Source organism: Pseudocalidococcus azoricus BACA0444 (assembly GCF_031729055.1).
GTDB lineage: Bacteria > Cyanobacteriota > Cyanobacteriia > Thermosynechococcales > Thermosynechococcaceae > Pseudocalidococcus > Pseudocalidococcus azoricus.
In genome coordinates this window covers 399,400-441,923 of the sequence record NZ_JAVMIP010000002.1, presented here as the reverse complement: position 1 = coordinate 441,923, position 42,524 = coordinate 399,400, and the positions used below count along the sequence as shown (strand labels likewise).

42 protein-coding genes and 1 pseudogene (1 of these 43 running past the window's edge) are annotated in these 42,524 nt (G+C 48.6%); 21 read left to right on the top strand and 22 right to left on the bottom strand.

The annotated features are described in order from the left end of the window. Both RIF25_RS04610 and RIF25_RS04605 read left to right on the top strand, forming a co-directional pair. Positions 1-227: pseudogene (locus tag RIF25_RS04610) on the top strand (hypothetical protein); the annotation flags it as partial. Between the two features lie 138 nt (positions 228-365). Beyond that, complete coding sequence (locus RIF25_RS04605) at positions 366-632, top strand: hypothetical protein (protein WP_322877372.1); 267 nt, start codon at positions 366-368, stop codon at positions 630-632. Positions 633-645: 13 nt separating this feature from the next. Here RIF25_RS04605 and RIF25_RS04600 read toward each other — a convergent pair whose 3' ends face one another. Further along, complete coding sequence (locus tag RIF25_RS04600; protein ID WP_322877371.1) at positions 646-1,251, bottom strand: GerMN domain-containing protein; 606 nt, start codon at positions 1,249-1,251, stop codon at positions 646-648. A 91-nt stretch (positions 1,252-1,342) separates the two neighbouring features. Between RIF25_RS04600 and lgt the strand changes: the two genes are divergently transcribed. From lgt to RIF25_RS04585, 3 genes are all read left to right on the top strand, one after another. Beyond that, positions 1,343-2,173 (top strand): prolipoprotein diacylglyceryl transferase, encoded by an 831-nt coding sequence (gene lgt / locus RIF25_RS04595; protein WP_322877370.1) that lies wholly within the window; start codon positions 1,343-1,345, stop codon positions 2,171-2,173. A gap of 90 nt (positions 2,174-2,263) precedes the next feature. Continuing rightward, positions 2,264-2,353, top strand: a complete 90-nt coding sequence (gene petN, locus RIF25_RS04590) for a cytochrome b6-f complex subunit PetN (protein WP_015126161.1) — start codon at positions 2,264-2,266, stop codon at positions 2,351-2,353. Between the two features lie 24 nt (positions 2,354-2,377). Continuing rightward, positions 2,378-2,536: a hypothetical protein gene (locus RIF25_RS04585; protein ID WP_322877369.1), complete on the top strand. Its 159-nt coding sequence runs from the start codon at positions 2,378-2,380 to the stop codon at positions 2,534-2,536. Between the two features lie 43 nt (positions 2,537-2,579). Here the strand turns inward: RIF25_RS04585 and RIF25_RS04580 are convergent, their stop codons facing one another. From RIF25_RS04580 to ctpA, 3 genes are read right to left on the bottom strand one after another with little or no spacing between them, the layout of a single operon-like run. Then, positions 2,580-3,824, bottom strand: coding sequence for an HD domain-containing protein (locus RIF25_RS04580; RefSeq protein ID WP_322877368.1), 1,245 nt, complete (start codon positions 3,822-3,824; stop codon positions 2,580-2,582). A gap of 38 nt (positions 3,825-3,862) precedes the next feature. Beyond that, entirely contained in the window at positions 3,863-4,804 is a 942-nt protein-coding gene (locus RIF25_RS04575) for an acyltransferase family protein (protein WP_322877367.1), read from the bottom strand. A 59-nt stretch (positions 4,805-4,863) separates the two neighbouring features. Beyond that, the gene (ctpA, locus tag RIF25_RS04570; protein WP_322877366.1) at positions 4,864-6,102 is read right to left on the bottom strand and encodes a carboxyl-terminal processing protease CtpA; all 1,239 of its coding nucleotides are present in this window, start codon (positions 6,100-6,102) and stop codon (positions 4,864-4,866) included. Positions 6,103-6,197: 95 nt separating this feature from the next. On the opposite strand from ctpA, the gene petB reads away from it, so the two are divergent. The 3 genes from petB (at position 6,198) to RIF25_RS04555 (ending at position 9,777) form a co-directional block, all read left to right on the top strand. Beyond that, on the top strand, positions 6,198-6,845 hold the full coding sequence (gene petB, locus RIF25_RS04565; RefSeq protein ID WP_322877365.1) for a cytochrome b6: 648 nt from the start codon (positions 6,198-6,200) through the stop codon (positions 6,843-6,845). Between the two features lie 170 nt (positions 6,846-7,015). Then, a complete protein-coding gene (gene petD, locus RIF25_RS04560; RefSeq protein ID WP_015126155.1) occupies positions 7,016-7,501 on the top strand; it encodes a cytochrome b6-f complex subunit IV in 486 nt (161 codons plus the stop codon). A 1,175-nt stretch (positions 7,502-8,676) separates the two neighbouring features. Next, positions 8,677-9,777, top strand: a complete 1,101-nt coding sequence (locus tag RIF25_RS04555) for an AI-2E family transporter (protein ID WP_322877364.1) — start codon at positions 8,677-8,679, stop codon at positions 9,775-9,777. A 21-nt stretch (positions 9,778-9,798) separates the two neighbouring features. Here the strand turns inward: RIF25_RS04555 and fni are convergent, their stop codons facing one another. Then, positions 9,799-10,854, bottom strand: a complete 1,056-nt coding sequence (gene fni / locus RIF25_RS04550) for a type 2 isopentenyl-diphosphate Delta-isomerase (RefSeq protein ID WP_322877363.1) — start codon at positions 10,852-10,854, stop codon at positions 9,799-9,801. A gap of 129 nt (positions 10,855-10,983) precedes the next feature. Here fni and rpiA point away from each other — a divergent pair, with 129 nt between their 5' ends. From rpiA to polA, 7 genes are all read left to right on the top strand, one after another. Beyond that, complete coding sequence (rpiA, locus tag RIF25_RS04545) at positions 10,984-11,691, top strand: ribose-5-phosphate isomerase RpiA (protein WP_322877362.1); 708 nt, start codon at positions 10,984-10,986, stop codon at positions 11,689-11,691. Positions 11,692-11,699: 8 nt separating this feature from the next. Then, positions 11,700-12,098, top strand: coding sequence for a hypothetical protein (locus RIF25_RS04540; protein ID WP_322877361.1), 399 nt, complete (start codon positions 11,700-11,702; stop codon positions 12,096-12,098). 146 nt (positions 12,099-12,244) lie between these two features. Beyond that, complete coding sequence (locus RIF25_RS04535) at positions 12,245-13,720, top strand: mechanosensitive ion channel domain-containing protein (RefSeq protein ID WP_322877360.1); 1,476 nt, start codon at positions 12,245-12,247, stop codon at positions 13,718-13,720. A gap of 54 nt (positions 13,721-13,774) precedes the next feature. Next, on the top strand, positions 13,775-15,067 hold the full coding sequence (locus RIF25_RS04530; protein WP_322877359.1) for a homoserine dehydrogenase: 1,293 nt from the start codon (positions 13,775-13,777) through the stop codon (positions 15,065-15,067). A 149-nt stretch (positions 15,068-15,216) separates the two neighbouring features. Continuing rightward, positions 15,217-16,053: a hypothetical protein gene (locus RIF25_RS04525; RefSeq protein ID WP_322877358.1), complete on the top strand. Its 837-nt coding sequence runs from the start codon at positions 15,217-15,219 to the stop codon at positions 16,051-16,053. Between the two features lie 8 nt (positions 16,054-16,061). Further along, entirely contained in the window at positions 16,062-17,063 is a 1,002-nt protein-coding gene (locus RIF25_RS04520; protein WP_322877357.1) for a pentapeptide repeat-containing protein, read from the top strand. Next, entirely contained in the window at positions 17,060-19,933 is a 2,874-nt protein-coding gene (gene polA, locus RIF25_RS04515) for a DNA polymerase I (protein ID WP_322877356.1), read from the top strand. The genes RIF25_RS04520 and polA overlap by 4 nt, the downstream gene beginning before the upstream one ends. Before the next feature lie 32 nt (positions 19,934-19,965). On the opposite strand, the gene pstB is transcribed toward polA, so the two are convergent. The 4 genes from pstB to pstS all read right to left on the bottom strand — a co-directional run bounded on the left by pstB (position 19,966) and on the right by pstS (position 23,773). After that, complete coding sequence (gene pstB, locus RIF25_RS04510; RefSeq protein ID WP_015126145.1) at positions 19,966-20,763, bottom strand: phosphate ABC transporter ATP-binding protein PstB; 798 nt, start codon at positions 20,761-20,763, stop codon at positions 19,966-19,968. Positions 20,764-20,788: 25 nt separating this feature from the next. Then, on the bottom strand, positions 20,789-21,640 hold the full coding sequence (gene pstA / locus RIF25_RS04505) for a phosphate ABC transporter permease PstA (protein ID WP_322877355.1): 852 nt from the start codon (positions 21,638-21,640) through the stop codon (positions 20,789-20,791). A gap of 93 nt (positions 21,641-21,733) precedes the next feature. Then, entirely contained in the window at positions 21,734-22,684 is a 951-nt protein-coding gene (gene pstC / locus RIF25_RS04500) for a phosphate ABC transporter permease subunit PstC (RefSeq protein WP_322877354.1), read from the bottom strand. Positions 22,685-22,693: 9 nt separating this feature from the next. Next, positions 22,694-23,773, bottom strand: a complete 1,080-nt coding sequence (pstS, locus tag RIF25_RS04495; RefSeq protein WP_322877353.1) for a phosphate ABC transporter substrate-binding protein PstS — start codon at positions 23,771-23,773, stop codon at positions 22,694-22,696. 612 nt (positions 23,774-24,385) lie between these two features. Between pstS and RIF25_RS04490 the strand changes: the two genes are divergently transcribed. Next, complete coding sequence (locus tag RIF25_RS04490) at positions 24,386-25,435, top strand: PstS family phosphate ABC transporter substrate-binding protein (protein WP_322877352.1); 1,050 nt, start codon at positions 24,386-24,388, stop codon at positions 25,433-25,435. Positions 25,436-25,460: 25 nt separating this feature from the next. Here RIF25_RS04490 and RIF25_RS04485 read toward each other — a convergent pair whose 3' ends face one another. Then, the gene (locus tag RIF25_RS04485; protein WP_322877351.1) at positions 25,461-27,212 is read right to left on the bottom strand and encodes an N-acetylmuramoyl-L-alanine amidase; all 1,752 of its coding nucleotides are present in this window, start codon (positions 27,210-27,212) and stop codon (positions 25,461-25,463) included. Between RIF25_RS04485 and RIF25_RS04480 the strand changes: the two genes are divergently transcribed. Continuing rightward, on the top strand, positions 27,211-28,266 hold the full coding sequence (locus tag RIF25_RS04480) for a YheT family hydrolase (protein ID WP_322877350.1): 1,056 nt from the start codon (positions 27,211-27,213) through the stop codon (positions 28,264-28,266). The genes RIF25_RS04485 and RIF25_RS04480 overlap by 2 nt on opposite strands. 127 nt (positions 28,267-28,393) lie before the next feature. Here the strand turns inward: RIF25_RS04480 and RIF25_RS04475 are convergent, their stop codons facing one another. The 4 genes from RIF25_RS04475 to RIF25_RS04460 all read right to left on the bottom strand — a co-directional run bounded on the left by RIF25_RS04475 (position 28,394) and on the right by RIF25_RS04460 (position 31,778). After that, on the bottom strand, positions 28,394-28,816 hold the full coding sequence (locus RIF25_RS04475; protein WP_322877349.1) for an adenylyltransferase/cytidyltransferase family protein: 423 nt from the start codon (positions 28,814-28,816) through the stop codon (positions 28,394-28,396). Continuing rightward, positions 28,813-29,634 carry a LicD family protein gene (locus RIF25_RS04470; RefSeq protein ID WP_322877348.1) on the bottom strand — a complete coding sequence of 274 codons (822 nt, stop codon included), beginning with the start codon at positions 29,632-29,634 and terminating at the stop codon, positions 28,813-28,815. Before RIF25_RS04470 ends, RIF25_RS04475 begins: the two co-directional genes overlap by 4 nt. A 60-nt stretch (positions 29,635-29,694) precedes the next feature. After that, positions 29,695-30,402, bottom strand: a complete 708-nt coding sequence (gene rpe / locus RIF25_RS04465; RefSeq protein WP_322877347.1) for a ribulose-phosphate 3-epimerase — start codon at positions 30,400-30,402, stop codon at positions 29,695-29,697. Between the two features lie 95 nt (positions 30,403-30,497). Then, positions 30,498-31,778 carry a coiled-coil domain-containing protein gene (locus tag RIF25_RS04460; protein WP_322877346.1) on the bottom strand — a complete coding sequence of 427 codons (1,281 nt, stop codon included), beginning with the start codon at positions 31,776-31,778 and terminating at the stop codon, positions 30,498-30,500. Between the two features lie 264 nt (positions 31,779-32,042). On the opposite strand from RIF25_RS04460, the gene RIF25_RS04455 reads away from it, so the two are divergent. Both RIF25_RS04455 and RIF25_RS04450 read left to right on the top strand, forming a co-directional pair. Beyond that, the gene (locus tag RIF25_RS04455) at positions 32,043-32,576 is read left to right on the top strand and encodes a hypothetical protein (RefSeq protein ID WP_407682326.1); all 534 of its coding nucleotides are present in this window, start codon (positions 32,043-32,045) and stop codon (positions 32,574-32,576) included. Positions 32,577-32,619: 43 nt separating this feature from the next. Continuing rightward, the gene (locus RIF25_RS04450; protein WP_322877344.1) at positions 32,620-33,273 is read left to right on the top strand and encodes a response regulator transcription factor; all 654 of its coding nucleotides are present in this window, start codon (positions 32,620-32,622) and stop codon (positions 33,271-33,273) included. Between the two features lie 154 nt (positions 33,274-33,427). On the opposite strand, the gene larC is transcribed toward RIF25_RS04450, so the two are convergent. Next, positions 33,428-34,654, bottom strand: a complete 1,227-nt coding sequence (gene larC, locus RIF25_RS04445) for a nickel pincer cofactor biosynthesis protein LarC (RefSeq protein ID WP_322877343.1) — start codon at positions 34,652-34,654, stop codon at positions 33,428-33,430. Positions 34,655-35,289: 635 nt separating this feature from the next. On the opposite strand from larC, the gene RIF25_RS04440 reads away from it, so the two are divergent. Further along, positions 35,290-35,502: a hypothetical protein gene (locus RIF25_RS04440; protein WP_322877342.1), complete on the top strand. Its 213-nt coding sequence runs from the start codon at positions 35,290-35,292 to the stop codon at positions 35,500-35,502. Between the two features lie 14 nt (positions 35,503-35,516). Then, a complete protein-coding gene (locus tag RIF25_RS04435) occupies positions 35,517-36,338 on the top strand; it encodes a prepilin peptidase (RefSeq protein ID WP_322877341.1) in 822 nt (273 codons plus the stop codon). Between the two features lie 45 nt (positions 36,339-36,383). Here the strand turns inward: RIF25_RS04435 and RIF25_RS04430 are convergent, their stop codons facing one another. The 7 genes from RIF25_RS04430 to RIF25_RS04400 all read right to left on the bottom strand — a co-directional run. Continuing rightward, positions 36,384-37,439, bottom strand: a complete 1,056-nt coding sequence (locus tag RIF25_RS04430) for a zinc-dependent alcohol dehydrogenase (RefSeq protein ID WP_322877340.1) — start codon at positions 37,437-37,439, stop codon at positions 36,384-36,386. Positions 37,440-37,531: 92 nt separating this feature from the next. Next, positions 37,532-37,771 carry a hypothetical protein gene (locus RIF25_RS04425; protein ID WP_322877339.1) on the bottom strand — a complete coding sequence of 80 codons (240 nt, stop codon included), beginning with the start codon at positions 37,769-37,771 and terminating at the stop codon, positions 37,532-37,534. Positions 37,772-37,806: 35 nt separating this feature from the next. After that, on the bottom strand, positions 37,807-38,265 hold the full coding sequence (locus RIF25_RS04420; RefSeq protein ID WP_322877338.1) for a CdiA C-terminal domain-containing protein: 459 nt from the start codon (positions 38,263-38,265) through the stop codon (positions 37,807-37,809). A gap of 24 nt (positions 38,266-38,289) precedes the next feature. Beyond that, entirely contained in the window at positions 38,290-38,442 is a 153-nt protein-coding gene (locus tag RIF25_RS04415; RefSeq protein WP_322877337.1) for an ATP-binding protein, read from the bottom strand. Positions 38,443-38,510: 68 nt separating this feature from the next. Further along, on the bottom strand, positions 38,511-38,840 hold the full coding sequence (locus RIF25_RS04410; protein ID WP_322877336.1) for a hypothetical protein: 330 nt from the start codon (positions 38,838-38,840) through the stop codon (positions 38,511-38,513). A gap of 62 nt (positions 38,841-38,902) precedes the next feature. Beyond that, positions 38,903-41,638, bottom strand: coding sequence for a GAF domain-containing protein (locus tag RIF25_RS04405; protein ID WP_322877335.1), 2,736 nt, complete (start codon positions 41,636-41,638; stop codon positions 38,903-38,905). Positions 41,639-42,140: 502 nt separating this feature from the next. Beyond that, positions 42,141-42,524, bottom strand: the 3' portion of a protein-coding gene (locus RIF25_RS04400; RefSeq protein ID WP_322877334.1) for an antibiotic biosynthesis monooxygenase family protein. The gene runs 231 nt beyond the window's last position; 384 of the gene's 615 nt are visible here — the last part of the coding sequence; its start codon lies off the right edge, out of view; the stop codon is at positions 42,141-42,143.

The following is a 42,524-nucleotide window of genomic DNA, read 5'->3' as shown; positions in this document are numbered from 1 at the left end:
AATTATTTTACCCACTGTTGCTACTGTGCCAACTAGTCATGAAAAATGCTGTAAAATTACTGCCCTTTAATCAACGTCATACCTTGCAGTTAGTTCAAACAAGTAGCCTTTCTGTAATCAAGAAAAGTACATCAGGAGGCTCAGGATGGCGAGGTTGTCTCAACACAGCGACAGGGCAAATATTACAAGATGCAAAAATAACTGATCCTGTTTTTGTCAAAAATTAAACTCGGGGTATAAACCTACAGGAAATTATTTAGTTACAGTAAGTTTGAGTATGCCTTGGGCACCTCAAGGATGGGATGGGGAAGTTCCTTGTTGGAAATTAATAGCAGGTGTTATTGAGATATAGAGAGTACTAAAGCATGAAGGCAGATACTACGAGCAATATCTCCAAAACCGATTGGGCTAGGATTGATGCCATGACTGATGAAGACATTGATACTTCAGATATACCCCCCTTAGGGGAAGATTTTTTCACTAAAGCCAAAATCCGAATGCCTCCTAATCAAAGCTGTGTCTCAGTTGAAGTGGATGCCACAACCTTGGCCTGGTATCAAATACAGAGAAAGTGTCAAAAACAAATGTCAGTCCCGTTGAAGTGTGACCCTAACGCCCAGAGGCTCTATTGAACCAGATTAACGGTTATTCCTGAGTTTTTGAAGGAGTCAGGGCAAATGATTGTTCAAATTCAGCCCGCGTTAGGGGTTGTTTAACTTCCAGGCCCTCGCCACCCAAAACCGTTAGGGGCTGACCATTGACGGATAACCAGACCGGCTGAGTTGGATTTAAACTGGTTGCCGTATATAGCACCTGTCCTAATCGCCCTTGCATGGAGGTACTTCCACCCCCCTCTTTAAATTCCTTAGATAAATTAATATAAATGCCATCGGGCTTAACGTCCAGAGTCTCTAGCTTTGTTCCAGCCGGAATCGTGGTGGTCAAGGTCGGTGCATCAGGCCCGGATAACAGTTGGCTAAATCCGGCGGTTAGAACCTCTACAGTGCTGGCATTCTCTGGAATCGGCCCCAAGTTCAGGGGGGTTTTCACCAGGCCAGTCCCATCCGCGTTTAACCAGTAAAGCTCTACCTGTCCAGAGACTACTGCCGGAGAACTAGTTGGCGTGGGGGCAACACTCTGCGGGGCTTGCGATTGAAATGTCCACCAGGCCGTGCCACCAATGGCCACCAACGCCACCAGGCCCAGACCCCACCCCCAGCCGCGTATCCGTTTTTGTTCCTGGCCTGGCATGACAACTCACCTCAACCAACGCCCAAAATCTAATCTTGGGGACGCATGACAGCCCCATAATAGTTCCAGCCTACCCTCCTAGAATAGACCCATGTCACCCCTTGTCAGTTTTCTTTTTACCTCCCCCGGCCCCCTGATTCACCTCGGCCCCCTCACCTTGCGCTGGTATGGAGTCATTATTGCCACCGCTGTATTTATCGGTATTTGGCTCTCCCAACATCTGGCCCGCCGCCGCCACTTGGATCCGGACTTAATTCCTGATTTAGCCATCTGGTTAGTCCTGTCCGCCGTCCCCGCCGCCCGCCTCTATTACGTTGCCTTTGAGTGGGACTATTACCACCAGCACCCTGAACAGATTATCCAAGTGTGGCAGGGGGGCATCGCCATTCATGGGGCCATTCTCGGGGGACTGGTGGCAACCCTGATTTTTAGTAAGCTCCGTAAAATCTCCCTCTGGCAGTTATTAGACGTGATTGCGCCCTCCCTGATTTTGGGCCAGGCCATGGGCCGTTGGGGCAACTTTTTCAACTCTGAGGCTTTTGGGGATCCAACCAACCTACCCTGGAAGCTCTACATTCCCCTCAACCGCCGCCCCCCCAACCTACGTCAATTTGACTCCTTTCATCCCACCTTTCTCTATGAATCCATTTGGAACCTGGGGCTACTGGGGATTTTGCTCTGGGTATTTTTTCGGTTTCCCCAGGCCCGGCCAGGAACCCTTATTTTTATCTATGCCTTGGGATATGGGGCTGGCCGGCTTTGGATTGAAGGCCTGCGTACCGATAGTTTAATGCTGGGGCCCCTACGCATTGCCCAAGTCATGAGCCTCGTGTTTATTCTGATTGGCCTGGGAGGTCTGCTCTGGCTCTATCGCTGGCAACGGCCCTTACCCGATGTGGTCTCAACCCCAGAACAACCCTAATTTGTCGGGATTTTCTCGGTATTACCCATAGCCAACCTGAGTTAAAATGGGGGCTGTTGTTAACGCCTAGAAAGTTAGTCAAGGGTCGTTATGGATATTCTTTCCTTGGGTTGGGTTGGTGTTTTAGGACTCTTTACCGTTTCCATTGCCCTCGTTGTTTGGGGCCGTCACGGCATGTAAGTGGGGCTAAATCTTTAATTGCTTGTGGAAACTTCAGTTGTTAATGTCCTGATCTTGGTTGCCCTGGGCCTGCTCCTGGCGATTACCGGCGGCATTAGCTATTTAACCTTTGCGGAATGGCGAGATCGGCGGCGTTTAGATCGGGAACAAAAAGAACAGCGGGTTAAAGGCAAACGGAAATAGGCCCAGTTCCTCTCTTCCTCCCGTGCAGATTCTCCAGCCGTTCTTAGGGACTCCTTTGGAGATCAGCCTCGATCTCCCGTGGATAGAGCAAATATTGTTTTGTTAATGGTTGAGTCAAGGTCATCACCAGGCTAGAGCATTGGTTAATATCCACCAGGCCCCTAGGACTTTTGACCTTAATCCCCTTGTTATAGAGGGTGTAACCCCGACTCACAGCTGTCCGGATCGTCACATAATAGGCGGGGTCAAGGTCGAACCGTTTAGCTAATTCCCTAGCTTGAGTGAGTTTGCTCTGTTGCCCCGAGTCTGACAAGTTACTGATATCCCAGGCCTTGAGCAAGTCACGATCTAAATACCGCCGACAGAGATCCGCCAAAATTGCATCTGAATGGTGCTGCCAGGCCTGGAGATGGTAAACCAGGGTAATATCATCTGCCCCTAAATACTGCTCCAGGGATAACTCCTGGTTGTTTTGAGTTAACCAGGCCCCGATCACCCCATCCGCCCAAACTTGGCCAACCCCAAATAACTCCCTAGCTCGAGAAATTGCTTGTTCTAACCCCCAGGCCGCCGCTAAGTTTTTGGGATGATTGTAAATCTGGGCATACATGAAATAACGGACAAACAAATAATGTTCAATCGCCGCTAACCCCTTTTGGTTCACCGTTAATTCTTGGGAGACCGGGTCGTAATCCATCGCCATTAAAATGCGGTCGAGATCTAAATGCCCATAGGAAGCCCCGGTAAAGTAACTGTCGCGCATTAAATAATCTAGGCGGTCACAATCTAGCTGACTGGTGACTAACTGCCAAACCAGCGGAATCGGAAACTGCTTTAGATAAATTTTCTCTAGGTCTGTGGCTAACTGGGGGTGAAATTCATCCAAGGCCTGGCGCAGGGGCGAGGATTCCAGAAAAATCCGCCTAGTCCAATGCTCATGCTGTCCCTGAAAAATCTCTTCGGCGGTATGACTGAAGGGGCCATGGCCTAAATCATGTAATAGGGCCGCCACCAACACCTGAGGACGATAGGGACGTAGTTCTGAATATCGTTTCGCCAATCGGTCAAAAGCCCGCCGGGCAATCTGCATCACCCCCAGGGAATGGGTAAAGCGAGAAGCCTCCGCCCCATGAAAGGTTAAGCTGGCTGTTCCCAACTGCCGAATTCGCCGTAAGCGTTGACAGGCCGGGGTATCAATTAAGCGAATCAGGAGTTTTTCAACCGGATCACTTCCATCCAGGGTAATGGCTCCGTGAAGAGGATCATGATACGTCCGACTAGGTAACATCTCAACAACATCTCAGGAAAAGTACTCCGACTAAAGTTCTACTCAAGTAGAAGAAACGACAATTTTGGCAGATGAAGACGAACACTAAGCGTAATGAATAGACAGATTAAGTATGTCAGAATAACAGATAGAACAGCGTTTAAAAAACCAAAAACACTGATTTTTGTCAATGCAAGAGAAACAACATAAATCGTAATAGGAGCATGTAAAAGATAAACACCACCACTTCCCGGAGCAGTGAAGCTTGAAAGTACTTTCGAGTAAGATATGTAGATTCCAAGTGTAAACAGGACAAAAACAATTGAAACATCTAAAAAGCGGTGATCAAATCGAGACATAGCCAAGAATAAAGAACTAAGTGCAAAAGCATAGAAGTAAAATGATTTAATATTTTTTGGAAATGAGTATTTAAGCATTTGTCCTGATGAAAAACAAAAAATATACAATGGGATATTTAATAGGTTGGGACCTGCAGATGATTCAACTGGGTAAACTTGAGAACAAATTAGAGCTATTACTGCCAGGATTAAGAAGAAATATTTTGAATCTATGTTGAATAAATTCAGTAATAATGTACATATAAATAATGCATTCAAAATAAAAAATAAATATGAAAGAAAGTACATCTGCATTGGACCCTGAAGCTTCAGAATCGATATTAAACCGTTGTCAAGGTTGTACTTTCCAAGTAAATATAAGGCAGATACATAAATAAAAGAAAATATAAAAAAAGGTATCATAAGTCTCATAAAGGTTTTCCTAAAGAAACTCACTAAACTCTGAATTTTGCAATCAGAAGCACCCTTAAAGAAGAAGCCAGAAATAAGAAAAAAGCCAATAACAGCACCATCTACATAATTTCCAATAATATTAATTAAATCACTAACATCTTTGGAGTAGCGGGATTCGGATTTCACATGTAACCAAATTACTCCTAATGCAAAAATGTGCTTTACTATATCAACTCCTACAAATCTCATAAAAAATCCTCTATAAAATCGTGTATTAACGATTAATTAAGTATTATATGCTTAAATAATTAAATATTATTGTGTAATGTCAAAGTTTTCAACGCCGCTTGGTACTGACTATCGGCATCTGTCGCGACTTGATCTTGGGTAATGGGGGTTAGAGGGACTCGCAGATCTGGGGCAATGCCAATCTTATTGATGTCATGGTGAGCCGGGGTTTCATAGTGGGCAATCGTCACCGCTAATCCCGATCCATCGGACAGATTAAACAAGGATTGAATGGAGCCTTTGCCAAAGGTTTGTTCACCTACTAACTGGGCCCGCCCCGTGTCCTGCAATGCCCCGGCTAAAATTTCACTGGCGCTGGCAGTGCCTTGATTGACTAGTACCACCAATGGATCTTTCGTCAACGGTTGATGGGTGGTCGTGAAACTACCTAATACCCCCTGGCGATCCACCGTATAAACTACCACCCCCGGCTCGATAAAGAGTTCTGCAATCTCGACCCCGGCCTGGAGCAAGCCCCCCGGATTATTCCGTAGGTCTAAGACATAGCGATCTACCCCTTGTTTTTCTAACTGACTCAGGGCCTGGTGCATCTCGTCCGTGGCCATGGCATTAAATTGGGTCAGCCGAACATAACCAATTTTTGCGCCCGTGGGGGCAGTTTGGAGTTGGCTTATCACCGGATTGAGGGTAATGTGATCCCGCTTAACCGGAATTTCAATCGGCTGTTGATCCCCCTGGGGGTGGATAACCGTTAAAACCACCGTGGAGCCAACTTCCCCCCGCATTCGTTCTGCGGCTTCATCAAGGGTTAACTCTGGGGTGGGAGTCGCGTCAATTTTCAGAATTTTATCTTGGGGTAACAATCCTGCCGCCGCCGCTGGAGAGCCAGCAATTGGGGCAATCACTTGTAAATAGCCCGTGTCTGGTTCTGAGGCAATTTGCAGACCTACCCCTGTCAATTCTCCGGTAGTGCTAGTTTGCAGACTGTGGTACTGGGCTGGGCGTAACAAGCGGGTGAAGGGATCTCCTAAACTGGCCAACATTTTTTGGATTGCTTCATAGGTGGCCTCGCGAGTTTCCAGGGGCTGGCGAAGGGCCTCTTGACGCACATTCCACCAATTTTGGCCATTAAAAGTCTCATCCACATAGGACTGACTGACAATTTTCCAGGCCTCGTTGTAGAGTTTCTGCTCTGTGGTCAGGGCCAAGGCGGTTGAGCTAACTCCAAACCAGGCCCAGGCCAAGCCCAAAATCCCCAAAATCAAGCCTAAGCTGTAGTGCCGAAAACCGCGCCCCATTCCTTGAGTCCTCCTTGCTGCCTATGCCCAGAAAATTTCTTCAGATTGTGTTACATTTCTCATGAAGCATACGGTTTTCAGGACTCATCCCCGATATGAATAAAGTTTACAATTGGTTCGATGAACGTCTCGAAATTCAGGCAATTGCCGAAGACGTTTCAACCAAATATGTGCCTCCCCACGTTAACATTTTTTACTGCCTAGGGGGAATCACCCTCACCTGTTTTTTAGTGCAGTTTGCGACTGGCTTTGCCATGACCTTCTACTACAAGCCAACGGTCGCTGAAGCCTTTACCTCCGTCCAGTACATCATGAACGAGGTCAACTTTGGTTGGTTGATCCGCTCTGTCCATAAATGGTCAGCCAGCATGATGGTTTTGATGATGATTTTGCATGTCTTCCGGGTCTATTTGACTGGTGGCTTTAAGAAACCGCGGGAATTAACCTGGGTCACGGGCGTGGTTTTAGCCGTGATCACCGTCAGCTTTGGGGTGACTGGCTACTCTCTCCCCTGGGATCAAGTTGGCTACTGGGCCGTCAAAATCGTCTCTGGGATTCCGGCTGCAATTCCCTTTGTCGGTGATCAACTGGTGGAACTGATGCGCGGTGGCGTGAGTGTTGGTCAAGGTACCTTAACCCGCTTCTACAGCCTCCACACCTTTGTTTTGCCCTGGTCAATTGCCGTCTTTATGCTGATGCACTTCTTGATGATCCGCAAACAAGGCATTTCTGGCCCCCTCTAGACCCAATATCTGCCCTCTCCTGCTGGATGGCATAAAGTTTTGGTAACAGTTCCGTGGGTAACAGTTTTTTCCCTGATCTGCTTTTATGATCGAGGAAGTTATCAAAACCAATATTGATTCAAAACACTGACTGCCCCCTGCTGGTGCGCGAAAGGAGAACGTTATCACCTATGGCTAAGATTGTTAAACAACCGGATCTCAATGATCCCGCTCTGAAGGCCAAGCTTAAAAAAGGGATGGGCCATAACTATTATGGCGAACCGGCCTGGCCCAATGATTTGCTCTATATGTTCCCAGTTGTGATCATGGGTTCTATTTCCCTATGCATTGGCCTGGCGGTTTTAGACCCGGCCATGATTGGTGAACCCGCTAACCCGTTTGCGACCCCCTTGGAGATTTTGCCGGAATGGTATCTATACCCTACCTTCCAAATTTTCCGAGTTGTCCCCAACAAGCTCTTAGGAGTCTTGATGAATGGGTTCATCCCCTTGGGCTTGATCTTGATTCCCTTTATTGAGAATGTCAACAAGTTTCAAAATCCCTTCCGCCGCCCTGTGGCCACTACTGTATTCCTCTTTGGAACCTTGGTAACAATCTGGTTAGGTATTGGCGCTTGCTTACCCATTGATAAGTCCTTGACCTTTGGCTTATTCTAAGACCTGCTTAATTTTTAATTGCTGATCATGCCTCCTAGATTTTTTCAGGGGGCATTTTTTGTGAGTAAATTAACAAAAAAATATTTTCTTTACACTAGTTATTGGAGTCCCAACTTAGGTAATTAGCAGCCAACTGATACAAATAATTAGTATTCCAGCCTTGGTAAAAACTATCAAAAATTTAAGAACAACTGGCTTCACCTCTAAAACTGGTGGAGTCAGGACAACTCTGGTTCACTAACTCCCATAAGTCATGAATTATCCTACATCAATCGAATTGATTAAAACTGCGGATGAAATAGGCCATCAAACTACAGCAAGATTTTTATATCTATAAACTTAAATGGTGATATGAAGTCTTAGTTAAACGCCCGTGATGTTGAGATAACTATGGATATGAAACATGAGGATCGCGTTCAATATTTTTCGGCTGCTATTGTCAGCTCATTGCCGATGTATATCCCTTAATTACCATCATAGGCTCACCAGTTTTTTAGGTTCAGCTAACTCTAGCTGTATTCTCCCTAATCGCCATCTAGCCAGTCCATATAGCAAACAGTAATGATTCGTGAGAATAGCCTAGAATTATCTATCCCTGCAAAGTTTTGGTTTCATCCTAGGATCAAAGAGGGGGGATTCTTTACCAAGGCTTTTAATGATCAGTTATTCTCACAAATGAAGACAGACTGATATATAGGGTCAATAGCATTGAAGAATACCCTTTTGTCTAGCAGTCAAAGCAGTAATAGTTACTAATCATTAAAGATATGGCGTGCTATTGATTCGTTAACTTGAAACAGTCATCCCAAGACTTGAAATGATAGGTTTTGCCTTAAGTAAATCAAGCTAAGAGGATCTGGCTTTCCAGATTTAGTTGAGATGGCTTTATCTCACCAGCCCAATTGACTCTTTTTTCACTTTTTCAAGTTTTTATTGCTTGCTTTTATGCCAAGTCTTTCCCCATTCAATCCGTTGCTCTAGTTGCTCAAATGTCATCCTGACAAAGATTTTAATCTCTTTTAGATACTGACAGATATAGTTGTGGGTATAGCTCATATTTTAGGCAGAAGTTCTTCAATTTTAAAGTTATCGGCACAGTAGAGTATGTAATTTTTATTATATTCTGAAGGTATCTTGTGGATTGCATTATTTTTAACGATTGAGGAGCAATCACTATGAAGTTGGGGCAATGGCTGGGGTTAATTATCACCTTAGTTTGTCTGTATGTCCTCTGGGAAATTCGCCAAGTGCTTTTACTGGTCTTTTTGGCCGCAGTCTTGGCCACCGCCCTCAATCGGATGCAGCGACAACTCCAGGCCTGGGGATTAAAAGCTAAGTTAGCTCTCCCCCTGACGATTCTGGTGGCCTTGGGGCTAGTCTTGGGATTTTTTGTCCTGATTGTGCCGCCGTTTCTCCAGGAATTTCGCCAAATTGCTACGCTTGCTCCGAAAGGGGTGGCCCAACTGGAAACTTGGTTAGATCAAGCTGGTACGGTTATTCCCGGCCTGGGACGACAGGATCAAGCGCTACCAGAACGATTAGTCAGCCAACTTCAACCGTTTTTAGAAGAAATTTTTGGCAACTTTTTTGCCCTCTTTTCCAATACCTTGACCGTGTTTTTAAACCTCTTGCTGGTCTTGGTCTTAACGGTGATGTTGGTGATCAATCCTCAGCCCTATCGCCAAGGGTTCATTCGGCTCTTTCCGGCCTTTTATCGCCGCCGTATAGACAATATTCTCACCCTCTGTGAAGCCAAACTCCTGGCCTGGTTGACAGGGACGGGAATCAATATGATCGCCATTGGGGTGGTTTGTGGCTTGACCTTGGCGGTGCTGGGGGTACGATTGGTGTTTGCGAATGCAGTCCTAGCAGGAATTTTTGAGGCCATTCCGACCATCGGCCCCGTCTTGAGCTTAATTCCACCGATGTTAATTGCCTTTGTGGATGATCCTTGGAAAGCGGGGGCGGTGTTTGTGGCCTATATTGTGATTCAGCAGTTGGAGCAGTACCTTTTAGTGCCGGTGGTCATGGCCCAGCAGGTCGAAGTTTTACCAGCCATGGCTCTTTTGGCCCAGTTGACCTTTGCCCTTTTCCTCGGGTTTATGGGCTTGCTCTTGGCCTTGCCCTTGTTGCTGGTGGGACAGATTTTATTTACAGAAATTATCATTAAGGATATTTTAGACCCCTGGCAATTAGCGGAACCTGAGCCAGAGTCCCCTCAATACCTGGAATTAGAACCTTTGTTGGAAGCCCAAACTCCGCCCCTATCGGAATAGGAAGCCGAGATTTGTCCTTGCCTAAGTTGAAACGCTCTCTAAACAAGCAGCAGCCTGGAATTGGGGAATGGTAGGATTTCCGGTGCAAAATAGGGCCGTAGCGATCTCGGCCTGGAGAATGTCAATTAAATCAAATAAACAGGCTTCGGATTCATAGGCGGCTTGTAACAAGGGCCGGGCTAACCCCACCAATGACGCACCTAAGGCAATTGCTTTGGCCGCATCCAGGCCATGGGTAATTCCCCCCGAGGCAATTAGAGGCACAGTCGGAAATTGTTGATGTATCGCCACTAAACAGTCAGCAGTGGGTATCCCCCAGTCTGCAAAGGTTTGCCCTAAACGTTGTTGTCGCCAATCCTGTCCCCGCGCCCCCTCGACTTTCGCCCAAGAGGTTCCCCCCGCCCCGGCCACATCAATGGCTGCCACTCCGGCCTGGAGGAGTTTTGCGGCCATCTCCCCAGAAATGCCATTCCCCACCTCTTTGACAATTACGGGTACTGGGAGTTCTAAACAGAGTTGGCTAATTTTGGGTAACAGGCGGGCAAAATTGCGATCACCGTGGCTTTGGACTGCTTCTTGGAGGGGATTCAAGTGCAAAATCAAGGCATCAGCCGCAATCAAGGAAATAATTTTTTCACAGGCCCGCGTATCACAACCATAGTTCAACTGGACCGCCCCCAAATTGGCAAACAGCGGCACATCCGGGGCAACATCGCGAATCGCAAAGGTATTGGCCAAATCCGGTTTTTCCAAGGCGACCCGTTGTGACCCCACTCCCATCGGTATCCGAAATTTTTGGGCGGCCTGGGCTAGTCGGCGGTTGATTGTCTTAGCTAAATCGGTTCCCCCGGTCATGGAAGAAATGAGCAGTGGCGCACCCAGTGAATGGCCGAGAAAGGTCACTGCCAAATTCACATCCGAGAAGTTAATCTCCGGCAGACACACATGGCGGAGGCGATACTGTTCCAGGCCAGTGGTGACTCCCTCACAGGCAACGGCATCATCCAAACACAACCGCAAGTGATCTGCTTTGCGCCCCTGAATATCATCCCCAGAACTATCTTGGTTTGCCAGCATACTCTGCCTCTACCCCGCCAGCTATAATCTACTGCGATTTTTGGGGCCTGGGGAGTTGGCCTGTCCCTTGACCTGAGACAATAAAAACGCGTTAACATCACCTGCAAATCTGAAGTTCAAGGAGTCCCCATGAGTGCAGAATCCGTGACATTAATGAAGCAAGCAGTCGCCCAGGCCGCGGCCCAAGAGGTGAAATCGGGGATGGTGGTTGGCCTAGGAACGGGTTCGACAACCGCGTTTGTGATTCAGTTTTTGGGGGAGCGGCTCAAGTCCGGGGAACTCAGCAATATTGTCGGGATTCCCACCTCGTTCCAGGCCAGTGTTCTCGCTAAACTTTACGGCATTCCGCTGGTTACTCTGGACGATGTGGAGCGGATTGATATTGCCATTGATGGAGCCGATGAGGTGGATCCGGACAAGGTTTTGATCAAAGGGGGCGGGGCAGCCCATACGCGGGAAAAAATTGTCGATGGCCTGGCGGAAGAATTTTTAGTCGTGGTGGATAGCTCCAAACTGGTGACTGAATTGGGGTCAACGTTTCCGGTGCCGGTGGAGGTGTTGCCATTAGCCTTGAGTCCTGTCACCCGTGCTTTGACCAATCTGGGGGGTGAACCCGTGTTGCGGATGGGGGTGAAAAAAGACGGGCCGGTGATTACAGATCAAGGCAACATGGTGATTGATGTCAAGTTTGCCACCATTCACGATCCCGCCGAGTTAGAGAAAACAATTAATAATATCCCTGGTGTAGTTGAAAATGGTCTCTTTGTTGGCCTGGCAACGCGAATTTTTGTGGGTGAACTCGTTAATGATCAACCTGTGGTTCGAGAAATTAAGTAGACTCTGATATGCCGATTAATCTCAAAACTATCCAAGCGCGACTGGACGATAGTGCAAACACTGGGTTATTTCGAGCCGAATTAGAGTTATATCAGGTGCAATTTGAGGCCTATTTGCTCCAGCGTCTGCGGCCGCGAACTATTCGCCAACATATGGCCGTCATCGGGATGCTGATTGACTATCTCTGTTGGGATTGCCAAGTCACCGATTTTAGTCAGATTCGGCGGGGGATGGTCTGTAGTCAATTCCGGCACTGGCATTGTGGACATACGGGGGACTTAGAAAGCCAAGTCAAAACCTCGGTCAAGAAATTCTTTACTTACCTGCTCGAATGTCATCAGATTCCAATGGGTCAAGATGTAATCAAGGGCCTGGAGATTAAGCTCAAAACTAGGGTTCTGTTTTAGATGAGGTGGAGTTCAAGAGAGTTAGATGTAGCTTAGGTTCTGATTGGGTGAGAAGAGCCTTTGTCAGATGATGTTTCTCGGGATAACTGGGCTATGGGAGTGATTGATCGGGCATTCAAGTCTTAGAGAAGATCTGGAGCATGGAGATGAGTATCAGTGATTTTTTGCATATCTGGGATCGGGCAATTTTTAAGCTGGGCAATCAAACAATTACGATTGCTTGGATCATCAGTTTAGCCTTAACCCTGGTACTTTTGGGACTAGGCATCATTTACTGTAAAAAGTTTCTCCGCAATTGGTTATTGGTTAAGTTAGGGATTAGTCGTGGCAATAGTGTGGTGATTTCCACCTTACTTACCTATGGTTTGGGCGCAATCATTGCTGTGATTATCTTGCAGGTTTATGGCCTGGACATTACCTCCTTAGCTGTGGTCTTAGGGGGCTTAGGGGTGGGGATTGGCTTTGGCTTGCAAGACCTGACTAAAAATATTGTCAGTGGTGTGACTCTTCTTGTTGAAAATAAATTACAAGTGGGCGACTATGTGGAATTTAGTGGACTGACGGGGTACATCAAAGAAATATCCATGCGTTCAACTATTATTACTACATTGGACGGGGGCGATGTCATTTTACCCAATAGCACGTTGACCACGAATGAAGTTTTAAATTGGAGTTATCGCGACTTTTCTGGACGTATTCGTTTACCTATTACTGTCGCTTATCGTTCTGATCCGGTGTTAGTAACCGAAACCTTACTGTATGCTGTCCATAAACATCCGGCTGTCCGACGTGAACCTCTCCCACGGGTGATTTTTAAGGGCTTTGGCGACAGTGCCTTAGAATTTGAAGTCTGGGCCTGGGTGGATCGGATTGATAATGCTTTAACGATTAAAAGTTCCTTAAATTTTACGATCAATTACTATTTTCGCCAGGCCGGTATTGAAATTCCTTTTCCCCAACAAGATATTTGGTTCCGAAATCCAGAAACTCTCCGCCCGCCCACTCCAATTTCTCCAGAATTCTTGGCCTCACCGCTCGGCGAGCTGAATCATAACAATCATGACCCAGGCCTGGATAGTTCTACTTGCAGTGAAACACTCCCCAACTATAGTCTCCGAGAATGCTTACACCGAATTCCTTATTTTCAAACCTGTAATGAACTGAGTGTGCTGCAAATCATTCAATCTGGGTATCGTAAGTTTTTGTCCCGACATTCGATCCTATTTCAGGCAGGTGAAGCAGCCGATGCGATGTATGTCCTACTGTCTGGTGAAATTGAATCTTTTTCCCATAAACTAAATCGGCGCATTAAGGTTTACCAGGCCGGCGAAATGTTTGGGGAAGTCCCTGTTCTCCTCAATTTTCCCTATATTGTTGATGCTCGCGCCCTAACAGATTGTCATATTTTTGTCATTCCCAAAGTCCAGCTAGAAACCCTTCTTAAAGTTGCGCCCTATTTTGCTGAAATTGTGACTCAGGAAATGATCAGTGAGAGAGAACTCTACGATCCAGTTCAACAGAAACTTGAAGAATTAGGACTCTTTAAAACAATGGAGCAAAAAGATGTCTTGGCCTGGGTGCGGACTCGGGTAAAAGAACTTCTAAGCCTCTCGAGCAATTGATCAGGCTCTAACTTTACAATTAAAGGGAAGAATCGCTATCTGGGTAAAGACATCGTGGTGTATCAATTGGGGATTTTGGGCCTGGGAACTGTGGGGGGAGGTGTCGCACAGGTCTTATTAACCCCGGAACAGCGTCATCCGCTCCTGCAAGAGCTGCAAATTAAAAAAGTCGGTGTGCGCGACCTTGACAAGCCCAGGCCAGTGAACTTCCCCCCAGAAATCTTAACGACAGATTTGCAGAGTATTGTCCAAGATGCAGAAATTGACATCGTGGTGGAACTCTTAGGGGGTCTGGAGCCAGCCCGGACTTTGATCCTAGAAGCCATTGCCCAAGGGAAACATATTGTCACGGCCAATAAAGCGGTCATTTCTCGGTTTGGGGACGAAATTTTTACCGCCGCCAATCAGGCCGGGGTCTATGTGATGCTCGAAGCGGCTGTGGCGGGTGGAATTCCTGTGATTCAACCCCTGAAACAATCCCTCGGCGCAAATCGGATTCACACGGTCACAGGGATTCTCAACGGGACAACCAACTATATCCTGACCCGGATGCAGCAGGAAAAGGGCGACTTTGCCGAGATTTTGGCCGATGCCCAACGACTAGGCTATGCCGAAGCAGACCCCAGTACCGACATTGATGGCCTGGATGCCGCCGATAAAATTGCCATTTTGGCTTCCTTAGCTTTTGGCGGCCGGATTGCCCGTGATGAAGTCTATTGCCAAGGGATTCGTTCCGTCACTGCCGTAGATATTGCCTATGCTGATAAGTTGGGATTTGTAATTAAGCTCCTCGCCATTGCTCATCGAGATTTTAGCCAAGCTGACAATGCATTAGAACTGCGCGTCCATCCCACTTTAGTCCCCTTAGATCATCCCTTAGCCAGTGTGAATGGGGTTCATAATGCCGTATTAATTGCTGGCGAACCCCTCGGAGAAGTGATGTTTTATGGGCCGGGGGCCGGGGCTGGGGCAACTGCGAGTGCAGTGGTGGCTGATTTAATTAACATTGCTGCGCTTTTACCGATGGGAAATCAAAGTCATCCGCTCTTAACCTGTACCCATGATCATTACTGTCCTATTGTGCCCTTAGCCCAGGTTTCTAGCCGTTTCTATGCTCGCCTCTTAGCGGAAGATCATCCAGGGGTTCTCGGAAAATTAGGCACTTGTTTTGGGAACTATGGGGTGAGTCTGGAATCCCTAGTACAGATTGGCATTAAGGATGATTTAGCTGAAGTTGTGGTCGTTACCCATCACGTCTGCGAAGGAGAGTTTCGCCAGGCCTTGGATGAAATTAAAAGTCTGATCTCTGTGAATCAGGTTGCTAGTGTGTTACGAGTCCTGGCGTAGGTGGCCCTAGGAATATTGGCATTCGTTTTGCAAGCCTTTCTGACTCCAGAGCAGTTTGTGTAACGCGATATACGCAAATCCAGCAACCCAAAACATTTCGGTTTATGATCAAAAAATTATCCGCTCTGCACTAGGCCAACTCCCGATCCATGAACGCCAAACATCTCCAACAGGCGATCCAGGCCCTAGAGCAAGACTCACAAACTCTGCGGATCCGAAAATTTTTGTTTGCTACCGCTACCCGCAAATGGCCGCGTCAGGCCCCAACAAAACTGGCTGAAATCCCGATGAGTCAATTGGTTTTAGCTAACCTGAAACAATATCCCCAGGCCCCTCTCCTGGATAAGGCAATTAAGCGGCTGCTGGCCAGTTTGAACAAAATAGAGGCCTATAAACCCATTGCCCGACAAATATTAACCGTCCTCCTTCCCCTCTATGGGCAAACCGAAGTCGCCAACACCTCACCTCTGCTTACCATGCCAGCCCCGGCTACCAGTCCGCCCCCCGCAACCCCGGCGATGCCTGCTACGCTTTGGTTTGATTTACGCCACGATGTCACCCGTTACATTACGCCACTGCGGGTTAAGATTTTGGTGTTTGCGACCCTGTATCATCAGCCCGACCTGAATTATGCCGCCGATTGGCAGGAAATCTACAGCTTGGTCTTAACCGACCTCTTAGCCGATTTGTTTGTCCAGTATCCCAGTTATGATCTGCTCAAAAAACGGGTTATTGGGGTAGCCCAGGGCCTAGAACCGACTCAGGATTACCTCGCTGCCGCCGACCGCCTTTTACGCACGATTCAGCCAATTTACCAACGCTATGGCATCCTATCTGTGCCCCCAATCCCCCGCCCCCCAGCAACTCCGCCCCAGATCGCCGTAGTCCAGGCCGCGCCCATGCCCCACTTGGAAACTGTTGTGGTCAGTGAGGATAGCGATGAGGATGCCACCTGTGTCTTTTTTCCCCGCCCCAATGATGGTTGAGAACGGCAATGAGTAATTTAGAGGCCGCACAACTTTTGGACTATTATGCCGCGGGCCAAACTGACTTTTCCCAGGCCAACTTGGCAGGAATACAACTGGCGGGGGTGGATTTAATCGGGGTTGATCTCAGTGAAAGTAATCTCTGTGGGGCCAATCTTTCCTTTGCCTTGTTGGGACGGGCCAATTTTAGACGGGCCAATTTAGCGGGGGCCGATTTACGGGGGGCGAACCTAACCCAGGCCGACTTGACGGAATCCCGACTCCAAGAGGCTAACTTACACGGGGCCAGTTTAGAAAAAGCCATCTTAGTGGGGGCCGATATTACCTTGGCCGACTTGACCGATTGCAACTTAATTGAGGCCGATTTACGCCAAGCCAACCTGAGTAGTACACGGTTTGTCGGGGCCTGTTTACGGGGGGCAAACTTACGCAAAGATAACTATCAAGAACGGACTGTCCTGCGGGGAACGGATCTGGAAAAGGCTGATTTTCAGAGTGCGAACTTGGCCGAAGCGGATCTGGCCCGGGTGAATTTGACGGGGGCTAATCTCAAGGAAGCAAATTTACGGGGAGCCGATTTAATCGGAGCAAACCTGGAACGGGCTTATTGCCAAATGACGCGCTTAACGGATACAAATCTGAAGAAAGCCGGCCTGGCCTGGGCGAATTTACGGGAAGCTAGATTTGATCGGGCCCAACTCCAAGAAGCGGATTTCTTCCAGGCCGACTGCTACCAGGCCAACTTTTCCAATGCCCATCTGGAGCAAATCATTGGGGAAAAAGCCAACTTCACCCAGGCCATTTTTACCAAAGCGGATCTACGCCGGGCCAATTTACGGGGCAGTACCTTAAAAGAAGCGCGCCTCATTGAAGCCTATTTAGCCCGCACCGACTTAACCGGGGCTGATTTAACCGGAGCCAACTTAATCCGGGCCGAAATTAGCAGTGCCTTGCTCTTGGATGCCAATCTTACCGATGCCACGATGCCCGATGGAAGTACCTATCAATGACGATCCCCAACTCCACATTACTTTTAGTTGACGGGCATTCCTTGGCCTTTCGTTCCTACTATGCCTTTGCCAAGGGACGGGATGGGGGCCTGCGAACTTCGACGGGCATTCCGACTAGCATCAGCTTTGGCTTTTTGAAAACCCTCCTCGAAGTCATCCAGACCGAGCAAACCGATCACCTCGCCGTTGCTTTTGATTTAGGGGGGCCAACCTTCCGCCATCAAGCCGATAGCACCTACAAGGCCGGCCGACCAGAAACCCCGGCTGATTTTGAGCCAGACCTAGAAAACTTACAACTGCTCCTTCAGGCCTTGAGTGTTCCGGTTTTAGTCTCTCCCGGGTATGAAGCCGATGATGTGATTGGTACCGTTGCCCAACAGGCCAGCCAAGCCGGATTAAAGGTCAAAATTGTCAGTGGCGATCAAGATTTATTTCAACTGATTGATCCAGAAAAAGGGATTTCAGTTCTCCATCTCAGTTCAGCCTTTGCTAAAAGTACCACTGCTGCCAAGGAGTTTGGCCCAGAAGATGTCAAAAATAAGCTCGGCGTTTGGCCGGCCCAAGTGGTGGACTATAAAGCCCTCTGTGGGGATACCTCCGACAATATTCCCGGCGTGCGTGGGATTGGCCCCAAAACCGCCGTTCAGTTAATTGAGCAATTTGAAACCCTAGAAAATATCTATGCCCATTTGGATCAGATTAAGGGGGCTACCCAAAAGAAACTCAAAGAAGGCTTAGATTCGGCCCGCCACTCCCAATTCATGGCCCAAATTGCCTTGAATGTCCCGATTGAAGTGGATTTAGCCCATTTAGTCTTAGGAAATTTTGATTGGCCCACCCTCAATGAACTGCTGGAAAAACTGGAATTTCGGGCAATTAAAGCCTCATTACTAAATCTCCATGAGAAAGTTAGCGGTGAATCAGTCCCAGCCGAGCCAGCCGAAGGATCAGCAACCAGTGGGGACGATTGGTTTTTTTCAGCGGACGATACAAGTCAATCTCAAGCTCCGAAATTACAGGTTCAAATTATTGATCGTGCCGATAAACTAGACCAACTGCTGGAAATTTTGCAGGATCAAACGGATCTGGATAAACCCGTGGCCTGGGATACAGAAACCACCTCTCTCTCACCTCGGGATGCTCAATTAGTCGGAATTGGCTGTTGTTGGGGGCCTGGCCTGGATCAAATGGCCTATCTTCCCCTTGGACATACCACCGGGCCAAACTTAGAACTAGCCAAAACGTTAGCAAAACTTCAACCGATTTTAAGCGACCCGAAATATCCAAAGGTTCTCCAAAATGCCAAATATGATCGGTTAGTTTTACAGTTTCAGGGAATTGAGTTAGCCGGAGTTGTATTTGACCCAATGCTGGCCAGTTATGTGATCAACCCGGAAGGTAGTCATAATTTAACGGATATTTCTAGTCGCTATTTACCCATCCGAGCCTTAACCTACAGTGAACTTGTCAGTAAAGGCCAATCTCTTGCTGATGTTAGTATTTTTGAAGTGGCTCAATACTGTGGCCTGGATGTTTATACGACCTATTTACTCGTTGATCCCCTCCGCCAAGAACTGAGTCAAACTCCCAAACTATTAGAATTACTCACCCAAGTTGAACTGCCCTTAGAACCCGTCTTAGCGGCCATGGAAACCGTCGGGATTCGGATTGATGTGGACTATCTTAAACAACTTTCGGAACAACTTAATCACCAACTCCATCAACTAGAAACCCAGGCCTATGAACTGGCGGGATTTGATTTTAATTTAGGGTCTCCCAAGCAGTTAAGTCAGTTATTATTTAATACCCTTGGCCTGGATATCAAGAAAACCCGTAAAACCAAACTGGGCTATTCTACCGATGCCGCCACCCTCGAAAAACTCCAAGGGGATCACCCGATCATTGACCTGATTTTAGAACATCGCACCCTAGCCAAACTGAAATCAACCTATGTGGATGCCCTACCGGAACTAGTCAGACCCGATACCCACCGTGTTCATACGGATTTCAACCAGGCCATTACCGCCACCGGCCGCCTTTCCTCTTCCAATCCAAATCTGCAAAATATTCCCATCCGCACCGAGTTTAGCCGCCAAATTCGGGCCGCCTTTATTCCTGAACCGGAGTGGATTTTAGTGTCCGCTGATTACTCTCAAATTGAGTTACGGATTCTCGCCCATCTCAGTCAGGAACCCCGCTTAATTACGGCTTATCAAAATCAACAGGATGTCCACACCTTAACGGCGCAGTTGTTGCTGGAAAAAGAAATCATTACTCCAGAAGAACGACGACTGGCTAAAATCATTAACTTTGGCGTGATCTATGGCATGGGCGCGCAACGATTTTCCCGAGAAGCTGGTGTGAAACTAAATGACGCAAAAGACTTTATTCAGAAATTCTATGACCGTTATCCTCAAGTGTTTTCCTACTTACAACAAATGGAATATGAAGCACTGGCTCTAGGATATGTTGAAACGATTTTAGGACGGCGGCGATATTTTAATTTTGATAGTCCCGAACTTAAAAAACTCCAAGGCAAACCCATTTTCGAACTAGCCGAAATTGACACCAACAAACTCAAAATGTCTAACTTTGAACGCGGACAACTGCGGGCAGCGGCCAATGCGCCAATCCAAGGCTCCAGTGCCGATTTAATTAAAGTGGCCATGATTAAACTCAACCAGGCCCTCCACCCCTACCAGGCCAGAATCTTGCTGCAAGTTCACGATGAATTAGTTATGGAAATGCCCAAACATGAGTGGCAGGAACTCCAACCCCGAATCGAAACCACGATGGCCCAAGCGATTCCCTTGTCTATTCCCCTCGTTGTCGAAGCCCACCCCGGCCCCAACTGGATGAGTACCAAATAGCAAGAACTAGTCAAACACCGGGATAATTCGCCTTAACCAAACCGACCACTGACGTACTGCTGAGTTGCTTCCTGTTGCGGACTGTGGAAGATATTTTTCGTTTGGTCATACTCCACTAAATAGCCATACCGTTTCCCCTTATCCGAAAGCGTGGCATTAAAGAAGGCCGTCATATCGGAAACACGGGTTGCCTGCTGCATATTGTGAGTCACGATGATGATCGTATAGGACTGCTTTAACTCATTGATTAACTCTTCCACCTTCAGGGTCGAGATCGGATCCAACGACGCACAAGGCTCATCCATCAACACCACCTCTGGCTGAACCGCAATCGCTCGCGCAATACATAAGCGTTGTTGTTGCCCCCCAGAAAGAGCCAAGCCACTGGTTTTTAACTTATCTTTGACCTCATCCCACAATGCGGCCTGGGTTAGTGCGCGCTCGACAATTTCATCCAAATCTCCTTTATGCCGATTCACCCGCACCCCATAAACCACATTGTCATAAATAGATTTAGGGAAAGGGTTAGGCTTTTGAAACACCATCCCAATTCGCCGCCGCAATTCCACCGGATCCACTTGGGTCGAATTGATATTTTGCCCATCAATGAGAATTTCTCCCTCAGCCCGGAAACTATCAATTAAATCATTTAAGCGATTAAAACAGCGAAGAATGGTACTCTTGCCGCAACCCGAGGGGCCAATAAAGGCGGTCACTTGCTGCTTCGGGATTTTAATCGAAACCTCTTGGACAGCTAAAAAGGAGCCATAGTAGACATTAAGATTACGAGTTTCTACGGCAGTTTCAGCAACAGGATGAGCGGAAGTCATAAGCAATAAATCCCAAACAGAACAGTTAACGGCGGCGGGTGGCCAAACGAGAGATGATGCTAGTAATTAAAACCAGGATGACTAATAAAAACGAAGCGGCCCAGGCCAATTCTTGCTGATTTTTAAAGGGCACAATCGCAAAGTTATAAATCAACACAGCCAAGGAAGCAGTAGGGGCCAATAAACTCTGACTCCAAAACTGAGTAAACAAAGCCGTAAAGATTAAAGGAGCCGTTTCTCCCGCCGCCCGCGCTACCGCTAAAGTCGTTCCCGTAATAATTGCCGGAGCCGCCGCTGGTAAAATTACCCGTAAGGTCGTCCAATACCCCGAAGCTCCCAGGCCCACCGAAGCCCAGCGAATATCTTGAGGAACAATTAACAAGGCCTCATCCGTTGTCCGAATAATGGTTGGCAGCATCAACACCGCCAAGGCCGCCGCACCGGCAAAAGCAGAATAAGTCTTTAAGGGAACAACCAAGGCCGCATAGGCAAACACGCCGACAATAATCGAAGGGACACCGTTCAAAATATTTGTGGCAAAGCGAATCCAACGGGCCACCCACTTTGGGGCAAACTCCGATAAAAAGACAGCCGCTCCAATCCCAATCGGCAAACTGATAGCAACCGCCATGCCGACCATCGTAATAGTTCCAACAATGGCATTAGCAAAACCTCCACCCGGAACCATCGGCGGCGGCGGCAATTTTGTGAACAAGGCCAAACTAAACCGACTTCCACCCTGCCAAATCACATAAGCCAAAACCGCAATCAAGGGAACAACCGCCATCACAACACACAGGCCAGTCAAGAAGGTCATCACCCAACTAAAGAGTGTCCGGCTGGTAAACTTTTTGTCAAAGGCAGAAACAGCGGTCATAGGTGCAAGGGGGGAAAGGGCAGATAAGCTCAATTAAACAGAGTCAGGAAATTTATAAATTTATTCAGTCAGATTACGCCACAGCACAACGACCTAGAACTTTTTGACTTGCATGACAATCAACTCGGCAATCACGTTCACCACAAAGGTCATGAAAAACAAAACTAATCCGGCATACATTAGGGCTGAAACCTGTAAGCCGCTGGCTTCGGCAAATTGACTAGCTAAGAGGGAGGCCACCGTATTCCCAGGTGCAAACAGGGAAATATTCACCTGATTGGAATTGCCGATCAACATCGTCACGGCCATCGTTTCACCCATCGCCCGCCCTAAGGCTAAAATAATCGCCCCGATAATCCCTGAAAATGCCGCCGGTACCAAGACCCGAAAAATTGTTTCCCACCGAGTTGCCCCCAGGCCAATGGAGGCTTGCCGCAGTTCGGGGGGGAGAGAAGCCAAAGAATCCCGAGAAATCGCCGTAATAATGGGCAAAATCATGATCGCTAAAACCACCCCAGCCGGAAGCAGGCCAGGCCCAGTCGGTTGGGTTGAAAATAGAGGAAACCACCCGGCCGCATTGTGGAGCCAACCACCAAAATCTCGCAAAATTGGGATCAAGACAAAAATACCCCAAAGCCCATAAACCACACTGGGAATGGCTGCCAACAGTTCAATCAAAAAGACTAGAACAGTTCGTACCGCCACCGGGATGAAGTTTTCACTGAGGAAAATTGCAGTTCCCACCCCAATCGGCACCCCCAATAAGAGGGCAATGGCACAGGTGACGAAAGTTCCATAAATCACAGGTAATGCGCCATAAACACTCGTCACCGGATTCCAACTTTCCGTCACCAGAAACCCCAGGCCAAACTGTGAGATCGCCGGACCTGCTTCAATGGCTACTCGAAGACCAATAAACAGCAGTAAGAGGGCAATCCCATAGGCACAAATGCGGGTCAACCAAATAAAACCGCGATCCACAAATTTTTCTTGGGGAGTCCGCGGTTGGGCAATGGGCGGGGCCTGGGGTAGAGAAGTCGTCATAAACGGTTCCTAGGGTTTAATTGTCTCTAGCGCGGTTTTCACACGGGTCACAACAGATTCTGGTAAGGGGATATACCCCAAGGCCGCGCTATCCTGTTGTCCGGTGGTTAAGCCATACTCCATCGCTGCTTTAAAAGCTTTTACCTTCTCAGGATCACTGTACTCTTTGTAGGCCAAAATCCAGGTGTAGCTGACAATCGGATAGGACTTTGCCCCTTCCGGATCGGCAATGAAGGCTCGCAAGTTATCCGGTAACTCCACTGCCCCCAACGTTTCGGTAAAGGCTTCTGGGGTTGGCTCAATAAATTCACCCGACTTGTTTTGGAGAACTGCCATCGAGAGGCCATTTTGTTTGGCATAACCGTATTCGATGTAGCCAATCGAGCCAGGAGTTTGTTGAATCTGGGCAGTCACCCCCTCATTCCCTTTGGCCCCCACACCCACCGGCCATTGGACAGTTTTGCCTTCGCCAACTTTTTCTTTCCACTCTGGGCTAGCAGCCGCCAGGTGCATCGTAAACACTCCAGTTGTGCCACTACCATCGGAACGATAGACCACTTGGATGGGTTTCTCAGGAAATGTCACCGCCGGATTATCTTTTGCGATAGCAGGATCATTCCAGGTTTTAACTTTCCCCAGTAAAATATCAGTGAGTAATTGCCGGGATAATTTAACTGGTTCCTTAACTTCAGGGAGGTTATAGGCCATCACAATTGCCCCAGCCGTCATGGGTAGCATCACCACACCCTGGGAGACCTTAGCAATCTCATCGTCTTTCATGGCCACATCGCTGGCCCCAAAGTCCACCGTACCTTGGGTAAATTGTTGGACTCCAGCCCCGCTACCTACAGATTGATAAGCCACGGTGATGTTCGGATACTTTTGATTAAAATCAGCAAACCATTTCTGATAGAGAGGAGCCGGGAAAGTCGCACCTGCCCCACTGAGAGCAACCTGACCTGAGACCGGGGAGGTGGATTCACCCGTACCCGTTGTTTCTTGACCGCCGCCACAGGCCACCAAGGAAATACTCATGGTCAAGCCGGCCAGTGTGGCCAGGAATCGAGATGAATTTACTTTAAAGATCATGATCCTCAAACACCAAAAAACATCAAGTGTGAAGTGCCCAGAATCAGAAACATTGGGGAGATTCTGTAAAAAGGGATACAATCACGAAAATCTAAACCTACTTCACAGGCTTGACGATACCCGGATTTCGTAAAGATCAGGTTAAGAGGAGGGGGATTAAAAAAACCTTAAAGAAATGTCTCGACTGCTGGGGCTAGTCTGCCTGGCCTGGGCATCTGGAATGAAGCTGCCTAAACCCCTCTAAAAGCCTTGAGATGCGCCTCTACCCCTCAACTCAATTGGTCATCCAATTGCAACTATGAAAATATCCTTAAAGATGTCCAAAATTAATTTGACCTTAACGCGGCCTGGGGAAAATTTTTACTGTATTTGTCCATCAACCCTCATCCCAGCCTTGCCCTAAATTATTTGCCGTCTCTCTAATTTTCACTGTTCTTACGGAGATTTCACTAAATTTTCGTTACAGTTTCCCCTCTCTCCAACGAATCGGCTATCCTCGAGATGAATCAAGAAAAATTGATATAAATGTGTTTCCTGATTGAGTCCGTTAGCTCCTAATCCGCTCTGCCAAATTTTCCCTCTCTTACCTCTTCAGGACTGTTTGAAGACCTTATGCGTAAACTTCTATCCCGCTTCCTGCATTCATTTCTCAGGCTTTGGCCCCTAGCTCTAGGGATAGCTATTTTGGTGGCCTGTGGTTCGCCGCAGTCGCAAATGAGTCAAGAGCCGATTAAGATCGATGGCTCCAGTACCGTATTTCCGATTACCAATGCCGTTGTGGCAGCCTTTCAGGAAACTCCCAAGGGGGAAAATGTCACGATTGAGGTGCAATTTTCCGGGACTTCAGCGGGATTTCGGCAATTCTGTGCTGGGGATACCACCATTAGTAATGCCTCGCGCCCAATTTTAATTGCGGAGATGAATACTTGCATTAGCAATGGAGTCCCGTTTATTGAACTGCCTGTGGGGTTTGATGCCTTAACGGTGGCGGTGAATCCGGCCAATACTTGGGTGGATCAGTTGTCCGTAGCTGAACTGAAAATGATATGGGAAAAGGCCGCTGAAGGAAAAATTACCCGCTGGAATCAGATTCGCCCCAGTTTTCCTGATCAACCTTTAGTTTTATACGGGCCTGGGGGGGATTCGGGGACGTTTGATTATTTCAATGAAGCGATTATGGGTGATGCCAAAAATTCCCGCACCGACTACACCGGCAGTGAAGATGATGATGTGATTGTCAACGGTATTGCGGAGAATCCTAACGCCCTAGGCTATTTACCCTTTGCCTTTTTTGAAGCCAATCGAGGCCGCTTAAAGCCAATTCCCATTGATAACGGAAAGGGGGCGATCTTACCCTCGCCTGAGTCAGTCCAAAATGCCCAATATCAACCTCTTTCCCGACCCTTGTTTATTTATGTCAATGCCAAGGCTGCCCAAGATCATGAGTCACTCAAGGAATTTGTCGAGTTCTATCTCAAAGAAGCCGCTAATTCAGTGGCGAAGGTTGGCTATGTCCCCCTGCCAGAGGAAGCCTATCAGTTGGCCGAGCTGCAGTTTATTCGGGGGGAAGTTGGCACCGCATTTAATGGCGCACCCGAACCAGATATTACGATTACCGAAATTCTGCGCCGCCAAACCCTCTTTCAAGCTCAGGGGTCTTAAGGCAAACCTACCCCAGGCCTGGACATTATGACCTTTGAGTGCGCTGTAACCAGGCCACGATGCCATCAGCAAGAGTCTTAGCTAATTGTTTTTGGGCTGTCTCATCGGCAATCCATTCAAATTCCCAGGGATTGATCATAAACCCCAACTCCAGCAGCACAGCCGGGGCAACAGTGGGCCGAGTCAGGGCTAAATTATTCCAAAACACCCCATACCGCGGCCGATTTAATTGCGTGGCTAAATAGTCCTCCAGAAAAACGGCCAAACTATGACTCTGGGCCTGGTACCAAAATGCGCCAATTCCCTGGGTTTTGAGGGCATCCCCTTGATCCGGCAAAGCATTGTAATGGAGGCTAAGGGCGAGGGTGGGTTCACTGGCTTCAATGGCCATAATCCGCTCGGGTAAGTCTAAGTCCTTGTCTGTCGTTCGAGTTTGAATAACGGTGGCCCCTCGGTTGCGGAGTTCAGTTTCTAGGAGTTTGGCCAGAATCAGCGTAAATTTTTTCTCAGGGTCACCCGTTGGCCCAATCGCGCCTGAATCTTCCGGTCCCCCATGCCCCGCGTCTAAGAGGATTTTCATGCCCACTAAGGGTTGTGCTTTGGGGCCCAATTGCGGTGGATGTCTTAGGCCCAAAACCAAGGTCGTGCCTTCATAGCGGAGACGATAGCCCCATTGCTGTTGGTGATGGAGTTGGAAGCGATAAACAATCTCCCCAGGCCCCGTTTGCTGCCAATCCAAGCGACTAATGACGGGATCAGCATCGAGGCGAATTACATCGGTTTGGGCGGTGGTATTAAAAAGCTTGAGGGTAAACGTTTTTTCGCCCACATCTACGGCCAAGGGTACAGGCACTTCTAGGGGAAACCGGATTTCTGTCCAACCGGGGATTTGGCGACTGGTAATACTCCGAATGATAGATCTCGTCTGACTGCTGGAGGGTAAGGGTTGGGTTTCACTTTGGTTAATCCAGGCCCCGTAGTTGAGGCGGAACCAATCGCCGGTTTGACCTGTGACTATGGCGTAGGTGCTGGGAGGTAAGGGGGTAAGGCGGGCATAATCGGTGCTGGGGCCAGTGCGGGCAATTCCTCCGAGGGGGCGAATGACTTGAACCGGGCGCAGTTGGCTAGGGTTGAGAATTTGCACTGTCCCTGGAGCCAGTTGGGATTCTTGCCGGGGGCCTGTAAGTTGAAATTGGGGGCGGACGTAGTCACCGGGTTGGTCAAATTGGGTACAGCCGCGAAACATGGAGATTGGATTAGGCTCAGGCTGGTTGGTTTGGGTCAGGGCCGCACTGTTGGGGGGGAGTTGGACCGGTGTGGGGATTGGGAGTAAGGGCAGTTTTTGGGAACTAATCTGGACGTGCAGGGTGCTGTTGGCTGGGGCCTGGGCCGCAAAACAAATCGGTTCATGGGGTAAACGACTCAAATTTCGGGCGGGTTCGAGAATGGTTAATCCGGTGATCGGGGTGGGTTGGGGGCGAGTGATCCGGAGAATTTGGGTTTGAGTCCCGGCCTGGATGCGGAGTTGATTTTCGCCATATTCTAAGGGAATACTGGGGGCAAAATGGCCAGCCGGGGAGCGTTGACTAATCACTTGACCATTGACAGTAACCACTTGTTGGGGTGGGGCTGTGCCAATAATAAAAATCTGGGGAGCCGTGGTTTGATGGGCAACGGGTGGATAGACGATCCGTAAGCTACTTTGATCCTGAGCCAGCAACTGCATCACCATCAATCCCCCCAGGCCGGTTAATCCACTTCCCATTTGCCACCCCATGCCCGACTCCCCGCCGGATTTTCCTCCCTATTATCCCCCGCTGCTTTTACGTTCTGGCCTGGTTCATACCCTCTACACGGCCTTAATTCATGGGCGTAACTGGCAGACTTTAACTTCCATAACCCAGCCACCCTATCGGGAGCATATTTTTCAAGGTGCTCAAAATGTCCCCATTGCGGCCTGGATTGCTGCCCCAAAAGCCCCAATTTCCCCCGGGACGGTGATCGCTACCTACGGGATTACGGGAGAGCTAACTAACCAATGGTATCTGCAAATTTTCGGGCGCAAGGCCTGGGATCAAGGCTATGGGGTGATTTTGTTTGATTGGCGCGGCCACGGTAAAACCGGCCAACTGTCTCCAACCTTGACTTCCGATGGCCTGGATGAAGGGGGGGATTTTGTTGCCATTGCCGAACAAGCCGCTGGCCTGGGGTGTCCGCCGCCCTATTGGTTCGTGGGGTATTCCTTGGGGGGACAATTAGCACTTTGGGGAAGTTACAGGGGTGAAATAAGAGATAACCCGGATATTGCAGGGGCGGCAGTTATTTGTCCGAGTTTAGATTCCTTGCGCTCCTTGAAGTATTTAGTCAAAACCCCTTGGGGCCGGGCTGTGGAACGCGCGATTACTAAACAACTCAAAATTCTGGCTGACAATCTTTATACACACCATCCCCAGGCCTTGGACTTAGGGGCGATTCAACGGGCCAATAGTATCTGGGAATTTGATCAGGAGTTGGTAATTCCCCGCTTGGGTTTTAATTCAGTTCCCGAATATTACCAGGCCAGTAGTCCCTTCCGATTTTTGGATCAACTACAGCGACCTGTCTATATCCTCTATGCCGCCGATGATCCCCTCTTTGATCCCAGCATTATTCCCGACTTACAACAGGTCTGCCACCACAATCCCGCCTTGCATTTACACTTAACTCAATATGGCGGCCATGTCGGCTACTTAAGTGATCATCGGGAACAAAAACGCTGGGGGGATCTGGATGGTTGGTGGGCCTGGAATCGGGTCTTGGCCTGGTTTAGTCAGCAATTATCCCAAGGATGAATGGAGCCGTGATTACCTCTTCGCTATCCCCGTTGAGTCTGTGTTTCCCCTAATCTACTGACCTAGGCCGATGTTATGTCCGCCCTCTAGCTAACCAGTGACTCCTACAGGAGTGTTCTGCTTTGAGCTAAACCAAGGTTGATAAACGTTTTATCTCGGTGGTAGAAATCCATGGTGTTCGCTCTAAATAGTAAACCTGACAATAGGGACGCAGAAAATCATACTCACCAAGCCAATCACTCCCCATGATGACTAAATCTACATCGCAGGCCTGGATAAACTCAATTTTTTCTTGAATAATTTTCACTCTCCCTTGGCCATCAATCTTGCCCCCATGACGTAATACTTGATCGACATACCGAGTATGAAGTAGCATTTCCCGGCGAATTTCAAAGGAATAGAAGGGAGTTTCTTTTCCACCGGCCATGACGACCTCATCCGTTGCCAGGCCAACAATAATGTGCGCTGCCATTTCCGCCATCCGAGCCAGCAACCGCAGATGCCCATAATGAAGCAAATCAAAACAACCAAACGTGATCGCCGTGGTCATGATTGCCGAATTCGATAAGCGTGTTGAAAATGCCGCCACCGTTGAGTCTCATCCGGAATTTCTAGATAATCTTCGCCATAGCGGGTTTTAAGAAACTGGTTCAGATGTCGCGGAATTTTCACAGGCACTTGATGGATGTGGCTCATTTGGGTGGGGAAAATTACTTCAAACGGGTACTTTCCACGCCAAGGACGACCGACAGCCCCAGTCACTAATCCTTGCTCCTGAATCCATAAACGCCTGTCCCACTCTAAGATGTAAGAAAAAAATATCTTTTTTTGAAAATTTTCAAAGAGAGGTGCGACTTTCAACCAACAAATTATCTTGCTGATCCATCGTTTCCAGGCCACAGGTGATTGTGATGGTTCTGGCCTCGCTAAAACTCCAATCACTCGGTCAAGCAATTTTGAGAACTTACCCGGCCAAATCATCATCGGCACAATGTCGATAAAAACTCCTGCTGAGCTTGTATCCCTAGCCCCAGATAGATGGGTTGAAGTATCAAAGACATTAAAAGTTGGAAAATAGGAGGAGCCTTTGAGAAATGTGGCGTAGGGTGGGGGGAGATGGGAAAAAATCTCAGGCAATCGCTGCCAATCTCGGGCCCAAACCGCTAAATCCAAATCATCATCCCAAGGCACGAATCCATGATCATGACGAGCAATGCCCAGGCAGCCACCCCCAATTAAGCAATAATCCAGGCCATGGTGATCAAATAATTCTGTCACCACCGCCAGCATTGATAGGAGAGTTTGATGCACCTCCACCAAGCTCATTGGCTCTAAATGCCCATCAGACTCTAGGGTTTGTTCAGTCATGCTCCCCAAGACTTCATGGAATCGAGAAAGATTGCAACCTAAGCCCGCCCTCCCTGACACTTAGGCCGTGACTAACTCTGGAGTGGGCCGCTTACTATTGCGAATTCCCTCAATGGCCTGGGCATAATCCTTCGCTTTGAAGACGGCGGAACCGGCCACAATCGCATTGGCTCCGGCTTCTAGAACTTGCCAGGTATTATCCCCTTTTAGACCCCCATCTACTTCAATCCAGGGATCCAAGCCCCGCTCCTCACAGATGGCCCGTAAGCGGCGAATTTTGGGCACGACTTCAGGAATAAACTTTTGACCCCCAAACCCCGGATTGACACTCATAATCAGGATCAAATCACAGAGTTCCAAGACATACTCAATTAGTTCCAAGGGCGTAGAAGGATTCAGGACAACCCCGGCCTTTTTCCCCAACTCCCGAATTTGCCCTAATGTCCGGTGGAGGTGGGGAGAGGCATTGTGCTCGGCATGGACTGAAATAATATCGGCCCCAGCCTTAGCAAAGTCAGCCACATATTTTTCTGGCTCAACAATCATTAAATGGACATCCAGGGGCTTAGGGGTAATGGGGCGAATTGCTTCCACAATCAAGGGGCCAATGGTGATATTGGGGACAAACCGGCCATCCATGACATCCACGTGAATCCAGTCAGCACCGGCGGCATCCACAGCCCGAATTTCATCCCCAAGCCGACTAAAATCAGCCGAGAGGATTGAGGGGGCAATCACCACGGATTTTGGGCTGCGTGCGAGGTTCATAGGACAAGGTTTTCCCGGAATCTTGAGGATTTACGATTGATCTTACCCCGCTTGTTGTCTGGTCGCAATTAGCGCAATTAGTTATGGATCTGACGTTAATGCCCACGGATCCGGGTTGGCAGCGGGTTCAATTCCCGATCGTCTTCACTATTGGCCGTAGTATCCGCCGCACTTAAATATTTGGCGGGTTTGCTTAAGGGGGCTGGGTCGTTCACCTCTAAGAAATGTAAGAGATTGGTCACTTCCTCTCCTGTCCCCCAAGAAATCCGTATAGAATCTGCATCCAGGTGAATCAACTCCAAGAGCTTCCGATCCGTAAGGATATTGGTGAGAACGGCCTTGAGTTGGCGAATTGTGGCATCGGCCTGGTGGTGGCGATCTTTCCAGTGCTGGATGGCGGTTTCTTGTTCCCGCTCCTGTTGGGCCTGGTGCAAAATTTGCTCCTGCATTTCCGCCACCTGCTGCTCTAATTTATTAATCCTGACCTGTTGCTGAATGGCGTGTTCTTCAACTTCTTGGGCATGGTGTTGGAGTTGGGCCTGGTGCAGTCGTTGGCTACTATATTCTGTTTCTAAGGTGTAGATTTTGGTTTGGGCCGTGAGCAGGTTTTGACTCAGACCTTGGATAACTTGATTTTTGCTGGACTCTGGGCCTTGGGCCTTTTGCAAAGCAGTAATTATTTCCTGTTGGGTAGCAACAATTTGGGCTGATCGTTGTAGGCGGGCCTCTAGGTCTGTGATCCTTTGTTGTCGGTCTTGAACTTGGGATTCTAACTGGCCAATTCGATATTGAAGGAGTTGAATTTGCTCTTGGTGCGGCCGCAACTGATGCTGAAGTTGGTTTATTTCGGCCTGCCGTTGCTGACTCAGGGTTTGAGATTCCTTAAAAAGGTTGGCCTGGTGGTCATAGGCTTGTTGGAGATGCTGGAGTTGGTCTTGGAGTGCCGTATGACTAGCCTGTAGTTGATTCAACTGTCCTTGTGTGTGATAGTAATCTGCTAATTGTTGCTTGAGACTGAGAATGGCCTGTTGCTGAATTTGGGCTGTTTCTTCTGTCCGAGCCAGAATATCTTCTAAAAATTGTTGCTCAACCAGTTGTTGTTTCAATTCTTCAATATAGACTTGGCATTGATCGAGGGCCTGCTCTAGATGCAAAACCCGCTGGGGCCAGTTAGGTTCAGAGGAATGGCCGTCGAGATTACTCAATTTGTTAGGCTTAGTGACCGCCACAGGGTTTTGAGGCAGAGATGGGGGTTTGGGGAAAACCTCTGCTTCTGGTTCTTCTGGGGTCGGGACTGGGGACACCCTCATCTCCTGTAACCAAGGCAACTCCAATTGAGATAGAGCCGTGGGGATGCTGGGGGGAGCTTCTTCCATAAAAACGCGCGCAATCTTTTCCTTAGCCCAAGTACACGAACTTGAGGAGAGGGGGGGAAGTCGTTCTATCTTAACCTGAGTTTGTGAGTTACCTGCGGCAAAGAGGTATGACTTTAGGCAAATCCTTGCATAAGATAAGTTAACAGGACTTGGCCATGGGGTAATGATGGCTCGTACCAGGACCCGTTATTGAACACCTACCCAAACGTTCCAAAAGTCTGCCATGCTAAATAATTACCGCCGCTAGGTGCGAATTGGGCCATGATGCAAATTAACACTCAGGTAACCTTACCCTTTCCTCGCCCCTTAGTTTATCAAGCCTATCGGGATCACCTATTGGAGCTTACCCCCTATCTCACCAACGTAAGGGAAATTGAAGTCAAAAGCCGTGAGGAAAAAAATCCTGGCCTGCATCTTGTCTTGGTCTGGCATGGAGGGGGCGAAATTCCCTTAGCAGCCCGCGCCCTACTCAGTGATGCTATGTTGTCTTGGACAGATGTTACCGATTGGCATGATGCTGAATTTGTCACCGATTGGCAGATTCAAACCCATGCGTTTACGGAAGCGGTGCAATGCCTCGGGAAAAACATTTTTATAGATAGCGATCAGCAAACCCTGATTAAAAGCCAAGGACGTTTAACCATTGATCCTCACAAAATTAAAGGAGTTCCAGGTTTTTTAGCTGGGGTGATTGCCCAGGCCGTGGAGGATTACCTCGGACAAAAGATCGAGCCTAATTTTCGGCAATTAGCTGGGGCTGTGCAGCAGTATTTACAAACTAAAACTAAATTTATTTAATCACAACCATTGATTAACTGTTCATCATGGCGGGGTTGTCTGTATGCCGTTAACCGTGTTGGTCACTGACGATGATCCTGGGATTCGCATGGCTGTGCATCACTATTTAGAGGATCATGGCTATTGGGTTCTCCAGGCCCGGCATGGTCAGGAAGCCTTGGCGATGATCAATCAATTTCAACCCCATTTATTAATTACGGATATTGCCATGCCGGAAATGGATGGGTACCAACTGGTTCAACGCATTCGCCAACAACCTGCCCTCCGACTGTTACCGGTGATTTACTTAACTGGCCGCAGCCAAACCCAGGCCCGGATTAAAGCCTATCAAACTGGCGCGGATAGCTATTTATCTAAACCATTTGAGCTAGAGGAACTGGGAGCCATTGTCCGTAATCTCTTGGAGCGCAATCAACTGATTCAAGCGGAATGGCAACAACGGACGAATTCACCAACACCCCCGGCCCTGGGAGCTCCAACCCATGAAAGTCTCACCCCTGCTCCGGCCCTAACTCCCCGGGAAGAGGAGGTGTTACGATATTTATCCCAAGGACTATCCAATGCCCAAATTGGCGGAGAACTCCATTTAAGTGCCCGAACGATTGAAAAGTATGTCGGCAGTCTTTTACAAAAATTCCAAGCCCACAATCGGGCCGAATTAGTTCGCATCTGGGTTGAGCACAACCAAGTTTCCTAAAAGGAATACATTTAGGGGTACACTCAGATTCATACATCAGAGATCAATTGTGAGCCGGCCATGGATCAGGCCTGATGCATGAGTCTTTAGGAGAGTTTTTAGGGCCACCCTCATCTGGGAACGACCAGGCTAGACAGCCTTGCTTTAGTTCGGTTTAGTCGCGATAAAGTGCATAGGCGGCGGCCATAGCTTGACGGTGAACCTCACGCCACGGAATTTGCTGAGTTGCGGCTAATTGGGCACAGTCTTCATATTCTGGTTGGATTGTCACTAACTCCAGGCCCCAGTAGCCCAACTTAATCTGGATTGGCCCATAGGGGGTGGTAATGGTGACAAGCTCCCGTCTGAGGATATGTCGTGCTTGACTCTGCCGCCGAATCCCTAAGGTTGTAGTTTCCCGAAAGAGAACTTCTTCACAGGCCAAGGCCGTTGCCAGGGGAGATAATACGGTGATCAGCAGGCCCGGACGGTTTTTTTTCATCATAATGGCCTGGGTAAAGACTTCCACAGCCCCAGCTTGATAGAGTGCATCCAAGGTATAGCCCATGGCCTGGGGACTGAGATCATCCACTTGGGTTTGCAGTTCAATAATTTCATCGGTTTGGTAGGGAATCCCCGTCGGTGCTAGGGCAGGGGATAATTGGCCGATCCAGAGCCGGAAAAGATTGGGAGTAGCTAAGTCTTGTCTTCCGGCTCCTAAACCAATTTTTCTAATCTCCATGGCTGGGGGAGAGCCAAAGGCCTCAGCTAAGGCGACAACAATGGCCGCACCTGTTGGCGTAACCAGTTCTTTCTGAATCCCGTTGTCATAGATGGGAACCTGCCGACTTTGATAAAGCTGCAATACAGCGGGGACAGGGACAGGTAAAATTCCGTGGGCCGCTCTCACCGTTCCACCCCCACTGGGCAAGGCCGAACAATAGATCGCCTCAATGCCCAACCAGTCCAGGCCAAGGCAACTCCCAACAATATCCACAATCGCATCTACAGCCCCCACCTCATGAAAATGGACTTTTTCGGGAGGAATCCCATGCACCGCCCCCTCAGCCATGGCTAAGCGTTCAAAAATCCGTAAACTCCAGGCTGTTGCTTGGGGGGGCAGGGCCGCTGCTTGAATCAGTTGAACAATTTCCGGCCAATGGCGACCGTGGTGATGGGCGTGATGGTGACTGCCCTGATCCTGAAGATGCACATGGGCCTTAGTTCCGGCCTGGCCTTGGCGGGTGACCCGTTCTATCTCGAGGGCAAACTCATCCCCCAGGCCCAGCTTACCCAGTTCGGCTTGGAGGTAGGCCAAGGGAACTCCCGCATCCAACACGGCTCCCAACACCATATCCCCGGCAATCCCCGTTGGACAGTCACAATAGGCAACGTTCACCATGCTTTAGGCCCAAGTTTTGATCCCTTAGATCTTAATTCCCTCTGGGCAATCGCCGGGCCTGGGAACTTAAATCTCAGGGATATGGATCATCCCAATACTGATCGGCATTGCTGCCGCTCCCAGTTGGTGAATCCCCAGATTCAAGGCCCAACCCGATACCCAAGCTAGTTTTCTTGATCCGCCTCAAAGTCAAGCAATATAGCGTTACGCAGACTGCTCTGAGAGAGGAGAAATCTTAAAAATGAGTCGTGATTGCGTTATGGCCTAACTTACAGCACTTTCGGCATCTATTTGGTACATTCAAGCCTTGAATCTAATTCAAAACAGGGGTGTAACACCTTAAGCTGTACCAGTCCAATATCGAATCCGCTGTAAGGAGGATTCCCAGAAGTATTTACGGGATCATGCGCAGCGGCTACCATGGGCTTGCTTTGTTCCTAAACCTTCAAGCTGAGATGCATAAAAATAGTCAAGAACAAGTAAGTATTAGTGAACATAGACACCTGAAAATATGACACAAACGCTGCATAAAGCAAGAAAAACCATTGTTAGCATAGAAACGATCCCTGTAGTGTAAGGAGTAGATAAGATTCATGATTCAAATGATGCAGACATCTGAGGGTGACAGGCTAGATATGATTACGGAAACAACAATTCTCCACGCGGCACAAGCCATTTATACCTGCTATCATCAAACCCATGGGGATAAGCAACTGCCCGCTGGAGTGGCAATTGACCGGGAAACCTTGCGAGGTCATGTAATTTTCCAAACCCAACCCGTTTTATTACCGCGGGAATGCTTTGTACCAGCGCAAAAACTGCCCCAAGATGTTAGCCCAACTCCATGAGTTTGTGTTGAAGATTGACTCTGATTATTGATGGTTTAGCTAACCTTTTGGTGTTGGGGTTGGGGGCCGCAGTTGGCAGCTTCCTCAATGTGGTGATTTATCGAATTCCGGCTGGTTTGTCCCTCATCTATCCCCCTTCTCGCTGTCCTGCTTGCCTAACGCGACTCCGCCCCCAGGATAATATTCCAGTCTTGGGTTGGCTGGTTTTGCGGGGACAATGTCGCTATTGCCAGGCCCCCATTTCTCCCCGTTACCCGCTGCTTGAATTTGGGGTAGCTCTAAAGTTTCTGGCGGTTTTTCTCCTCTTTGGTTGGCAGTGGCAGACCTTGGCCAATTGGATTTTTCTGAGTTGGCTGGTGGCCTTAGCCCTGATTGATCTGGACACCCTCACCTTGCCCCATGTTTTAACCAAGTGGGGAGTAATGACCGGAATCATGGCTCAAATTTTCTTGGCCTGGGCAGATCAAGGGACAGTGGTGGCTTGCTTGTCGGCCTTGACGAATAGTGTGATTTCTGTGGTTCTGGGCCTGTGGTTGTTTGATTTAATTCGCTGGGGTGGGGCAGTCATTCTCCAACAGGAAGTGATGGGCGGTGGGGATGGGAAATTAGCGGCGATGATTGGGGCCTGGTTAGGGTGGAAGTTGTTGTTATTGACCTGTTTCTTAGCCTCGGCAATGGGGGCGGTGGTGGGTTTGGCTGGCATTGGCCTGGGGGTGCTGGGCCGCCGACAACCGATGCCCTTTGGGCCGTTTTTAGCCTTGGGGGCCGCGATTGCAGCTTTGTTTGGCCAAACGATGATCGGGGCATATTTCCGCTGGATTGGCTTGACAGCCTAAGGTACATTTGACTTGAGTTCGGGGGGCTAGTGCCGCAGCGGTAAATTAGGCTCTGGGGTCAATCGCAACTTTAATGACTTGCCGATTGAGCATGGCCTGGAACGTGGCTTCTAGTTCGCTGAGGGGGGCAGTCTGGGTGATTAGCTTTGACCAGGGAATTGAGTTTTCAGAAAGTACCTTTAGGGCCTGGCGGACATAGAACGGAGTGTTGTGAAAAACGCCCTTCAAAGTCAGTTCCCCATAATGGAGTTGCTCCGTATTGACCGTAATTTGCGTATCCCGGGGACAGCCGCCAAAGAGATTGACCGTTCCCCCCGGCCGGGTGCAAGCAATGGCGGTTTCCCAAACGCTCGGAACACCAGTGGCTTCAATGACAATATCCGCTCCCAGGCCTGAAGTTAGCTCCCTAATCACAGTCGGTAAGTCCGGGGTTTGGCGATGGTTGAGGATAGTCGTAGCTCCAAAAGTCTGGCCAATTTCCAACCGACTTGCTGATCCCCCCGCTAAGATGACTCTGGCTCCCTGCTGGGCCAATACACCGACAAACATTAAACCAATCGCCCCGTCCCCAATCACTAAAATCTGCGGGGGTTGAGGCCAACTCCTCACCTGATCTGGAGAAAAGCCACAGCGGGCCACGCCATGCAAAACACAGGCCAAGGGTTCGGTCATGGCCGCAATGGGGGTCGCTAGCTGATCGGGAATGGCTAAGAGATTTTGGGCAACAATCCGGGCGGGAATTTTCAGGTATTCAGCGTAAGTGCCATTATTAAACTCTAGGTTTTGACAGAGGGAATATTCATGGCGGTGGCAGTAGAAACAATCTCTACAGGGGGCAGAATTATTGGCCACCACCCGTTGCCCCAGTTGCCAACCCGATACCCCTGGCCCCAAGGCAACAATTTCTCCGGCTGCTTCATGGCCAAATAAAATTGGTGGGGTTAACATCCGGGCATGGCCGCCCCGTCGCCAAACCTTGAGATCTGTGCCACAGGTGGTTGCTGCTTGGACTGCAATAATCACTTCCCCAGGCCCCGGTGTGGGATCTGCAATAGTTTCTAGCCGTAAATCCTGTTGTCCGTAGAGTACTGCTGCCCGCACCGAAATACCTCAGAAGATAACCAGAACCTAGAGTTAACTCTTTCAGCTTAAACTGCGGCGGCCTGTGTCTTCAAAGCTAATGTGGATACTGGTCACGCAACGGCAAATGTTTCTCCAAAAGCTCCGATTTCCCGAAGCTGGTCATAGTTCTGGAAAAATTGTTTCAACCCAAGCAAGTCTTCAAGTTCATACGCTTGATTGGGAGTGATCAATCCATGACTCAGCGAGCAAAATATCTCCCCGAGCATAATGAGCCGAGCCTCAGGTGGAAAGTTATTACCTAGCCCGGTCTCAATTCGCTCCTTAATATCCTCGAAATTTTTGTCCTGCATCAATTTCCTCCCTTGTTATTCTTTGAATTCTGCCATCACCGTAAACTAAGGCGATTTCTAAAATTTTTTCGGGTTTCCTTGTCAATGTACATTGTGCGCTCAAGCCCAACATTCAAATCACTGACATGAACCTGTCTATTGATATGGTAGGCAATTCGGGGTGCTTGAGATCGTCCTTTAACTAAGCCATTCTGAAAAGCTCCGCGAACATTTTTAGCCTTGTTTGTTAGGACCTTAAACTCCCATTTCTCCCCATCCACTAGGGCATCAAACCGCCGCACATACTTCTCCTGTCCGTGCTCATCAACTAACTCTACAACCTGACCTTGCTTGGCAAAGACCTCCGAGACAAAAGCTCCGAGATTAAAGTCGTCACCTCGATTATGCCCCTCATGAATTAGGACATAGCCACCTGTTTGCTCATCAAAGTAGTGTTTCTCATACTCCAGGCCAGCAGCTTGGTATTTGCGCCGATTTTGGTTGATATTATCCACTGGGGCTATTCCGATTGGACTGGCTCAATTAGTCGCTTGATTAATCGGTAAGGTTAACCAGACTGTCGCCCCCTGCCCTAGTGCACTGACAACGCCAATCTCGCCGCCGTGGGCCTGGACAATTTCCCGACAAAGATAGAGATCCAGGCCATTGTCTTGCATCGTACATAAAATCATCAGTCATTGAATAGTTAAGTCCAATCCTAAATTGTCACCAATCTTTATTTCCGATTGGAGTTGTTGAGTTATTCCTGACGATCAAAAAATATCACCTTCGTTAATAAGCCCACCGCGGTGATGAAGGCCGTAAACAGAAACGTCAAAATCCGATTATCAGTGGTTCGTTGTTGGAGTCGTAAATCCGCTACTTCCTGTTTGAGGGCATCTACTTTTTCTTCAATGCTTTTGAATCGCTCATCGGTTTTGGCCTGATTAACTTTAACTTCTAGGGTCAGAGCCTGCAAATCTACTTGAACGATCTTGACATCTGCTTGCACTGCGTTGAGAGTGCCCTGCATGGCCTGGAGAATGGTGAGGACTTGACTTAAATCGGTTTGGGTGGTGACTTCAGGCATGATTGAATGTTCAGGATCGGAGGTGACTATATCCAAAATACATGATTCAACTTCCGGCCTGGTCAATTCGCTGCTTGATAAATTGGCAAAGTTAGCCAAAAGGTTGCCCCTTGCTCCGGTGCACTGACAACGCCAATCTCGCCGCCGTGGGCCTGGACAATTTGCCGACAAAGATACAACCCCAGGCCAATGCCCCGTAAATGTCGTGATTTTTTGCCTTGATAATACAAATCAAATAGGTGTTCTTGATGCTCCAACGGAATCCCCAGGCCATTATCTTGGACGGTACATAAAACCATCGGCTGAGGGGCCGTTACAGATTCAACCACCTGAGCGCGCAGGGACAGTTTTAGACCCGGGGGATTATGTTTAAGGGCATTGGTGATTAAGTTTTCAAAGACTCGTTGCAGTTGTCCCGGATCAATCCAAATTAAAGGTAAATCATTGGGCAGGGCATTATCCAAGTGGGTTTGGTTTTTATCGAGCAGTAACGCCAGATCAGCCAAGGTATTGTCTAGTAATTGACCCAAGGCCTGGGGGATTCGTTGCAGAGACAGCCCTTGATCTTCGCTGGTATGAATATCCAAGAGGGAATCAATCAAAGTCAGTTGGCGATTATGACTGCTAATCATGCGGGTCAAAATATCCCGTGAGACCGTCACTTGGCGTGTTGCTTCATCCCCCGGCAGGACATGATTTAAAACCATCAGCGTCCCCATAACAGGCGTGCGGAGATCATGGGAAACAGCATGGAGAAAGACATCCTTGAGGCGATTGAGTTCTGCGAGTTCCAGCATTTTTTGCTCCAGTTGTTGGGTGCGCTCTTGGACTTGATATTCCAAATTGGCGTTGAGGGCTGCTAATTGTTGATAAAGACTGGCCTGCTGTAAGGCAATCGCAACTTGGGTGGCCAATTGTTCAAGGAGTTGCCATTCAAAGATCTGCCAATCCCGTGGCCCGGCGCATTGATGCAGCACGAGGACTACTTTGGGGGGCAAATGCTGGGTGGGATAACGCATATTAACAGTTGGAGGAATGGGGACGGCTAGGGTGGATTGGATATGATAGCGGGCCAAAATTGTCGCAGTGGGTTGATGGCTCCCATCCCAGGCCTGGGGACAATCACCCAAGGAAAATAGGGTCTGCAAATAGTCTGGGTCTTGGAAAATGGCCTCAATGCCTTCTTGCCATTCAGTTGAAATTGCCGCGGCGACCGTTTGGGCCGATTGGCTGGCTCCATCCAAATAGGCAATGAAGACCCGATCCACATGGAGGCTTTGTCGAACCTCTAAGACGGTGGTGCTAAGAATATCCTCTAGTTCAAGGGATTGGCGAATCCGGAGGGCAATTTCCCCTAATAGTTTTTCCCGTTGATCCGCCAGCCGTAACTCCATTTCTGCCTGCTGACGTTGGGTAATATCCCGTAAACTCACTACTCGCATTGCCCGCCCTTGATACCGGATCGCCCGCCCTTGGAGTTCCCCAATAAAGGTCTCGCCCGTTTTCTTGCGCCCCACAGCCTCAATCAGTTGATCCGAGGGTGCTTGTAAACGCTGACGAATCAACTCTCGGGAACTGGGATCAGCTAACTCCAAAACAGAGGTGCCAATCAATTCCTGGGATGAATAGCCAAACAGTCGTTCCGCGGCCTGGTTCAGATCCACAATCCGCCCATGTTCGTGAAAAACTACCGCTTCGGTGGTGGCTTGGAAAAAGCATTGCAGCCGTTCTTCGCTGGCTTGGAGATCCGCAAGGGCCTGGTGACGGTGGCGGGATTCAATGGCTAAGGAAACTAAATCGGCAATGGCCGCGGCAAACTGCTGTTCCCCAATCGTCCACCGTCTAGGGGGGCCAATATGTTCATGACAAACAACACCGATCATTTCCCCTTCCACCCAAATGGGGGCATCGAGCATGGAGGTAATCCCGAGGGGGCGTAAATAATGGGGGGCAAATTCGTGGGTGCGTGGGTCTAACTCGGCCTGGTGGGCGGCGATAGTGCGCTGTTCTTGGAGGGCGGCGAAATAGTCGGGATAATCAGCGGCGGCCAGTTCCAAGCCCTGGCTAAACTGATCCTGGCTGGATTGGTACAAAAGGATACAGCGGACTTGTTGCTTATGGGGACTGTAAAACCAAATTCCCGTGCGCTCCACCTTGAGGGTTTGGGCAGCGGTGCGAGCAATATCCTGGAGGGCTAATTCTAAATTTCCGTGGTGGAGAGGTTTGCGCTGGGCGAGTTGAACAAGACGTTGATCATAGGGTTGGGCGGGGGGGGCATGATTCACAGGATTAACCTGGTGATAGCTCAGGGCGGCTCCTAAGGGTTGGGTGAAGTGATGGAGGAGGTTAACGGTTTCTTCAGGCCAATAATATTCCTGCTGGGCATACTCTAAGGTCAAAATGGCCCCCAGGCCCCCATCAATATTCACCGGCATAACCAGAACCGAAGCGATTCCTAATTCCTGAAACCATTGCTGCTCGGCGGTTGAACGTTCCCCGACCCAGGCCTGGAGGCTGTCACCGGCTTGCAAACGACTGAACCAATCCCGAAAACTGGTTAGGGTGCTGACTGGGGTTAAAGGAGAGGTTGTGAAGGGAGATTTAGGCCAGGCCGCGACTAAAGAGAGCCAACTATGTGCATCCTCAGGGGGGGGCTGAATTTGCCAAAGGCGGACTCGATCTACACCCAAGGCCGTGCCTAGGCTATCTAGGGCAAGATTGAGGGGTTCAGGCCAGGCCTGGGATGACCATAAACAACTGAGGGCCTGGGTAATGTGGGGTAAAACCTTGGCTGGCATAAGGCTCTAAATAATTGGGATCAACTAGCAGCAACGATCACCGTTAATCCCTGAGGCCAGATTCATTATCCTTCTCGGTTATTTTTTGCCAGGCCTGGGACTATCCGCTTTAGATTCATAGTAACTGTATAAAAAGGTTAAATCTTCAAACCATCCGTAGATACTCTTGGGGGAGCCTACCTCATCGCCCTGAACCTAGTCAATTTTGGTTGCTAGAACTTAAAATCTGGCGAGCCTGTGATGGTTATGAAAGGAAATGCATCAAGGAGCAACTCACTGTAGTGACCCAAAAGGATTGATAAACCCTCATGGGTTGGATTTGGATATTATCTAATTAAAATCATCTCATATCCAATCGGGTGTTCAGATTTGTAGAGATTCCTCATGAATACAAAAAGGCCTGGAGGTATATTCAAATATCTACTCTGCGAAGAATCGACTGGAGAAAAGTATCGTTCCCATTAGGCAGCGATCGCTTACCTTGTCCCGACATGATAACTAATCAAGTAGTGAAAACTACTTCATGCAATGTTTTCTGGTACTCATTATTCGCTAGATCAAGCATCTCTCCGAAAATAGGAGAAAACGGACGATTTGAATCCATTGCTGTATATTCTTCCAGAGAGCACCAATGCCCAAAATTGATGCAACGCCATCCATCAAGGCTGCGGTGAGCATGAGTTGAAACCAGTCCTGCTTGTCCTGATACCATCTCAAGTGCCTGTCGAAATAACTCAATGAACCGGGGCTGATTTTCAGGCTGCTTCATCTTGAAGATTCCAAAATTGATCAGCCCAGCCATGCTCGGTGAAAGATGTAACTCGCTGCCTTTGGGTTCTGCGGCAAAGATTTCAAACAAGTGAATATCTGGCATAGCAAAATCTGT

Bases quoted from the DNA above. Each gene is read 5' to 3' on its own strand.
- RIF25_RS04605 (WP_322877372.1), top strand. From the start codon at position 366: ATGAAGGCAGATACTACGAGCAATATCTCCAAAACCGATTGGGCTAGG.
- RIF25_RS04600 (WP_322877371.1), bottom strand. From the start codon at position 1,251: ATGCCAGGCCAGGAACAAAAACGGATACGCGGCTGGGGGTGGGGTCTG.
- lgt (WP_322877370.1), top strand. From the start codon at position 1,343: ATGTCACCCCTTGTCAGTTTTCTTTTTACCTCCCCCGGCCCCCTGATT.
- petN (WP_015126161.1), top strand. From the start codon at position 2,264: ATGGATATTCTTTCCTTGGGTTGGGTTGGTGTTTTAGGACTCTTTACC.
- RIF25_RS04580 (WP_322877368.1), bottom strand. From the start codon at position 3,824: ATGTTACCTAGTCGGACGTATCATGATCCTCTTCACGGAGCCATTACC.
- RIF25_RS04575 (WP_322877367.1), bottom strand. From the start codon at position 4,804: ATGAGATTTGTAGGAGTTGATATAGTAAAGCACATTTTTGCATTAGGA.
- ctpA (WP_322877366.1), bottom strand. From the start codon at position 6,102: ATGGGGCGCGGTTTTCGGCACTACAGCTTAGGCTTGATTTTGGGGATT.
- petB (WP_322877365.1), top strand. From the start codon at position 6,198: ATGAATAAAGTTTACAATTGGTTCGATGAACGTCTCGAAATTCAGGCA.
- petD (WP_015126155.1), top strand. From the start codon at position 7,016: ATGGCTAAGATTGTTAAACAACCGGATCTCAATGATCCCGCTCTGAAG.
- RIF25_RS04555 (WP_322877364.1), top strand. From the start codon at position 8,677: ATGAAGTTGGGGCAATGGCTGGGGTTAATTATCACCTTAGTTTGTCTG.
- fni (WP_322877363.1), bottom strand. From the start codon at position 10,854: ATGCTGGCAAACCAAGATAGTTCTGGGGATGATATTCAGGGGCGCAAA.
- rpiA (WP_322877362.1), top strand. From the start codon at position 10,984: ATGAGTGCAGAATCCGTGACATTAATGAAGCAAGCAGTCGCCCAGGCC.
- RIF25_RS04540 (WP_322877361.1), top strand. From the start codon at position 11,700: ATGCCGATTAATCTCAAAACTATCCAAGCGCGACTGGACGATAGTGCA.
- RIF25_RS04535 (WP_322877360.1), top strand. From the start codon at position 12,245: ATGAGTATCAGTGATTTTTTGCATATCTGGGATCGGGCAATTTTTAAG.
- RIF25_RS04525 (WP_322877358.1), top strand. From the start codon at position 15,217: ATGAACGCCAAACATCTCCAACAGGCGATCCAGGCCCTAGAGCAAGAC.
- RIF25_RS04520 (WP_322877357.1), top strand. From the start codon at position 16,062: ATGAGTAATTTAGAGGCCGCACAACTTTTGGACTATTATGCCGCGGGC.
- polA (WP_322877356.1), top strand. From the start codon at position 17,060: ATGACGATCCCCAACTCCACATTACTTTTAGTTGACGGGCATTCCTTG.
- pstB (WP_015126145.1), bottom strand. From the start codon at position 20,763: ATGACTTCCGCTCATCCTGTTGCTGAAACTGCCGTAGAAACTCGTAAT.
- pstA (WP_322877355.1), bottom strand. From the start codon at position 21,640: ATGACCGCTGTTTCTGCCTTTGACAAAAAGTTTACCAGCCGGACACTC.
- pstC (WP_322877354.1), bottom strand. From the start codon at position 22,684: ATGACGACTTCTCTACCCCAGGCCCCGCCCATTGCCCAACCGCGGACT.
- pstS (WP_322877353.1), bottom strand. From the start codon at position 23,773: ATGATCTTTAAAGTAAATTCATCTCGATTCCTGGCCACACTGGCCGGC.
- RIF25_RS04490 (WP_322877352.1), top strand. From the start codon at position 24,386: ATGCGTAAACTTCTATCCCGCTTCCTGCATTCATTTCTCAGGCTTTGG.
- RIF25_RS04480 (WP_322877350.1), top strand. From the start codon at position 27,211: ATGCCCGACTCCCCGCCGGATTTTCCTCCCTATTATCCCCCGCTGCTT.
- RIF25_RS04485 (WP_322877351.1), bottom strand. From the start codon at position 27,212: ATGGGGTGGCAAATGGGAAGTGGATTAACCGGCCTGGGGGGATTGATG.
- RIF25_RS04475 (WP_322877349.1), bottom strand. From the start codon at position 28,816: ATGACCACGGCGATCACGTTTGGTTGTTTTGATTTGCTTCATTATGGG.
- RIF25_RS04470 (WP_322877348.1), bottom strand. From the start codon at position 29,634: ATGACTGAACAAACCCTAGAGTCTGATGGGCATTTAGAGCCAATGAGC.
- rpe (WP_322877347.1), bottom strand. From the start codon at position 30,402: ATGAACCTCGCACGCAGCCCAAAATCCGTGGTGATTGCCCCCTCAATC.
- RIF25_RS04460 (WP_322877346.1), bottom strand. From the start codon at position 31,778: ATGGAAGAAGCTCCCCCCAGCATCCCCACGGCTCTATCTCAATTGGAG.
- RIF25_RS04455 (WP_407682326.1), top strand. From the start codon at position 32,043: ATGCAAATTAACACTCAGGTAACCTTACCCTTTCCTCGCCCCTTAGTT.
- RIF25_RS04450 (WP_322877344.1), top strand. From the start codon at position 32,620: ATGCCGTTAACCGTGTTGGTCACTGACGATGATCCTGGGATTCGCATG.
- larC (WP_322877343.1), bottom strand. From the start codon at position 34,654: ATGGTGAACGTTGCCTATTGTGACTGTCCAACGGGGATTGCCGGGGAT.
- RIF25_RS04440 (WP_322877342.1), top strand. From the start codon at position 35,290: ATGATTACGGAAACAACAATTCTCCACGCGGCACAAGCCATTTATACC.
- RIF25_RS04425 (WP_322877339.1), bottom strand. From the start codon at position 37,771: ATGCAGGACAAAAATTTCGAGGATATTAAGGAGCGAATTGAGACCGGG.
- RIF25_RS04415 (WP_322877337.1), bottom strand. From the start codon at position 38,442: ATGATTTTATGTACGATGCAAGACAATGGCCTGGATCTCTATCTTTGT.
- RIF25_RS04410 (WP_322877336.1), bottom strand. From the start codon at position 38,840: ATGCCTGAAGTCACCACCCAAACCGATTTAAGTCAAGTCCTCACCATT.
- RIF25_RS04405 (WP_322877335.1), bottom strand. From the start codon at position 41,638: ATGCCAGCCAAGGTTTTACCCCACATTACCCAGGCCCTCAGTTGTTTA.